Here is a 57,671-nt window from a genome sequence, read left to right on the forward strand (position 1 = left end):
CAACCCTAAATAACCTGCTCCTACTCCTACTCCACTTACACATAACTCTCCAGTTACTCCTATTGGACATAATTGTAAATTATCATCCAAAATAGCAACATTCATATTTGGTATTACGCGACCTATTGGAACTCTTGATTGACTCTCTGGAAAATCTTCAGTTATCTCAAATTGAATTACGTCATCAGATGCCTCACAAGGTCCATAAGCATTCAGCAAACGGATTTCTGGATAAATACGTCGTAAATCATTCACCAATCCTACTGGAATTGCTTCACCAACTAACATTATCCATTTTAATGTTGTTAATGCTATTGCTCTTTTACTTTCTTTTATATAAGATAATAAACCCCACATATAAGTTGGAACAAACTCTACCAAGCTTACTTTTGTTTGGGTAATCGTTTCTAATAATGACTCATAATCTAAAAGCTCGTATTTATCTACAATTACACTTGCTCCTCCTTTTAATAATGGTCCTAAAATTTGCCATACTGAAATATCTGAACCTATTCCTGCACTTTGTAAAAAACGGAAACCATCTGCTAATTCTAATAGTTTATACTCTGCTAATAAATGGTTCATTGCTCCATCATGACGAGTAATCGCTCCTTTTGGTGCTCCTGTTGACCCTGATGTATACAATACATAAGCCCAACTATCCATTCTATTTACATTGGGTGGATTTACTGTAGGTTGTTTTTCTACAAATAAAGAGTCATAAACGTTTATTCCTTGAACCTCTATACTATCTAATAAATGAGTTGGTAACTCATCAATTACTATAACATTTGACAATGAAACTTTAGTTAACCCTGATAATAAAGCTGAACTTGTTATTAACACCGAGAACTCATTCTCTGACAACATTTTCTCTATACGTGAAGATGGATTTTGGGTGTCTAAAGGAGTATAAACTCCTCCGGATTTTAATATACCTAGCATACAACTTATAAATTCTCCACTTCTATCTAAGTATACTCCAACACTCTTCTCTTCTTTTACACCTATTGTTAATAATTGATGGGCTATTTGATTGGCATAACTATTTAGTTCTTCATAATTCCACGTTACCTCCTTATCAATTACTGCAATAGATGTTGAATGTTTTTCTACAATTTTTTCAAAATGAACATTTATTGGTAAAGTATTGCCTAAATCTTGTTCTTTCGGGTTAAAGTTTACCCCTTCTGAATTTGCTACTCGCCCTAACAACAAATCTTCCTCTTCAGTCGTTAATATGGAAACTTCTGATATCTTTTTATCTTGATTTTCTATTATTTGATGTAATACCGTATTAAAATGATTTTGTATCATCATTATAGTACTAGCATCAAATAAAGCTACATTATAACTAAATTGAATATTCAACTCTTTTCCTCCAAGATTAACATCAATAGTTAATGGGTAATTAGTTTGCTCTTGAACCATAATATTCCCAATATCAAGAATACTATCTTCCTCTTTTAATGCTTCAGAAATAGGGTAATTTTCAAATACTAGTATACTATTAAACAAGTCTCCTTGAATACCACTAAATCTTTGAATATCTGCAAGATTTGTATACTGATGTTCTCTAGATTTCATATGTCCTAGTTGCAACGACTTAAGCCAATCTAAAACCAAAGCACCTTCTTCTAACTTAGCATAAAGTGGTAATGTATTAATATACAACCCTATTCGATCTTCAGAGTTTTCTAGTTCTGCTGGACGTCCAGAAACTGTTACACCAAAAACAACATCTAAATCGCCAGTATATTTAGAAAGTAACAAAGCCCAAGCTCCTTGAACTAATGTGTTAATAGTTAAATGATTTTGTTTAGCATATTTTGTTAAACGTTCTGTAAAATCAGCATCAATTATTAATACGTTTTCTTTTGCTTTTCCAATTTCTTTATTACTAGATATACTTTTTGAAAACGGTAATAAACAAGGTGAAGTCAATTCATTTAAATATGTTTTCCAAAACTTTTCTTCATCGAAAATATTTCTTTCAGCAATATATTTTATATAATCTTCATACTGTTCTTCTTTTCTATGCGGTACTGAATTTCCTTTTACTAAACATTCATAAGTTTCTAAAAACTCTTCCAATAAAATAGATAAAGACCAACCATCAAGTATAATATGGTGACTTGTGAATACCATTTTATAACTCAAATCACTAATTTTTATAATTGCAACTCTTAGTAAAGGAGCTTCTGTAAACACAAACCCTTTTTTAAGATCATCTTCTAAAAAAGTTGCTAACTTCTTATCCTGTTTTGTTGGTGAAAAACTACTATAGTCTTCCACAGTAAAAGGCATGGTTACATCTTTATACACACATTGCACAGGAATACTAAATTCTTCATACAAAAAACAACTTCTTAAAATAGTATGATTTTGTATTACATAATTCCATGAAGATTCAAATGCATTTAAATTTAATTCGCTAGGTAAATCAACAACAAGCTGATCAACATAGGCGCTTGAATCTTCATCATATAATTTATGAAATAACAATCCTTCTTGCAAAGGACTTAATTTATATATAGCTTCTGGTTTTTTATGCTTTTCCTTTAAATATGCAATTAACTCTAATTTATTGTTTTTCATAAAAGGAATTATTCCTTCTGGATCTTCATTAAAATCATATGGATCTTTATTAAATTTTTCTTTATCCATATTAAGAGATAATTCTCCATTTTTTTCTACTAAAAACAGATGTAATCCTTGTAATTTTATAATAAAATTTTTCATTACTTTTATATTGAAGTTGGTTTTTAGATTTTGAAAATTTCTTCTAAATCTGTGGTTGTAGTACTTAAAAATTTATTTAATTCTTCATGTTTTATTTCTTTTTCAAGACCATAATCTGAAGGTGTATATACTCTAGTTTCTTTTTCTTTACAATGACGTATCAAATCTTTCAAATTTGACACATAAGAATTTGCTAATTCTACTATTGTTTCAACATCGTATTCTTTTGATGAATAGCTCCAAGAAAGTTGAAGTTTTCCATTTTTAACACCTCCATTAATTTCCAGTTTATTATTAAATGGTGTTGAACCCCCTATCTCATTTCCTTGAAATTCTGTAGCTTCTGTTATCCAAGAATTTGTTTCAATGGCATTATCTAATTGCCCTAGATAATTAAACACAATATCCCATTGAACTGCTGATAAACGATTTCTTATTTCTTGAGATGGGTGCATATACTTTAAAAGACCAAAGCCCAGTCCTTTATTTGGTATACGTCGTAAATTCTCTTTTGTGCTAGTTAATACATCTCCTAAAGACATTTCCTTTTTCATAGATAAACAAACGGGATACAAAGTAGTAAACCAACCTATTGTAGTATTTACATCAACTCCTTCAGAAACTTCCTCTCTTCCATGCCCTTCTAAACCAATAATAACCTCTTCATTATTACTCCACTTACTAATTGTTAATCCTAAACACCCTAATAGTACGTCATTGATTGTAGTACCATAAGCTTGATTTATTTCTTGCAACAACAATGAAGTATTTTCTTCATCTAAAATCATTTGATATTCTACAATATCGCTATATAGATTTTTAGCTACTGTTTTTTTATCTATAGGTAGTGTTTTATAAGATGTATGAATTTTAGACCAATACCCTACTTGTGAAGCTATAGTTTTTTTAGTTACATACTCTTGTAAAGCTAGTCCCCACTCACGGTAAGAATTCCCTTTTACACCTAAATTTAAAGTTTTTCCTTGTTCTAACCCATCTACAATACGACTTAAATCAGATAATAAAATACGCCAAGACACTCCATCTATAACCAAATGATGCCCTACCATAAACAATCGATTTTTTTCTTCTCCTTCTGGGGTCTTTATTAAAACCATTTTAAAAACCTTTCCAGAATTAATAGCCAAACTTTCCTGATATAGTTCACATGTTTTAGTAATCGATTCTGGTAATTTTCCTAAATCGATATTTGATAAGTTCACCTTTTCTAAAACACCTTTATCCTTTCCATAAGACTGATTCCAACTAGTATCTATTTGTTGATATTGAAAACGTAAAGCATCATGATGCTCCATTAATAATTCTAGTGCTTTTTGAATTGAACTCGGTTTAATTGATTTATCAACTGAAACCAGTACTGATTGATTATTAGCTACACTCTCTACATACTCATCTTTAAAATAAAGTTGTTGAATAGGTAATAATAAACTATCTCCTTTTAAGGTTCCTTGTTCTCCTAGGTTTACAGAAACTGCATTAGTTACAACATTTGAAATCTCTGAAATAGTTTGATTTTCAAATAAATCACGAGGTTTAATATGATATCCTAACCTTTTCATTTGACTAACCACTTGAATGGTCATAATAGAATCTCCTCCTAATTCAAAGAAATTATCATAAACTCCTACTTGTGAAACTCCTAATAACTCCTGCCAGATATTCACTAAATGTTCTTCTAACTCATTACGTGGAGAAACATAATTATTTATTTGAATTGATCGTTCTCCTGAAAATTCTGATTCATATATTGACAATAACTTCTTTGCATCTACCTTATCACTTAAGTTCTGAGGAAACTCTTCTACTATACAATATTGTGATGGATGCATGTATGTTGGTAATTCAGACTTACTCAACTCATGCAACAACTCTGTTATTGAACCCTCATCATGATTTAAACCTATAGTACTTAATACCACAAAGCATAATAACAATTCTTTATCAGCTTTATCTTTATGAACTAAAACATGAATATCTTCTATTGATTCTGGCTTTCTTAATACAGAAGCGATTCCTTCTAACTCTACTCGATGTCCTCGTATTTTTACTTGATGATCTTCTCGTCCTAAAAACTCTATATTTCCATCTGGTAACCATCTTCCTAAATCTCCCGTTTTATAAAGTACGTCTCCTAATAAATCTGGGTATGGGTTGGGTATAAAACTCTGAGATGTACGTTCTGGTAATCCTAAATAACCTGCTCCTACTCCTACTCCACTTACACATAACTCACCAGTAACTCCTATTGGACATAATTGTAAATTATCATCCAAAATAGCAACATTCATATTTGGTATTACGCGACCTATTGGAACTCTTGATTGACTCTCTGGAAAGTCTTTAGTTATCTCAAATTGAATTACATCATCAGATGCCTCACAAGGTCCATAAGCATTCAGTAAACGAATTCCTGGATAAATACGTCGTAAATCATTCACCAGTCCTACTGGAATTGCTTCACCAACTAGCATTATCCATTTTAATGTTGTTAATGCTATTGCTCTTTTACTTTCTTTTATATAAGATAATAAGCCCCACATATAAGTTGGAACAAACTCTACCAAACTTACTTTTGTTCGGGTAATCGTTTCTAATAATGACTCATAATCTAACAACTCATATTTATCTACAATTACACTTGCTCCTCCTTTTAATAATGGCCCTAAAATTTGCCATACTGAAATATCTGAACCTATTCCTGCACTTTGTAAAAAACGGAAACCATCTGCTAATTCTAATAGTTTATACTCTGCCAATAAATGGTTCATTGCTCCGTCATGACGTGTAATCGCTCCTTTTGGCGCCCCTGTTGACCCTGATGTATACAATACATAAGCCCAACTATCCATTCTATTTACATTGGGTGGATTTACTGTAGGTTGTTTTTCTACAAATAAAGAGTCATAAACGTTTATTCCTTGAACCTCTATACTATCTAATAAATGAGTTGGTAACTCATCAATTACTATAACATTTGACAATGAAACTTTAGTTAACCCTGATAATAACGCTGAACTTGTTATTAACACCGAGAACTCATTCTCTGACAACATTTTCTCTATACGTGAAGATGGATTTTGGGTGTCTAAAGGAGTATAAACTCCCCCTGATTTTAATATACCTAGCATACAACTTATAAATTCTCCACTTCTATCTAAGTACACTCCTACACTCTTCTCTTCTTTTACACCTATTGTTAATAATTGATGGGCTATTTGATTGGCATAACTATTTAGTTCTTCATAATTCCACGTTACCTCCTTATCAATTACTGCAATAGATGTTGAATGTTTTTCTACAATCTTTTCAAAATGAACATTTATTGGTAAAGTATTACCTAAATCTTGTTCTTTCGGGTTAAAGTTTACTCCTTCTGAATTTGCTACTCGCCCTAACAACAAATCTTCCTCTTCAGTCGTTAATACAGATAAATTATCGATGCTCTGAGAAACGTTTTCTGTTGTATTAATCAATAACTCTTGATAATGTAGTAGCATTTGTTTTATACTACTTTCTTCAAACAAATCAGTACAATATTCCATACGCAATGAAATTCCTGATGAATGTTCTGTAGCTACTAACGTAATATCAAACTGTGATGTTTTTTCTTCAAAGTCACAAGGAGCAGCAGTTAATTCCCCTAATTTAATTTGCTCATTTTTAGCAGTATTCTGCAAATCAAACATCACTTGAAATAATGGAGTCATACTCATATCACGAGTATTTACTACTCGATCTACTACTTTTTCAAAAGGAGCCAATTGATGATCATACCCTTCCAAGGTTGTTTCTTTAACATCTGCTAACAACTTCTTAAAGCTAAGATCATTATTAACATAACTTCTTAAGGCTAATGTATTTACAAAAAAGCCTATCATATCTTCTACTCCAGATTGTGTTCTATTCGCTATAGAAGTTCCTACACAAATATCATTTTGTCCACTATATTTATATAGTAACACTTTAAAAGCAGACAACATAAACATAAACACTGTAACTCCTTCATTTTGACTAACTTTTACAATAGCTTCTTTTAATGATTTATTCAATTCGAAATTAATGCTTGCTCCAACTGTACTTTGAACAGACGGACGTACTTTATTTGTAGGTAACGATAATACAGAAACTCCCTTTAATTTATTTTCCCAATATGCTAATTGGTTTTCTAAAAAATTTCCTTCAATAAATTTCCTTTGCCATAATGCATAATCAGCATATTGAATTGATAAATTAGGTAGTGTTATTGATTTATTTAATCGTAAAGCTTCATAAATGGATACTAACTCATTTATAAAAATTGGAATAGACCATCCATCACTTGCTATATGATGAAAAGCACAAGCTAACGTATACTCATTTTGACTTACTTGAAAAATACATGCTCGAAACATATAATCATCAGAAATATTAAATGGGCTACCTATAAACTTAGCTACCATTTCTTTTTCATTATCGTTATTGGTTAGCGTAACTTTTGTCAACTCCCAAGCTTCTGACGATATAACTTCCTGATAACCTACCCCTTCTATTGTATGAATTACTGTTCGTAAAATTTCATGACGATCCACAATCATTTTTAATGAATCTTCTAAAACAGTTAAATTTAAATTCCCTTTTAACTTTAAACCTCCAACAATATGATATTCATCTGTTCCTTGTAACTGATCTAAAAACCATAATCTTTCTTGGCTAAAAGATAACGGAATACGCGCTGTTTTATCTTGTGAAACAATAGTTGGTAATATTGTTTTCCTTGAATTTATTACTAAATATTTTTCTAATCCTGCTATTGTAGGATGCATAAAAATAGTTTTGATAGCAACTTCAATTTCCATCTTCTTTCGAATCATCGATACCAATCGTGTTGCCAACAAAGAATGTCCTCCTAATTCAAAAAAGTCATCATAAACTCCTACTTTATCCAACTCTAATAACTCTTCCCAAATCTCTACTAATACTGATTCTACTTCATTTCTAGGGCTTACATATTCATTACTCGATAATTTAGAAACATCTGGTAATGGTAGTTTTTTCTTATTTATTTTACCATTACTAGTCAAAGGCATTTCTTCTAATTCTACCCAAATTCGTGGCACCATATAATCAGGAAGCTTTAAGCTCAAGTAATTTTGTAAAGCATCTTTTTCTATAGTTCCATCAACAACCACATACCCAACTAAATATTTTACTTTATGCAAATCTTCTTTTGCTAAAACACAACAATGCCTAACATCTAAACAAGTTGATAATACATTTTCAATTTCACCTAACTCAATACGATAACCTCTTATTTTTACTTGATCATCTTTTCTCCCAACATATTCAATATCTCCATTACACAATAGGCGTCCTAAATCTCCTGTCTTATATAATTTTGATTCTTTATCTGTATCATACGGATTTGAAACAAATTTCTCTCCAGTTAATTCTTCTCGATTCAAATACCCTCTAGATAATCCAGATCCTGAAACACATAATTCTCCAATAATACCAACTGGTAAAAGCTGTAAACTATCATCAACTATATAACAATTTAGTGTTGGAATTGCTCTTCCAATAGTACTTTTGGTATCTTCTACTTCTTTTTCTGTTATTTCTTTATAAGTAACATGTACAGTAGTTTCTGTAATTCCATACATATTAATTAATTTACATGTAGGATAAGATTGTTTCCACTGTTTTAAATACGAAGGATTTAATGCTTCACCTCCAAAAACGACATACCTAATTTTATGTTTTTCAGTAGTTCTAAAGAACTCTTCTTGTAATGTATAAAACGCTCCTGGGGTTTGATTTAAAACAGTAACACCTTCTTTTATTAATGTATTTTTAAAAGAAGTTGTATCCCTTGTTTCTGTATCTCGTATAATTACTAAACGCCCACCATAAAATAATGCTCCATACATTTCCCATACTGAAAAATCAAAGCAAAAAGAATGAAACATAGACCATACATCATCTTCGTTAAAATCAAACAAACTACCTTCATGAAAAAATAATCGTACCACATTCAAATGTGTTAATAACACTCCTTTTGGTTTCCCTGTACTTCCAGATGTATAAATTACATACGCTAAATTCTCGGGCGTATACTCTGGTTTTAATTGAGTTTCCAACTCAAGAGAAATAGAATCCCAATCATTATCTAATAAAACAATATTTAACGCTAATAAATTTTCAATAGCAGATACACTTTGTGTTGTACTTAATACTATAGATACTTCTGAATCATCTAAAATATATTCAATTCGATCTTTAGGATAATTAGGGTCAACTGGTACATAAGCACCTCCGGCTTTTAAAATACCTAACAATCCTATTATCATTTCAAAAGAACGTTCAATGCAAATCCCTACTAAATCCTCTACAGTTACTCCTTGCTTTTGTAAAAACCTAGCTAACTGATTAGATTGTTTATCTAACATTTCATAGGTCATTTCTTTTCCCTCAAATACCAAAGCCACTTTTTGTGGTGTTTTTTGGACTTGTTCTTCAAACAGACTTATTATAGTTTTATCTTTTGGATATAAAACTGATGGAGTATTAAAAACATTCAACAAACTATTTTCTTCTTTTTTTGTAAGTATTGATAGTTCATTTATTGGTTGATTATTATCAACAACTACATTTTCTAATAATTCTTTATAGTGAGCAAATAAGCGATGAATTGTTTCTTCTTTAAATAAAGCTGTACAATATTCTATACTCAATGAAATTCCTTCACTATGCTCTTCTGCATTTAATGTAATATCAAATTTTGCATTGGTGTTTTCATCGGCATGTAATGAAACATCCAATCCATCAAGATTCGTATCTAATACATCTGGTGTATTTTGCAAAACAAATACTGTTTGAAATAAAGGGGACATACTCATATCTCGAGTTTCTACCACTCTATCTACTACTTTCTCAAAAGGAACTAACTGATTATCATAGCCTTTTAAAGTTACTTCTTTCACACGTTGTAAAACTTCTTTAAAAGTTGGATTTTCACTTAAATCAGTTCGTAATGCTAACGTATTTATGAAGAAGCCAATCATATTTTCAACTCCTGATTGCGTTCTATTAGCTATTGGAGTACCCACACAGATATCATCTTGCCCACTATATTTTGATAAAAGCACCTTAAAAGCAGATAGTAGAAGCATAAATAAGGTTACTTCTTCTTGCTTACAAAGTGTATTAATTTTATTCTTTAAACTTTTATCTAATTCAAAAGTTACCATTTTACCTGAAGTATCTTGAACTGACGGTCTTGAATAATCTAAAGGTAACGACAATGAGGATACATCTAATAACGCTTTTTCCCAATAAGACAACTGATTTTCTAATATTTCACCTTGTAAATATTTACGTTGCCATATTGCGTAATCAGCATATTGTAATGATAATGGAGGTATATTTATTTCTTCCTCTTTTACTAATGCACTATAAATTGTAACTAATTCTTGGGTAAAAATACTTTCTGACCAGCCATCACAAGCTATGTGATGAAAAACAACAGCTAATACATAATCGTTTGTTCCATCATCATAAACACGTGCTCGAAACATATAATCTTTAGAAAGGTCAAAAGGAATTGCAGAAAACTCAATAATATCATTTTCAATTTCTTCTTTTTCATTTACAATAGCTGAACTTAGTTTCCATTCGTTAAGTGAGAGAACTTCTTGATATCCTATACCGCCTTCTGACTTTATTATTGTTCGTAATACTTCATGGCGATCAATAATTTTATTTAATGATTTTTCTAGTATTGAAATATTTAAGGCTCCTTTGAACTTTAACCTACCAGACATATGGTACTCTCTACTTCCTTGTAATTGGTCTATAAACCACAAGCGCTCTTGACTAAAAGACAGTGGAATACGGTTTCCTCTTACTTGAGTTACAAGACTTGGCAATACAGCTTGCTCAGAAGACTCTTCTATATGAAGGCTCAATCCTTCAATTGTAGGATTCATAAAAATCGACCTTATAGTAACTTCAGTATCCATTTCTTTACGAATTACTGATACCAGACGAGTTGCTAACAACGAGTGACCTCCTAACTCAAAGAAATTATCATAAATACCTATTTGAGAAATGCCTAATAAATTCTGCCATATAGCTGTTAATTTTTCTTCTAATTTAGTGCTCGGTGCTTGGTAGTTATTTGTTTGTAGTACTCTATCACCCGAAAAATCTGATTCATATATAGTTAATAATTTCTTACCATCTACTTTATCACTTAAGTTCAAAGGAAAGTCTTCAATAATACAATATTGTGAAGGGTGCATATAAATTGGTAGCTCTTTACTACACAAATCATTTAACACCTTAGCTATTGTATGTTCATCGTAATTTTTCCCTATTTTACTTAACACTAAAAAGCACAATACTAATTCCTCTCCTTTGTCATCATTATATACTAGTACATAACTATCTTCTACCCTATCAGATTTCCTAATTACTGAAGCTATACCTTCTAACTCAACACGATGTCCACGAACTTTTACCTGATGATCTTCTCTTCCTAAAAATTCGATATTTCCATCTGGTAACCATCGTCCCATATCGCCTGTTTTATACATAACATCTCCTAACAAATCAGGAAATGGGTTATTTATAAAACTATTCGCAGTTTTTTCTGGTAACCCTAAGTAACCAGCCCCAACACCTATACCACTAACGCAAATTTCTCCAACAACTCCTATTGGGCATAAACCTAAACTATCATTTAAAATAGCAACATTCATATTTGGTATTACTCTACCAATTGGCACTTTTGGCTGCTGCTCAAGTAACTCCTGTTTAATTTCATATTGAATTACATCATCTGAAGCTTCACATGGTCCATAAGCATTCAAAAGGCGAACTTCTGGGTAAAGTTCTCTTAACTCATTAACTAAAGCTACAGGAATAGCTTCTCCAACCAACATAACCCACTGTAAATCTAAGGCTACTGGTTTTTTAGTTTCTTTAATATAAGACAATAAACCCCACATATAAGTAGGAACAAATTCTACGATATCTACTTTGGTTTGATTTATTGTTGATATTAACGTTTCATAATCTAATAATTCAAATTTATCTACAATTACACTTATCCCTCCTTTTAATAAAGGGCCTAAAATTTGCCATACTGAGATATCTGACCCAATACCTGCACTTTGTAAAAAACGGAAACCATCTGGCAAGTCTAATAATCTATATTCTGCTAAGAGGTGATTCATTGCACCAGCATGTTTAGTAATCGCTCCTTTAGGTGCTCCAGTTGAACCTGAAGTATACAATACATAGGCCCAACTATCCATTCGATTCTTATTTACTGGATTTGTTGTTTTTTGGTTTTTTAAATTTTCTTTATCATATAGAAATAACTCCTCTTTTTCGTAAACTTCTTTTAATTCAATAGAGGCCTCATCAATTAAAACAATAGGAATATCCTTAATTATTTTTAATTCTGACAATAGTTTCGATGTTGTAATTAAAACTGAAAAAGTATTCTCCTTTAACATTTTTTCAATTCGTGATGGTGGATTCTGTGTATCTAAAGGAGTATATACTCCTCCTGATTTTATTATTCCCATCATGCTACCTACAAACTCTGCATTTCTTTCTAAATATACTCCTACACAATTTTCTTCTTGAATATTTAAACTTAATAACAGATGAGCAATTTGATTAGCATAGATATTTAAATTGTTATAAGTCCATGATATTTCATTATGAAGTATTGCTATCGATGTTAAATTTTCTTCTACTACATTTTCAAAATGTATATTTATTGGTAAATCATTATTCAAATCAACAGCCTTCGGATTAAAATTAAATCCTTCAGATGTAGATATTCTTCCTAATAATAAATTTTCTTCGAAAGAAGATAAAAGCGATAATGAATTAATTTTTTGAGTAGAATTACTAACTATACTTTTAAGTAATTTTTGATAATTACTAAGCATTCGACTGATAGTACCTTCTGTAAATAAATCAGTACAATATTCTGCCTGAAGTAATAATCCATCACCATGATCTTCAACTGTAAAAGTTAAATCAAACATACTTGTAGTATGGTCTATATTGTATCTAGCTATTTGTTCAGTTCCAAACTTTAAGTTCTCCATATCCAAATCTATTTGCATATCAAACATTACTTGGAACACAGGATTATATCCCATGTTTCTTTCTGGAGCTATTTTCTCTACTATTTTTTCAAACGGAACCAATTGATTTGCATAAGCCTGAATACTGGTTTGTTTTACTTGCTTCAACAAAGTAGTAAAAGATGGATTGTTGTCTAAATCACTTCTTAATGCTAATGTATTTACAAACATTCCTACTAAAGATTCTACATCTTTAGTTGTTCTATTCGCTACTGGTGTACCTACGCAGATATCTGTTTCTCCACTATATCTATACAAGAGCACTTTAAAAGCAGACATCATTAACATAAACAATGTAACTTCTTCTTTTTTAGCACACTTTTTTAAACTATAAATCAATTGATCATCTAAGGCTAAAGCAACTCTTCTTCCTTTTTTACTTTGAACTATTGGCCTTGGAAAATCATAGGGTAATGTTAAAGGAGTAACTCCTTTTAATTGAACTTCCCAGTATTTCAATAAATTTTCTAAAACATTTCCTTTAAAATATTCTTCTTGCCAAAACGAATAATCAACATAGTTAATTGATAAAGGTTTTAAACCATCTTTTTCTCCTTCTAATAAAGCAGAATAAATTGTAGTTAATTCATCTAAAACTATCTTTCCTGACCATCCGTCTAACGCTATATGATGTGCTACTAAAAGTAATTTATATCCATTAGAAGTACCTTTTATTAAAAATAACCTAAATGGATAATCTGATGATAAATCAAAAGGTAAGCTAATTAATTCCTGAATTTTACTGTTTTCATTTGAATCTAACTCTACATACTCCATTTCAAATGAATCCTCAGAAAGAATATTTTGATGTAAATCTCCTTCTTCGTTTGGTTGCAATACAGTACGTAAAGCTTCATGCCGCTTTACCAATTTCTTTGACGCTCTTTTTAATAAATTCACATCAATAGATTGAGGAATAGTAAAAGCTTTAAAAACATGATACTCTATACTTCCTGCTATTTGATCAATGACCCACATACTTTTTTGAGCAAAAGAAGCCGGTATCTTGTCTCTATTTGTAACTATTCTAGGAGTAATTGAATGAATCGTATTATGATTCGTTTTTACGTCATCTATTAATTCAGTTTCAACATAAACAACAACATCTAACAAAGTCTCCAATTCAAAAAAAAGTGTTGGAGACACCTCTTTTTTAATATATTCTGATAATACTCCGGATAAACGAACTACTTGTAGTGAACTTAATCCTAAAGTTGCAAATGAATCATTTAAATTAACCTGAGAAGGAGTAATTTGTAATAAATTACTTATTTCTTCTCGTAACCAAGTTATAAGTTCAGTTTTATTATCTGCTTTTTGACTACAACTCTCTATTAACTCTTTTTCTTTTTTCTCTATTTGTTCACCAGCTGTCCACTCTTCTAAAACACCACCTAAATCACCAGATTCATATGCTGTTTTAGTTCCTAATCGTTGTATTTTCCCACTTGATGTTTTCTTTATACGTCCAGGGTTTACTAACACAATTTTATATATAGACAACTCATGTTCTGCTAATACTAGCTGACAAACTGTTTTTATAATTTTTTCAGCATCATAATCACGTATACTAGTACGTTTTACCTCTTGTATTATTAATAGCTTATCAACTCCATTAACTTTTATTGTTGCCGCAGCTCCTGCATTATTTTGTAAATCAGGATGACCGAACTGAACAGTTCTTTCTATATCCTGAGGAAAATGGTTTACTCCATTAAAAATCATCATTTCCTTTAAACGTCCTGAAATATATATTTCATTACCATTTAAAAAACCAATGTCTCCAGTACGCAAATAAGGGCCATCATTCTCGTTTTTTATTCCTTCTACATTATTTGTATAGGCTTCAAATATTTCTTTTGACAATTCGCTTTTGTTCCAATATCCTTTTGTAACGCTATTCCCTTTTAACCATATTTCACCTACTTCATTTTCTTTACAAATTTGTTTTGTTTCCGGGTTTACAATTCTTGTTTTTAACTTTTTATGTATAGGTCCGTTTCCTACTAACTGAATGGAATTTTCAGGTGTAGAATTGAGAAGTACTTTCCCCTCATGAAGTTCATTTTTCTTTAATGAAATAATAGTTGGTTCCTTATCGTACTCACAACCACTAACTACCAGCGTAGTTTCAGCCATCCCATAACCTGGAAACAATGTTGCTCTTTTAAATCCGTAGTTCGTAAATCGATCTGCAAACTTTGCCATTGTGCCTGGGCGAATTGGTTCAGATCCATTAATAGCAACTTCCCAGCTACTTAAGTCTATTTCTTTTAAATCTTCTTCTTTAATTTGATTTGTACAAAGGTCATACGCAAAGTTTGGAGCACAACTCATAGTCCCTTTATATTTAGAAATTAATCTTAACCATCTTATAGGCTTTTGAATAAAAGCTGTTGGCGGTAAAATAATTAGTTCAAACCCTACAAATAATGCCTGAATAATATTACCAATTAACCCCATATCATGGTATATTGGTAACCAAGAAACACCTATTGATTTTTTTGTTGTTTTAAAACAATCTTGAAATATTTCACTGTTATCGATTATGTTAGCATGATTAACAATTACTCCTTTTGGATCTCCTGTAGAACCAGAAGTGTACTGCAAAAATGCAATTGTGCTCGTATTTATTTTTGGAAAGACTTGGTTGAAAACAAACTCTAATGTATTTGTTTTTAACCAAGAAACATTTGCAAAAACCTCATTACTAAACCACTTAATATTTTTAGTATAAACAACATCAGTTGTAAGTACTAATGTTGCTTTACAATCTATTGTTATTTTTTCTAATCGTCCTATTCTTCGTTTTCCTTGAGGTGGAAAAGCAGGAACAGCTATTACACCTGCTAATAAACATCCAAAAAAAGCATCTGCAAACTCCAAACCAGAAGGATACAATAATAAAACACGATCTCCTGGCTTAGCATATCTTAATATATTTGAAGCTATTATTTCAGCTTTCTTATATAATTCTAAAAATGTTCTTGAATTATTTTCTTCTTCTCCATTGGCAAAAAACCTGTATAAAATTTTATTTGGTGATTCATCTAAATGCTTTTTAAAAATATGCATTAATGTATCTTCTGAAAGTTTTTTTTCAGAATTCAAATCGTTAAATGGTAACATTTTTTTGGATGTTTTTTAGTTAGGTAAGGTAATTTTGTTAAGCTAAAGTTTGTTCCATGTATTCTTCTGTACAAGCAGTAATAGCCTCTTTCATTATTTCTATGGCTGCATCTACAATAGCTTTTGTAGTTACTAATGGTGGTACTAGTCTTAAAACATTATCATAATGTCCTCCTACTTCAAATAATAGTCCTCTTTCAAAACATTCTTTCCTATATTTCTTTACAAACTCAGGAAAAGGTACTTTACTTTCTTTATTTTTAACAAACTCAACACCTATCATCATTCCTCTACCTCTTACTTCTCCTATAAAAGGATTGTCTATTTTTAATAATTCTAACTTATCCATTAAATAGCTCCCAATAGTTTTAGTATGCTCAGCGATGTCATACTTTTCTATAAAATCTAAAGCTCCAATTGCTGCTGAAATACTAACTTGATTTCCTCTAAAAGTACCAATATGAGCTCCTGGATTCCATGCTTCAACTTCTCTCTTATAAATTAAACCAGCTATAGGAAAGCCTATTCCTCCAAAGCCTTTAGAAAAAGTTATAATATCGGGTACCGCTTTGGTATTCATAAATTCTAAAAAAGATCCTGTTCTAAAAAAACCACACTGAATTTCATCGAAAATAACTAACACATCATTTTCATGTGCTATTCTTACTAACTCTTCTAAATAACCATCTTCAGGAACAATATTCCCACCCTCTCCTTGAATAGGTTCTACAATAATAGCTGCTGGTTTAGATATTCCAGAATGACTATTTGTTAACATCTCTTCAAAAGCAACTAGTTCATTATTTTTATTTCCATCTTCATTTCTATAAGAATAATTATAGGGAGCAAAATGAACATTTGGCATCAGTGAAGAAATATGATTTCTAAAACCAATATCAGAAGTAACAGCTAACGCCCCACATGTCATACCATGATACCCTCCTTTAAAAGAAATTATACCATCTCTTCCTGTTTTTATTTTAGCTAATTTTATAGCAGCTTCTACTGCATCTGATCCTGTTGGTCCTCCAAAACACACTTTATAGTCATCTCTAATTTCTTTCGGAAGGTTTTTTATTATTTTCTGAATCAAACTTATCTTATTCTCTGTTGGAAAATCAAGAGCGTGAATTAATTCTTCTTGCTGTTTTTTCACATATTCTAAAACAAAATCATTACAATGTCCTACATTTAAAACACCACAGCCGGCAAAGAAATCGATGAATTGATTTCCATCTAAATCTTCAACGATACTTCCTTTTGCTCTTTTTATAGCTATCGGCATATTTTTAGGGTATGAAACGATACTTCCTTCTATCTGTTTTTGTAACTCTAATATTTTTTTTGATTTTTCTCCTGGTAAAGAAGATGAGATAATTTTAGGTGTTTCAGATAAGTGATATTTCTTTAATATTTCCATAATAATAAGTTTGTTTATATTGTTTTAGTTATTTACATCTTTACTAAAAAAGTAAAGCATGAGTTTTACATAAGTTTTCTTTTGTTGAATAATGAAATTTTAGATTTATAGTAGATGAATTTTCATGCCTAGTCCCTATATTTATTCTAACAACTCACTAATTGTTGTTAGTTTCAGTTTAACTTCAAAATCTTTGCAGGTAGTTGTTATATTACATTTATAATTATCTTCAACAGATATTGGTTTGTAGTACCATTTTTTAGTTCCAAGTGATATATAATTCTGACAGGTATCAATTGTATTTAATGGTAAATTCAAACCTCTTCCATCGGCTTTAGAAACCGCCTCTTTGATTGTCCAAATGTTATAAAAAGTTGTTATTGGCTCTCTCGACTGAGTAATTGAATTCTTTTCTCTTTTAGTTAATACTGATGAAAAATTGTTTAAATCAATTTTTCTTTCAATTTTTTCTATATCTACACCTATTGGTTCTTTATTTGGAGTAAATGCACAAACAACAAACTCACCTGAATGTGATATACTGAACGAAAAATCATCCTCTAAATAAGGTTTTCTATAAGTAGTATATTTTATATCTAGAAGTGTTTTATCAACTGAAAAAAAATTTAATGCCTTTTTTAATAATAGCTTTCCTATTAGGCTTGACTGACGTCTTTCCCAAAATCGAAATTTATTAATTTCAGCGTGATATTTATTTGGTATTAATTGTAAGCATTCTAACCAAATTTTCTCTTTCATTTGATCACCATTATGTACACAGAGTACATGTGCTTTATTATTCATAAGAAGTAAAATAATGTATACTAAAAGTTAGTTATTACATTAATAGTTATACGTTTTCAAGTTGATTCATATAACTTATAGGTAATGTTGCTATAAAATTTTGTCGTAATGAATCTATCCGTACAATAATTTTATTAGTACTATTTATTTTTAAAATTTCACACTCTAAACCATTTAAAGGACCATTAGTTATTTTTCTAACCTCTCCTATTTTTGGCAATTCTGTATTAACTTCAATTCCTGTAATGTTTTGATCACTTACTAATAATTTCATTTTTTCTATTTCATTTTCTGTAACTCTTGCGTACTCTTTACCAAAACGGATATAAGAGCATACACCATTAACTGACAATGCTTTATGGAATTCAGTAGGAGAATTTAAATTAACAAATAAGTAAGACGGAAGTAATGGCTTTAAAATTACTTTTTTCCTATCGCTCCATTGTTTAAGTGTTTTAATTTGTGGAAAAAAAGTATCTAAACAAATCTCTTTTAGAGACTCATATACCTTTTTTTCCCAACGAGATTTGACATATATTACATGCCAACCGCTAGTGTAGTTCATTATTTAAATTGATTATAGTTGTTTGTTTGTTTTTATGCAAGGCTTCGCCTTTCTCACTTACATGAGGTACTTTTTGTTTATTTTATAAATGCAATAGTTTTTTGTAAATAGTTATTTATTTGTAGTAGGTAAAATTTAAATAACTATTAATTTATTATAGGTACAATTTTAGTATTTATTTCTTCAAAAAATATTCTTAATTGTTAAGAAATCATGAAAACAACAACTCATTATTCTAATACAAAACAGTAGTTTAACAAAAAAAACACGTTTTGTTTTTCTTATTCACCTAGTTTTTATCGATATGTTTTAGAGTTATTTATAGTTCCTTAAAGAAACCATTTAGAAGGAAATTTAAAAAAAGTTGTTTTTAATATAGTCAAACTCTCTTTAAAAATTAAACAAGCCTACTTCATAAAGTTCTTATTCTTTTTTGAAAAATTAAAATACGTTTTTCTTATAGTTTTTCTTTATTTTTTTACAGTTTAATTTTTAAGCATGGCTTCGCCTCTCTCAATTACATGAGGCATATTATTTTTAAAAAAAATTTGATAAAAAAGTTATTTATGTGTAGTAGATAAATTTAAATAACTATTGTTTTTTTACAGGTACAATTATACTAATTTTTAAATTAAAAATTATCTTCAAATATTAAAAAACTGTAAAAACAGGGTTAACATCCTACTAAAAAACATGAAACAATTAATTTGACAATTGCCTTGTAAGTACTATTAAATATGGATAAGTTAATAATTAGTAGATTTAACGAATTTCCATACTTCTTATAAACCAACAACTTAGCTATTTGTTTATTATAAAACAGAATTATACTTTTTAAGTATAAATTTAACTAGTAAATAAAAAACAAAAGATATTTTAAAAAACTCTTTTTAATGATAATAATAAACATGTATTACTCCTATTAAAACTAACTTCTTTTTCTTTTACTATTTAGTAAAATAGAAATAAGTAGTAAAATCCATGGTAAACCATGAAGTAAAACATCAAACCAATCCATAAGTTTCATTGGGTTATCTCCTGAAAAAGCACCTCCACCCATAATCCAATTTATTTTCCCAACTATATGAGGTGGATTAAAAGGCGCTAAACCCAATGTTAAGCTAGCAATTAAAAATAATTTCCAATGTTGTCTAAGTTCTTTTTCCATATATTAAATAAACCAGTTCCAAACTACTCCAAAACGAATTGTAAAATCACGATAAGGATGTGAAGGAGCAGATAAGTAGTTCTTCTCAAGAAAAAATGAGCTTATGTTTTCTGCTTTAAAATATATTCGAGTTCTTCTAACCCTACCGTTAAAAAATAAATCAATAGTTGGATACCCAATATCAGTGGTGTTTTGCAACGTAAATTCTCCAAGTAATGGATTATATGCATTAGCTTTATATTTTGAAAAGTATTTAAAAGTAGCTCCTATTTGAACAAAAAGAGGGTTTCCTCTAAACCAGTTATCCGAAAAATACAATGTATTTCTACTTACCAATTCTGGTACTCTTAACACTTCACTTCCACTTGCTACTTTTTGATACATTAGGGTATTATCTAGCGAAAATTTACCTAATGAAAATTCTTTTGATACCTTTAATTTTAAATAATTAACAGTTCCTGAATGTTGCTTTGGAAGCCCTTGTTCATCAAAATAAGTATAATTATCTATATTGGTTAAATCAACAGAAGCATTTCCCCATTTACTTTTAATCTCTCCTCCTAAAATTCTAGTTCCAGTAGAAGCAAAATTATTTTCCCAATTAAACTTATTATAAATACTTTGATGCAGTAAGAAATTAAAATTAGGTAATTTATTATTAATCCTAAGTTTTGCTTTAACAGTAAATAAACTATCTTTTTTATAATATGCTTCGGCATATAAATTATTTCCAGCTAATCTTCCACTTCCAGGGGTTAAAGAACCTGTAGCATTTACATAAAAATTATTTATTTTCCCGTTCCAATCTGCTCCAAATGAAATAGCACTACCTTTTAATTTATTATTTGCAATTCCAACTAAATTATTCTGCAAATATTTATACCCGTAATCATAATTAGTATAGCTTGTCTTAACTCTAAAACGTCCTAAGACATATTTAGAGTTAAAATCTAAAAACAATTCATTATTATAAAGTAAATAATCTGTTTGGTTGTTTAAAACCCCTACTGCTCTATCAGTGTCAAATATATCTGAAGGTGTAACTTGTTTAAATTCAAAATATTTAGAATCTCTAGTAAATTGGTGTCCTACTTTTAAATTAGAAAAATCTCTATTATTAAGTGAATCTTTTGAGGAGAGTAATTTAAATGTATGCTCGAAGAATAGTCTCTTCCCTTCAAGAACACTTTCTGTATCATTTAATTCAACATCTAATCTACCTCTACTACCGCTAAAATTAGGATTATCTGTTAAAAAATTCAATAACGATTCTGCTGTTAATCCTCCATTCTCTTGATTTGTAAAGTCTTGATTTACTGCATGTCCTCTTATAGCGTATTGCCCTTTTGGTGTTACGTAGTGAAAAGAAACTCTAAAATTTCCAGTGCTAGCCAATGATCGCCTATAAGCACCTAATGACCGTATTCCTTTATACATTAATGCCACATTTAATCGTTTGGAAAAGTTTGCTGTAAACAACGTTTCTAAAACCTGCCCTTGTTCCAAACCACCTCTATACAAAATTTCAGTAGTTGGGGTAGGCACATGATAATATTTTACATCTTCAATATTTATATAATTAAATTGCTTTGCCCTAAAACCTATATCAGGAAATTGAGAAGTAGTATTAAAATCATATCCTAAATTATTAAAAGTCTGTCCTTGGTTATGAAATGCTAATAGTTCAAAATTATCTTTCCTTAAAAAATTAAATTTATAGTTTTTTTGTATCGTTAAAGTTGTATCAATAATAGTAGTATCCCTTTTATGTGAAATAATTTTATAATCTGTATACTTTGTTCTTCCACTTAACTCAACATCAATTTCACCTCCAGGTAATGAATCTCTATTTTGATTAACACCTCCTAATCCTCCAAAACCTCCATCTAATTCTCTAACCTGAGAAAAAACAAGTTGCACACTTATTACACAAAATAATACTAAGAAACTTTTTTTCATACCTACAAAAGTATAATAATAAAATGAGAAAAAATGTGAATGTTTTCTTTGAAAACTGTTAATTTGTAGTATGTTGAAACTAAATTATAGCGGATTTTCTTTAGAGGTTGGCACTGACGAAGCTGGAAGGGGTTGTTTATCTGGACCTGTAGTTGCTGCAGCGGTTATTTTACCCCCTAATTTTAACCATGATTTATTAAATGACTCTAAACAACTTTCAGAAAAAAAACGCTATGAACTACGTCCTTATATTGAAAAAGAAGCTCTAGCTTTTGGAGTATCTTTTATTCATCAAGATGAAGTTGATGAAATTAATGTTTTACAAGCTTCTATTACTGGAATGCATCGCTCTATAGAGCAATTAAGCGTAGAACCAGAATTTATTATTGTTGACGGAAATAAGTTTAAACAATATAAAGAAATCCCTCATGAAACCATAATTAAAGGAGATGCTAAATATATGAGTATTGCTGCTGCCTCTGTTTTAGCTAAAACATATAGAGATGATTATATGGAAAAAATTCATCAAGAATTTCCACAATATAATTGGAAAAAAAATAAAGGTTATCCAACAAAAGAGCACCGTAATGCTATTCGTGAATTTGGAGCAACAATACATCATAGAAAATCATTTAAGTTATTACCTGAGCAATTAAAACTTAAATTATAGCCTATTTTGATTTTGCTCCTACAAAATGATCAGACTTTAACTTAAATAACACATTAAAAGTTGTTAAACTACCATAAATTCGAGTAATATATTGTTGTAAATCTACTTTATCTTGATCTGCTAAAGTTTTACTAGCATTTATTTTTTGCTCCATTACTCTAATCCGATCACGAACCATTACCACTTTATGAAAAAAAGTATCAATAGGTATTTCTTTTGAACTTAAGTTAGTATCGGCTGGCTGTATAATTAAATTACCTCCTTTAAATTTATCAGCTATAGGTACTATCTCAGTAACATCACTCCATTGCTTTAAAATTTTTCTTAAAGAACTTTCAACTTCATAAAAACTTACAGAATCTACTTCCTGATTTACAGCTTCAATAATATCAAAATCATCATTTAAAGCTATTGTTTCTAAACCATTTTCTTGAAAAGTAACCCAATAATGCTTACTATCTACATTAGTAACTACACCAAAACCATATTCTGAGTGATTAATTCTTGATCCTATTCCTAATAATTTCATATTCTATTATTTTTAACGGTACTAAAATACTTATTTTTGTCTTTCAATTTTTTAGAAAATGATTAAAAGAACACGTGCAGAAATTAATAAATGTATTATTCATAAAGTTGCTAATAAATATAATAGTGGCCAGAATGCTTTATCAGAAAGTCTAGTACGTTTTGACGAAGAAAGTTATGAATTATTAATGCCTTTTTTATTAAAAAATTTTGGTACTGTTACTCAAAGCTATCGCTTTAGTCATCATGCTGACGTTCGTTTAAACGAAATTAATAAATACACTTCTGATATTTTTGAAGATGACAGTAATGAGGTTTTTATTGAAAATTCAAAAAATATTGTTAACCACCTATATGAACAATCTAACTCTGCCAATATAAAAACCGGAGACGTTATTGTTGCTTACTTTGAAGGAATTGAGTATAAAGATGTGTTAACAGAAGCTGTTGGTATTTTTAAAATTGAAAGTAAGGTTGACTTTTTTCAAACATATTTAGATGATGAAAGCTTTGATGTAGTAGTACAAAAAGGTATTTCAACAAAAAAATTAGATAAAGGTTGTTTAATTTTAAATTCTTCTGATACAGAAGGAACTGTTGTTTTATCTATTGACAATAATAATTACGATGCTCAATATTGGATAAAAAATTTTTTAAGTGTAAAGTTTGCAGATGATAGAAACCTACATACTCAAAATTATCTAGAAATGTGTAAAGACTTTTCTGAAGAAATTATAAAACCTGAATTAGGAAAGCAAGAACAAAGTTCATTTTTAGCAAATACTGTTGACTATTTTAAGGAACATGAAAGTGTAGATTATCATGGCTTTAAAGATGAAGTTTTTGAAGATGATAAACACAAAGACATGTTCGAAGATTACAAGAAACATTTTGAAAAATTGAACGATGTTTTAATTAGAAATAATTTTGAAGTATCAGACCCTGTTTTAAAAAAGGAAAAAAGTAAATTTAAAACTGAAATTAAACTAGATACAAATATCCAAATTAAAATTGATGTTGATGCTCCTGATGCCTCTACCGAATATTTAGAACAAGGATATGATGAGGATAAAAAAATGAAGTTTTACAAAGTATACTATAACGCTGAAAAATAACCCATTATAAATAATAAAACAAAAAAGAGAAATTAATTAATTTCTCTTTTTTGTTTTTATATGGTAATCTGAACTCAACTTATACAGATTACTTCAATCGTCTCTTACTTCGTAAAGATAATAACTAACGTCACTACGAGTATAATGAAATAGAACGAAGTAGTCTTTATATTTGTGCTCTTACTAAATTTGAATTCTATTTAAACAGATTGCTTCGTCCTATCTCCTCGTATAGACGGTTATTTATTTTTTTGGATTAACTTATTCACCAATTCCTTCAATTCTTGCATTTCTTTAGCTTGCTTTTGTAATTGTTTTTCTTGTTGAATCGTATATAATGTTAATTCTTCAACTTTCTGTAATAACTTTTTATTCATTGACCCTAATTCTATTCCTCCTGCTTTCTCCACTTCTTTAGCCGATGGAATATTAGCTAAATGACCTTTTTCTTGAATATGTTTTTCTACTTCAGTTAAAGTTGGTAAATTATAATCACTCATAAATACATAATCTGGCCAAACTTTTGTTTCAACTTTAATTTCTCTGGCTCCAATTGAACCATTTACTGCTAATTTATGATCCCCAGTAGTCAATGTTCCTATTCCCACATTACCTTTTTCATTAATACGCATACTCTCTTTTAATGAAGAAGAGTTTGTCTCTTTTGTCCAAAATGTAAGATAACCTGTATGGCCACCTCCTCCTCTTGGCATTCCTATTCTAGATACTTCTATAGTACCTTGCTTTGCACTTACACGACCAACATCAACATTTCCTGCATCATTTCTAGAGCTTCTTAGTGAAATAGTTCCTGGAGTTGTTGTAGAATTGTAAATTTCGAATTTTTCACTTGGATTATTTATACCAATACCAAAATTTCCTTGATGATAATAAAATTTATCAGAATAACTAGGGTTTATTGTTTGCTTAAAACTTAACGCTATAGGATCATCAAACTCTATCATATTCAAATGTAAACTTCCACTTTCATAAGAAGTACTTAGAATTCCAGAATCTGGATTTTCAATTTCACCTACTTGAAAAGTGCCAACTACATTAAGTTTTGCTTGTGGTTTATTGATCCCTACACCAACATTTCCAGCAAAATAGTTATTAGCATTTACTGTACCAGCATATAAATCATATCTATTTGTTACTGTAGTTTTATTATAAGCACCAGTAGAAATTCTAACACCATACGCGTTTTCAATAGTAGTACCAGCAACATTATCTAACACCTGAGCTTCAAGACCAACAGCTAAATTGATTTTAGCACCTGGTGTTGCATTATAAATTCCTGCTCTTGCCCAAACACCAAAATTAGAATTTAAGGTTCCTTTAAAGTTAATTGAACTTGAAAAAGCAGAAGCATCAAGCCCTATTTTATAACCTGTATCAGTAATATTTGGAGCAATACCAAAATTACCTATAGACGAATATATTCCTTTATCATAACTAGTAACATTTGTAGTAGCTTGTGTTATTAATACACTATTAATACCATTTTTAGAAATTTCTCCTGAAGTTGTTGCATAATTAACATGTAATTTTGAACTTGGTACAGTTGTACCAATCCCAACTTTTCCATCTGATTTTTCTGTAATTTGTGATTGTGCTTGCATAGTAATTCCTAGCACAGCAATTGTAAATAAAATCTTTTTCATGATTATTAATTATTTATATTTAGTAAAATTTTTGTTGTACCACTCAATAACAATTACTTAAAAAGCAGTTTCCATTTAAAAAAGCAAAACTATTCTTTTTCTGCCATTTTCTTTACATAATCTGTAATGATTACAATTTGAGTAGGCCCTACCTTTCCTTCAATATACTTTGCATTTTCATGGTCTAAAGAAATTCTACGAACAGCAGTACCTTGTTTTGCTACCATGCTTGATCCTTTCACCTTTAAATCTTTTATCAGTACAACACTATCTCCGGCTTCTAAAATAGCTCCATTAACATCACGATGTATTATTTTTTCACTTTCATCTAAATGCTCTCCGGTAGATTGAGCAAAACGTAATTCTTCATCTTCTAAATACATCATATCTAATAAGTCTTGTGGCCATCCTTGACTTTTTAAACGATGTAACATTCTCCATGCTACCACTTTTACAGCCCTGAACTCACTCCACATGCTATCATTTAAACAACGCCAATGATTTGCTTCTGTAGTTTCTGGTTCTTCAATTTGCCCTATACAAGTACCACAAGCTAGTAAACTACCATCTACACCTCCTGTTGAAATTGGTGGCACTTCATATATTTTTAAATCATTTTTTTCAGCACATAACTCACATTGATTTCCACTTCTTTCTTGTAATTCCTGTAGTAAACTCATTTCTTATAAATTAAAGAAACAAATGTACATTTTTAAATGAATTTATCTATTTTTAAATCATGATATTGAGTACAGAAAGACTAACATTAAAAATGGTTGAAGCAAACGATGCTCCCTTTTATTTTGAGCTATTTAATGACCCTGATTTTATTAAAAACATCAATGATAAAAACTTAAAATCAGTAGAAGAAACTCATACTTTTTTACAACAAAAAATGATTCCAAACTTATGTAATGATGGACTAGGATTTTTTACTGTTTACGAAAATGAAAGAAATATTCCAATTGGAGTATCAAGCTTGCTAAGTAGAGAAAAAACTGATTATTATGATGTAGGCTATGCTTTTCTGCCTATAGGAAGAGGAAAAGGCTATGCTTTTGAAGCTACTGAATGTATTATGAAATACACTAAAGAAGTTTTAAAACAAGATAAAATAATAGCTTTTACTATGCCTCAAAACCAAGCATCAAAAAGATTATTAACAAAACTCGGATTTAACTATATTGGATTAAAAGAAATTCATCAAGGTAATAAGGATAGCCTCTTTGAATACATTTTTTAACTTTTGACTCCTAAAATTTAACTTTTGTTTTTTTTAAAACTAAATCAAATTAACTAGTTTCGCGCCATAATTACCAAGCCTTTTTTTAATCAAACCAAACTAAAATGAGATTATTTAAAAAAAGAGCTACATATTCTTCTAAAAAGAAGCGTGAGAAGTTTTTACTTTTTCCATTATTTTATAGAGGATCTGTTTATTGGTTAGAAAACGTTCTTATTAAAAAAAACTTTAACGGAATGTCTTACCAAATTACCGATGTTATAAGAATAAAGAATATGTAAGCTTACAAAAAAAAGTTTTCCCCTTATTTTTGTTTTACTTTTCTCTTTATATTTAATAATAAGATATTATTTGCTTTTTAATCTAAGTATAAATCTATTAAACCTTCTGGTGTAGTAACTTCAATAATTTTATTATCTCTATCTATTTTTTTGATAAAATCATCTATCATAGGGATAAAAACTTCATTCCCATCTCTATCTATCTCAAATAGAGGTTGAGCTGAAGTATCATTAATACTTTGTATTTCACCTACCTCACCAAAATTAGTATCTATAACAGTAAAACCAATTACTTCATGATAATAAAATTTATTTCCGGTAAGCTTAGGCAATAAGTTTAATGGTAAATAAATACCTGCACGCATAATAGCATCTGCGTCTTGCTCAGTATTTACATCTTCAAACTTAACACGAAACATCGTGCTTTTACTTAAAGATGATTTTTCAATAAAAAATGGAATCAAGTTATTGCCTAAATCGACAAAAACTGATTCCAAATTTCTATAAAGTTCAGGCTCATCAGTATCTAACTTAATAACTACCTCGCCCTTAAAACTATGTTTTTTAACGATTTTGCCAAGATAAAAGCATTCTTCTTTTTGCATCATCGCTCTATAGTTTTTATTCTTCGCTATCTGCTCCGCTTTCTACTACAGCATCCTCACTATCAACAGCAGGTGTGTTAGCAGCGATACGCGCTTCATTAACAGCTTTTTCAGCTTCTAATGCTTTTGCTTTAGCATCAGCTTGAGCTTTAGCTAAACCATCAACTTTACCAGCTACTTTACCAGCTTTTTCATCTAACCAAGCAGTAAATTTTGCTTCAGCTTGCTCTTCAGTTAAAGCTCCTTTTTTTACTCCACCAGCTAAATGGTTTTTCAATAAAGCTCCTTTGTAAGATAAAATTGTTCTAGCAGTATCAGTTGGCTGTGCTCCATTTTGTAACCATTGTACAGTTCCATCAACATCTAAATCGATGGTAGCAGGGTTAGTGTTTGGATTGTAAGTTCCTAATTTCTCTAAGAAACGTCCATCTCTTTTAGCTCTTGAATCTGCAGCTACTACCCAGTAAAATGGTTTTCCTTTTTTACCGTGTCTTTGTAATCTAATTTTTACAGGCATAATTTTAATTTGTAAGGTACACGTACCTTGATTATTAATTAAGTGCGCAAATTTATAAAATATTTTCCATATACAACTATAAAAACACACCTATTTAAAATAAAAAAAAGAGCTTGAAAAACAAGCTCTTAAGAAAATAAAATCAGTGTGAAAATTATATCACTCTAACGCTAACTGCGTTTAATCCTTTTTTTCCTTCTTTTAGTTCAAACTCAACTGTATCACCTTCTCTAATCTCATCGATTAATCCTGATACGTGTACAAAGTGCTCTGTGTTTGATCCTGTTTCTGTAATAAATCCAAAACCCTTAGATTCATTGAAGAACTTTACTGTTCCTTGTTTCATTGTAAAAAATATTATATTAAAGCACAAATATACTTTTATTAACTGATAATTTATCGATTTTTTTCTATTTATTTAAAACTTAACATCTTGATAACACACTAACTAACATAGGTTTCAGCTATCTAAAAAACAGTATTCTCTCTATAAAATTAATCGTTAATAACTTCTAGAGAAAACATTCTAAATTCTTTGTATTTTTACACATTGTTTTTTGAAATTCTTCAATAAGAAAACTATACCGATGTACTTAATTTTTGATACTGAAACTACTGGATTACCAAAAAGTTGGAATGCTCCAATTACTGATACTGATAATTGGCCTAGATGTATTCAAATTGCATGGCAATTGCATGATGAAATGGGTAATTTAATTGAGCATAATGATTTTCTTATAAAACCTGATGGATTTAACATTCCTTATGATGCTGAACGTATTCATGGTATTTCAACTGATTTAGCTATTGAACAAGGGATCTCTTTAGATGAAGGGTTACAATTATTTAATGAAGCTTTAGGAAAAACAAAATTTGTTGTTGGTCAAAATGTAGGTTTTGATGTAAATATCATGGGGTGTGAGTTCCATCGTTTGGGTGTTGAAAACAACTTAACAAAATTACCTGTTTTAGATACCTGTACAGAACACACCGCAACACTTTGTCAAATACCTGGAGGACGTGGAGGTAAATTTAAATTACCAACACTTACCGAACTACATAAACATTTATTTGGTAGCGGGTTTGGAGAAGCCCACAATGCTACTGCCGATGTAGAAGCCACCACAAGATGTTTTTTAGAACTTATCCGTTTACGTCAATATACTGAAGAAAAGCTTGATGTACCTTCTGATTACTTTAAACGTTTTTCGGAAGTAAACCCAATGCCAATTAAAGTAATAGGGTTAAAGCATTTAAACCTTAAAAGAGAAAGTGAAAAAATACGCAAGCAAAATTCTTCTCAAGAAGAAGCTAGCGATACTATTTCAACTTCTGAAGGATTAGCAACTTTAAAGGATGTTCAGTTTGCTCATTTACACAATCATACTCAATACTCGGTTCTTCAATCTACCATACAAATTGGAAACATTATAAAAGCAGCTGCAAAAGACAACATGTCTGCAATTGCAATGACTGATACTGGTAATATGATGGCTGCCTTTCATTTTGTTCAAGCGGTATTAAATCATAATAAATCAATAGAAGCTGCGAATAAAGAAGCTATTGAAAAAGGAGAAGAACCAAACGGACAAATTATAAAACCAATTATAGGTTGTGAATTTAATGTTTGTACCGATCACACCAATAAAAGCCAGAAAGATAATGGACATCAAGTTGTACTATTAGCTAAAAACAAAAACGGATATCATAACCTAGCGAAAATGTCTTCTATCGCTTTTGTTGATGGCTTTTACTATATTCCTAGAATTGATAGAGAGGTTATAAAAAAATACAAAGAAGATGTTATTGTTTTAACAGGAAATCTTTATGGAGAAGTTCCTAGTAAAATATTAAATGTTGGAGAGGCTCAAGCTGAAGAAGCCTTACTTTGGTGGAAAGAACAATTTGGCGAGAATTTATACATCGAGTTAATGCGTCATGGGCAAGAAGATGAAAAAGTAGTTAACAAAACACTCTTAGAATTCTCCAAGAAGCATGATGTAAAAATCGTTGCCACAAACAACACTTTTTATTTAGGAAAAGAAGATGCCAATGCACATGATATTTTATTATGTGTTAAAGATGGAGAAAAACAAGCAACACCAAAAGGAAGAGGAAGAGGATATCGTTATGGTTTACCTAATGACGAGTATTACTTTAAATCTTCGGAAGAAATGAAAACCTTGTTTGCTGATCTTCCAGAGGCTATCATAAATATTCAAGAAATTGTAGATAAAGTTGAACCATTTACCTTAGCTCGTGATGTATTATTACCTGCCTTTGATATTCCTGAGGAGTTTAGAGATGAAAAAGATAATGATGATGGAGGAAAACGTGGTGAAAATAATTTTTTACGCCATTTAACATATGAAGGTGCAAAAAAGCGATACGGAGAAATTACTGAAAGTATTCGTGAGCGTTTAGATTTTGAACTTGAAGTTATTGAAAAAACCGGGTATCCTGGATATTTCTTAATTGTAGAAGATTTTATTCGAGAGGCAAGAAACATGGATGTTTCTGTTGGTCCTGGGCGTGGTTCAGCCGCTGGTAGTGTAGTAGCTTTTTGTTTATGGATAACCAATATAGATCCAATTAAGTATGATTTACTTTTTGAGCGTTTCTTAAATCCTGAACGTGTATCAATGCCCGATATTGATATTGATTTTGATGACGAAGGAAGAAGTCGAGTAATGGATTATGTAATTGATAAATACGGAGCAAATCAAGTAGCCCAAATTATCACTTATGGTACCATGGCTGCCAAATCATCTATTAGAGATACGGCCAGAGTTTTAGATTTACCATTATTTGAAGCTGATCGAATTGCCAAATTAATTCCTGGAATGAAGTTAAAAAAAATCTTTTCTTTAGATGAGAAAGGATTAAAAGAAAAACTTCGTTCAGAAGAAATTGAATTAGTTAACGAATTAAAACGCTTATCTAATGGTTCTGATTTAATGGCAGAAACCATTAATAAAGCACGAATTTTAGAAGGTTCAGTTCGTAATACTGGTATACATGCCTGTGGTGTTATTATTACTCCTGATGATATTACAAAGTTTGTACCTGTAGCTCTTGCTAAGGATTCAGACATGTATGTTACTCAATTTGACAACTCGGTAGTTGAGAGTGCTGGACTTCTAAAAATGGATTTCTTAGGGTTAAAAACATTAACCCTTATTAAAGATACTGTTAAGATTGTTAAAGCTAGACATGATGTAGATTTAGACCCAGAAAATTTCCCTATTGACGACATAAAAACATACGAATTGTTCCAGCGTGGAGAGACTATTGGTATTTTTCAATATGAATCTGCAGGAATGCAAAAATATATGCGAGAACTGAAACCAACAGTTTTTGCCGATTTAATTGCCATGAATGCCTTATATAGGCCTGGACCTTTAGAATATATTCCTTCGTTTATTAGAAGAAAGCATGGAGATGAAGAAATAGAATATGACCTTCCTGTTATGGAAGAGTACTTAGCTGAGACATATGGAATTACTGTTTATCAAGAGCAAGTAATGCTTTTATCTCAAAAACTAGCAGATTTTACAAAAGGTGAAGCCGATGTACTTCGTAAAGCCATGGGTAAAAAACAAATTGCTGTTTTAGCTAAAATGAAACCAAAATTTGTTGAACAGGCAAAAACTAACGGACATGATGAAGAGAAGTTAGAGAAAATTTGGAAAGACTGGGAAGCCTTTGCCTCGTATGCATTTAACAAATCTCATTCTACATGTTATGCTTGGATTGCCTACCAAACTGCATATTTAAAAGCCCATTACCCTGCTGAATATATGGCTGCAGTACTTTCTAATAATATGAATGATATAAAATCTGTATCATTTTTCATGGAAGAATGTAAACGCATGGGACTAGAGGTTTTAGGTCCAGATATTAATGAATCTTTTTCTAAGTTCTCTGTAAATAAAGAAGGGGCTGTTCGTTTTGGAATGGCAGCTATCAAAGGAGTTGGAGCAAACGCTGTACGAGCCATTATTGATGAACGTAGAGAAAATGGAAATTTCAATTCTATTTTCGATGCTTCTAAACGTGTAGATTTACGTGTAGCCAACAAAAAAGCTTTTGAAGGGTTAATTTTAGCAGGCGGTTTTGATTCTTTTGCTAATACACATAGAGCACAATACTTTGTTGAAGACGAAAAAAATCAAACTTTTTTAGAAAAAGCACTTCGTTTTGGTAATAAATATCAAGAAAACAAAAATTCTTCGCAAGTTTCATTATTTGGGGAAGCCTCTGCTGTAGAACTACCCGAACCTATTATTCCTGAATGCGAAACATGGGGTACAATGGAATTACTAGCCAAAGAAAAAGAAGTAATTGGAATGTATATTTCTGCTCACCCTTTAGATGATTTTAAAAATGAGTTAAAATTTTGTAATGCTTCTCTTTCACACTTTAAAGATATTGCTAAATATGAAGGTTTGGCTTTAACTTTTGCAGGAATTGTTACCGATGTTCAACATCGAGTATCTAAAGCTGGTAAAGGATGGGCTTCTTACATTGTTGAAGACTATAATGACAGCTTTGAATTTAGAGTTTTTGGTGAAGAATACTTGAAATTTAAACATTTTTTGGTTCCAAATTCATTCTTATTTGTCAAAACCATGATTAAACCTGGTTGGACAAATAAAGAAGGAGTAAAAGGGGATCCTAGAGTTTCTTTTACAGATTTTAATTTACTTCATGACATTATGGATAAAATGTGTAAAAAAATCACCATTACAATGCCTTTAGATAAGGTAAAAGAAGATATGATTAAAGATTTACAACATTTATTTGCCACTAATAAAGGATCACAAGGGTTAAACTTTACCATATGGGATGCTGACGAAAAAATAGAGTTAAATTTACCTAGTAGAACAACAAAAATTAAAATTTCTAATGAGTTTCTAAAAGCTTTAGATGAGCAATTTATTAACTATAAATTGAATTAATTCAAAAAATGTTAACACCATCTCAAAATAGTATAGACTTATTATCTAACATAAAGAGTAATAAATTATATAACGAACTTATAAATCAACTAAATAAAGATCTTAGTTTAACAGGAAACAATCTACATTTTTCTAAAAACTATGTTCCTTTAACTTTGAAGAATGAACTTCAAATAAAAATCAAAGAACTCATCAATAATGATTTTAATTTATTTACAAACCTTTTATATCGTATAGATGTTTCTGAAAAAGACATAAAAAATATTGATCCAGCAGATGTTGATGTATATTCAGAAAATATTACTTTCTTAATTTTAAAAAGAATTTGGAAAAAAGTATGGTTTAAACATCAGTATACAGAAAAATAATATCTTATATTATAAAACTATCAATCAAACTATCTATATCATGTTCTTCTTTAATAGTATTAAGCCACTGTGCTGTATCATTATGATCTAGAAAGCTATTAAACGCTTCTCTAACAGTAATACGGTTTTGTTCGGGTAAATCTTCAATTACCTCAGTTAAGTTATCTAAAAGATGTGTTGCTGATATTTGTTCTTCACAAAGTTTGAAAGCTATTTTACCCGTGATTTCAAGAAACTGTAAATAGTTTTTTTTGGTTGTAATAGGTGTATTAATCCTTAATTTATTAAAAACCTCCTTCACAACTCCTGCAGTTTGTCGCCCCCAAATACCATCTACCAAAATTTCTTCTTTATAAATATGTTTTAAAACTAATTGAAGATATAATGTTTCAGATTTTGAATTTTCATTGTAATCTACCGGTACACTAGTATCAACATGCCAATGATCTTTATGGTTTGGGTAATGATAATTTAATACGATTCCAAAATGCTTTCTTAAAAAAGACTCTATACCTAAGTACAATTCTTTTTGATGTACAAAATTCATTGTAACCAAGGTTTTATCTTTCCAAAAAATTGCGTCTAAATCAAACGCCTTTCCATGACCGTGTTGCCCTGGTTTATTAACAAATATTCCTGCCGTAGTTATTACTTCAGGGACTCCTAATGGGCAATTTTCAAATACTTCTTGCAAAGCTTGTTCCAATACTTTAAAAAAACTTTCCTCTATTAAAAAATCACGTTGCTCTCCTCTTGTTCCATAAGGGTGATTAGTTAATCTTGCATAGTGCAAAGGAATACCGTTTACTTGATTTATTTTTTTCATAATTTATTATTTTTATAGTTACACAATTCTAAAATAAATATTCAGTTTTTATTAGTTTTTTATAATGAAATAACAGAAAATCACATGCTAATATTAATTGTTTTACCTTCTTTTGAATACTCTCTTTTTACACCTTCTAATAAATATTTTCTTTGAATTTTATTTTTGTTATTTGCTATGGTTTGTAAACAAGCATATTGAATAACATTTACAATATTTGACCCTGTAATACTATATTTTTTTGCTAGTTCTTCAACTGTTATTGATGACTCTAACTCAATATTTACTGGTAAATTCTTTCTCCATAACTGAATTCTCTCTTCATAACCTGGAGCTTCGAATTCTATAATATTATGAAAACGACGAGTAAAAGCTGAGTCAATATTATTTTTAAAATTCGATGCTAGTATAATAAGCCCTGGATGTGCTTCAATACGTTGCAACAGATACGACACTTCTTGATTTGCGTATTTATCATGAGCATCTCTAACACTTGTACGTTTACCAAATATAGAGTCAGCTTCATCAAAAAACAAAATCCAATCTTGATCAATAGATTTATCGAATAACTTAGATAAATTCTTCTCCGTTTCTCCAATATATTTTGATACTACCATTGACAAATCTACTCGATACACATCACGCTCAGTATACTTACCCAACAAACTGGCCGTTAATGTTTTTCCTGTACCAGGAGCACCACAAAACAACACTCGATATCCTGGTTTAATTTTAGCTCCCATACCCCAATCGTTCATTAACACTTCTTTATAAGCTAACCAATTCTCAATTTCTTTAACATCATTAAGCGTTTTTTCTTGTAATACTAAATCACCCCATTCCATATCAGTAGTTATTAAACTTGCTGGGAAATCTTGACTTAATTGTGGTTTTAATTCTTTTCCTGTTAAAAATAAATGAACATATTCTTCTGCAAGAATTAATTTTCCACTCAAAAAAGGCTCCCCCTTTGGTACACTTTCTAGCTCAAGAATTCTTTTTTTAAATAAACTACTCTTATAAAACAAGTAGTCAATTAAATGATTTCTGTATTCTATCTCTTTCCCTCCTAAAATATACAATGCTGTTTCACCCGTTGGAATAACACCTCTATAATTTTTTCCTTTCACCCCTCCAAACTCTGGAAACTCACCTCCATGAGGAATAAATTCTGATAAAATATCGTTAATGAAATTTGCTGAAATATGAGGAACTAAAGCTAACATTAACAACACTATTTCATCAGGGGAAAATTGATTTTTATAAATAAATTGCGATAATTCTGAATCATCCAATTGAAATTCAACCTCAGTATCAATTATATTATCTTCATTTAGATCTGCTTTTAATCTTTTTCTTATTCTGAACGCTAAATAATTATAAAAACTTGTTTCAGTAACTACTTCCAGCATTTTATTATTTTCATTCATAATTCTTTATTTTTTAGAAGCTAAAAACTTATCTTTTGTATCTTCAAAACCTGCATCTTCTCCTACATTAATTGATTTATCAGGTTGCACTTTTGTTTCTGCTTTTTTCTCTCTTTTATCATCAGTAATTTCTGTCTGTAAACCTGAAGCAAAATCTTTTCCTAAACCAGTAGATTTGTAATTAATGCTTAAAAACTTTGCAGGAACTCCAGTCATATCTCTATTTATAGATTTTTGAAGTGAACTTATTAATTTATCTTTCGCTTTTTTATCATCTTCGTCTTTTACATACTTTATTTTAGAAGTATCTTTATCAAACTCTTGAGCTAATAAATTTTTTAATTTATCTGGGCTATTTTGATCATCTGTAATTTTAGCCGTTGCTGTTAAATCATACTTCTGCTTACTTTTTTTAAAGTGAGCTGCCATTTGATTTTCTACATTCAACATATCTTTTGTATTGTAATCAGGAGAAGATGGGTGAATATTTAAAGATGAATTTCTACCAGAACCTCCAAACTGATCTCCAATAATATGCGCATTATGAAATACACTTGCGCTATCTGTTTTACCTCTACCGATGCCACTTGGCTTGCTTGATAAATTTTGTCCATGTACTTTTCTTGTTTGCACTTTATTTGGAATGCCTTTTTCTACTTGATCATAACTAATTTCAACTGTAAATTTTGGTCCTTTTTTCTTATCAGCTGTAAGTGTTTCGTAGGAAGCTATATATTTCCCTTTGGTGTCACTTTCTATTACAATTTGTTTAGGAATAAAATTATCATGTTCAGGTTTACTACTAGTACCAGCCCCTTCTTTTAATATTTTTGATGAACTTTCAATTGTTAAAGCAGGGTTAGACTTAGCTTTTCCTGCTGCTCTTTTAATTTGTTTTGGTAAGTTTGGATCATCAACAGAAAAGAACTCGTACCCAACTTTTTTTGCCTCTTTCTCAAAAGTTTTATTTAATTTTTTCCCAGACTTTATGTAAACATTTTTATTCAAATGTTTTTTCAAGAATTCTTTCACAACTTCGTCTCCTTCAACCATAATACCAGCCATCAGCTTAGATAGAGCAGTCATTTTAGTTGTTAAATCATTTGTTAATGATTTTTGTTTAGCTTCTGGAGCTTTTTCAATCTCTTTTTTTAACTGTTCTGTTTCTTTATGTAAACTAATAGCATTTTTAATATCTGCTTTTTTACTCTCTTCTGCTACTTTATATTTATGATTCAACATTACTTCAACTGCAGTTGGAGTACTAGCAACCATCATCTTTGCACTTTTACCTTTTCCTTTATAATACAGAGTATGTGACTTTCCATCTTTAGCTTTAAATTTTTTCTTCTTTTTCCACCATTGTAACAATCCTTTTACTCCTTTTTTAACCTTAGCTTTTCCTTTTTTGACTAATTTTTTAAACTTCTTTTTAGCTTTCTTAATCATTTTTGTAACCGCACGATCTATACGTTTACGTACTTTTTTAATTATTTTCTGTACTTTTTTCACAAGCCCCCCTAAACCTATTAGTTTAGCAAAAAGACTTATAACAAGTGGTAATAGCATTGCTAATCCTTTTTCAATTGCTTTTGCAACACCTGCTACATTACCACTGGCTAACGATTTAATAGCTTGAATTAATGATGGAATTAACATAATTGCAGACTGTACAAAAAATACAATAAGATCTTTAATTGCCATAATAGCTTTTATAAACCCTGCTCCTGGAATTAATAAACTTAATAACCATTTTATACCGGCTTCTATTACTTGCGTAATTAACATGCTCTTTATAGATTCTATAATAGTTTCTTTAAGATCTGTAAACTGCTCTTTGATATATTCCCAGATTCCAGAAACTCCTTTTTCTCTAATAATCTGAAACATTTCAAAGCCTTTTTCCATGGCTACTACCATTGGTTCACCCATGAGTAGTACTGATTTTTTACGTACAAAATCCCATGATAATCCAAGTACTTGCATTACCAAACTGAAAATTCCTTTGAGACTAAATAGATTATCTGGAATGGTAATTCCTACTGGCCCCATAGCCCCTGTCAACCACGTTACAAAACCACCTAACATGTGTTTTTGAATGTTAGCCATAAACATATCAATTCCTTTTCCTACACCTTCAAATAATGTAGTAACAAAACCTATGGGATCTTCCATAATAACATCCATAGCATTTTGAATTTCTGCTAATAATGTTGCTATTAAATCTCTCAATTTTTTAATGGTTTCTATAATACCATTTATAAAACCTAACGCTGCATCAATAAGACCTCGATTTGCAGCTTTCATTTCTTCGATTCGTGCATCAACAGCATTTAATCCTTCCATGTATTGCTCTGCCAAACTATCAATTAATTCATCTTGTTTACTATTTACAGAATCTTCTAATTCGTCAAATTTATCATTGATTTCTTCTGCGGCTTCTTTTCCTAATTTTTGAAGGTTTTGAGGCAACGATGTTACATATTCCTGAACTTCTTGTTTACCTGTAGTAACTCTTGTTTTGGCTTCAGTTAACTTAGTTGCTACATACTCTGCTACTTTAGTTATTACCTTATCCATCGTATTAATATACTCTTTACGACCAGTAACAAAGAAATCATTTACTTCATCTGGCATCCCAGCGAACTTATCTTTAACCCATTTTAACTTTCCTGACACACCACTATAACGCCTCGCTTTATAAGCTCTCATTTTAGAAGCTACATGATTTTCAAATTTCATTTTAGCGAGTTCCGTTCCTGCTTTAAAAGTTGCTTTTACAGTAGTATCTAAATCAGTAAGTATTTTTTCAACAGCTGTTTTAGAGTTTTCATAAATTTTATTTATTTCAGTTGCAATTCGGGTACGTTCCGAAGTATCTTTCCCACCAGTTTTTGTTTGTGATCCTGTAACCTGAGTTAATAGTTTACTTCTATTTTGATGCATTTCTGCTAAACCTGCTTGCTCTTTCCCCGTTGCTCCAGCTTTTGCGCTTTGAAGTACTCCTTTTTCTTTTTGACGTAATTGTGCTGGCGCAGTTGCCGCATCTTTTTTAGCTTCATTTTTAGCATCTAAACCTTGCGTAAAAGATGGTTCGTTAGATTTTTCTAACTGTTCATCAGTTACTTTATTCATTGCCATTTGTTGGTCTACCTCAGCAACATTATCTTCAAGTGGTTTATTAACTTCTGCATTTCCTCGTTTTGGAGGCATTGCCTTTTTTGGATTTGCCGTTGCTGGTTTATTCCCTATTGGAGCCGCAGGTAATGGTGTTACTTCTCGTTGTGGTATTGCTCCAACATTGGGCTCTTGTTGTGATGTTTGTTCTACTGGCCCTGCTGCTGCAGTTTTTTCATTTTCTACATCTTGCGTAGCAGACTGATTTACCTCATCAATATTATTATTCTCATCAAAATTAGCAGCTTCATCTTGATTTTTAGGCAACTGCATTCCTTCAATGCGTTTCATTAATTTTGCTTTAAAATCTACCGCATTAAATGTACCTGGTTCTGCTTCAGCCATTACTTCAACCTGTCCAGATTGTGCCATACTCACACGTTCATTCTCTGGAGAAACCGCAGCACTTTGTGCTACTGATGCTGACGTTTTTGAATCTTCGTGTTGTTGTTGTTGTTTTGATGTTTTTTTTAGTTTTCCTTCAAGCTTTTTAAAATTCGGATCTTCTTTTGGATTTCTTGGTGTTGTTTTTTCTGCGACTTTTTTACCTAAAGCTCCTTTTTCTTTTTCACCTTCAGCTTTTTGTTTTTCTTCTTTATTTTTAGCTTCTACCAATCCTTTTCCACCTTTTCCTTTTACTACATCTTTTATTGTATTTTCACCACTGCTGCTCTCTATAGTAACTTGTTTTGTACTTACCTCTTTTACGACTAATTCATCTCCAGTTTCTTTCTCTTTTGAATTCTCCTTACCTTCTTCTTTTTGTTTATTTTTAGAATTAATTACCGTATCTAATCCTTTTGTTTGTGCTTTTGCCGCAAAGAATTTTGGTGTTTCTTTAGTTTTCTTATTTTTTTCTTGCTTTTTGTTTTTTGTAGCTTCTTGTTGATCTTCTGACTTTACCACCTTTAGTTTAGGCTGTATAAAATTATTCGACTTTGAAGTCGATGATAAAGATGGTTTACTTGAATTATTTTGTTTAGCTACAAACATTTTTTATTTTATTTTAGGTATTGGAGGTATTAAACTTTTATCAATCAATGAAGGATCTTTTTCTATTTCTTTAAGGGTATTAGGGTCAAGGTAAATACCTTTTTCGTGTGCTGCATAGTTTTGTAAACCATCTATCATTGACGCACCATAAAATTCAAAAATTTCTGCTACGGCTTCATTCCCTTCATCATAAGTCGAAGTAAAATTACCCTCAGCCCCTTCTCCTGGTAATGGATTATTTATCACCTGTCCTTGATTATTTTGTATAGCATCTATACCATCTAAAGCATCTCCATAATGAGTAAATTCATTTATCAAAACTTGATTCAAACTTATACTAATCGCATTTTTTTGCTCAGCAGTTGCATTAGGGTTAGAGAGTACTTCTTCATACTTCTCTACTAGTTTGTAATTTAGTTTAATTGTATTCCCTTGATAAAAATATTCTCCGTTTTGATTTGGGTTCGAAAACTCTACTAATTCTATTTTAGGACCATTTCCATTTTCAAAATCAGTTGTTTCTTTAATTTTTTCAGGAGTTAAAATACCAACGGAATTTTTAAGTAAAGCCTTTTTTATTTTTTCACTCCCAGTTAAATACTCTCCAAAGTGATCATTCATATAAGCATAGAAAAAAGGAAATGCTGTTTTATATTTTTCTAAAGTATTTTTATCTTTTTGATTATTAGCAGGAACTGCTGAGTCAGGTTTTCTTTGAACCTTCTTTTGTACCATTCCCTTTTGTTGAATAGTATGCGTCAATTCATGAGCTAATAAATGCTTTCCTTCTCTTGAATTAGGGTTATATTTTCCTTTATTAAAATAAATATCATTTCCATGTGTAAATGCCTGCGCGCCTATTTCTTTACTCATTTGAGATGCGCCCAAATCATTATGTATTTTTACGTTATTAAAATCTGCACCAAAGCCTGACTCCATTTCACTTAGCGTTTGAGCATCCATTTTTTGGCCTCCACTTCCTTTTCTTAATTTACCTTCAAAAGAAGACTGTGGTTTAGCTATTGATTTTGAATTTTTTATTTTAGATTGTATTTCTTCCTCTTCTTTTTCTTGAATATTTTCCTCTTCTTTTTCTTGAACAGATTCTTCTTCTTGCTTTTGAACTATTTCTTCTTCTGAACTTTCCATTTTCTGGATTAATGGTGTTACTTCAGATGCTAATGATTTCTTTTGGATCTCATCATCCACCTTTTTTCTTTGTAATAAACCTCCTTCATTTTTACTATTAACCACTTTATCAGCCATTTTATCAGCTTCTACCTCATACTTATCTCCAGAACTACCCATTTTTAATTTTGTTTGGATATTTGGTTTAAAGAAAAGAGAGTCTTTTTTTACTATTTGTGGTTGTATTTTTCTTATTCTTCGTTTCATTACATCAATTTTAAAATTACCAGTTTGTAAAAATTAACCCCTTCATCCATGGTAGTTTACACATACTATAATTCCATGGTAACTTATCTAACAATATATCATGCACTTTTCTTTCAATAGTAATATTCGGGTTATCTTTAGTTAAATCTAATTTACCTACCCTTTGTATAAATTCATTTCTAATAAGATCTGGAGACGATTTTTTAAGCACTTCCCAATTTTGAGTTACAGCTTTCATTAGTTCTTCTGCTTTCTCTTTTAATTCTTCAGACAACTTAATATTTCTAGGTATTGAATGATTTATTGGAACATTGCACAAAAATTTTTCAAAAACTAAATTACTCTCTACCTGTCTTTCTTTCTTTGTAGCTACATAATGTAACAAGTGAACTGCTTGAATTGGTTTTATTATCTTATTCTCAGCATTTAAAAAATTACACGAATTAAAAAACTGCTTTAAAAATGGATGTATTAAAATTAACCCTGCGTTTTCTACAAAATATGATTTTGCTTGATTAGCAACTCCTGTTTCATTTTTTACTATTTGAATATTTAATTCATCAAACGACTCTTGAATGTTAATTCTCTCTTGAACTATTAATTCACTTTCTTCATTCTTCTTTAAACTTTTGTTTACATCTAATTCAAACTTTCTTTCAGTTTTCTTAAAATTATTAGAATACAATCTATCATGAATAATTCTCTTTCTATTTTCTAGAATTTCATCCTCTCTCTTCTCTATCTCATTCTCAACTTTTTTAACTGTTTTAGAGGATTCATTTTCTTTCCTGTTTTCTGTTTTATTCTTTAATTTCTCCTTTTGTTCTTTTTTATGTGTTTTAGCTATTTTTTTTTCAGAAGATTTATCTACGTTTAATTTATTTGTTACTGTATTAGTTTTTTGATCAACCACATCAACCTTATTTTCCTTCTTAATTTTCACATTCTCTTTCTCAAAAAGAAGATCTTTATTTATACCACCCTTTGACAAAACTTCAGACTCTTCCCTTGGTTTTCTATTAGTACTACGATTGATTTCTTCTGTCTTCGAATTATCATTTGCTCTATTGAACTCTTCTTTCGTTGATTCTTTTATTTTTTGAAACCCTTCTAATTTTAAATTCTCTTTGTTTATTTTTGTTTTTAAAACTAACTCTTCTGGCTTTTCAGGCAAAAAACTTCCCTTTTCTTGAAGTAATGATTTCTCCTTGTTTCTTAAAAAAAAGTCTTTTTCTTTCTCTACATCATTTATTTTTATAGCCTCTTTTCCTTTTTTAAATATTTGTTCTTTAATATTTTTTTCATTTAGCTTATCTCTACTAGAATTAACAAAATCTTCTTTTTCAATTTCTTTATTCTCTTTTAATTCTGGCAAGGCTGCATAAAAAAATTCTAAAACATAATTTAAATTACTCTTCTTACCTAAGTCATCTCTAGTTATATTAAATCCACCTTGTAATTCTGTATGCTTTTCATTTAATTCAATACCTATTTTATTCAGCTGCTTTTTATCTTTAAATTGAGTATCATTTTTTTCAATTGCTTTAACTACCTTCAAAAAATCTTTTACCAATACTGCTTCCACAACATAAAACCATATGCTTTTTCTCTTTTCTTCTGGTATTTTTTTTGCTTTAGAAATGAATGACAAAACCTCATTTAATCCTTTTGGTTTATTTAATATCCCTAGAAATAACAAACAAAGTTCATTATCAAAAAATTGATTGACTAATCGTTTTTTTACTTTTTCATTTTGAATAGCTTTTAAAAACTTAATTTGAAAATTTTCGTTTTCGGTAATTTGAAATAATATTTTTTTAGAAAAAAAATCTTTATTATTATTATTCCACCAAGGAAAAGTGCCATTCTCTAAAAAATAAAAGAATGTATTTACTTTAGAATTCGAAACAGTTACTGAATTAATTTCCAATTCATTCATCTCAGGTTTATTTAAAACTGCTTCTAACTTTTCTAAAAACTGTTGTCTTATTTGTTGTTTTGTATTTTTAAAACATAATGATTTATTTCTTTTTGACACGTTAACTTCAATAGCCAGTTTCGATATTTGTTGAATAATCATTTCTGAATTTGATTCAACTTCTAACGAATTAAAATATTCATTGATTAGAGGAAAAACTTCTTCCTGTAAAAAAACTTCCATTGAATTTTTATATTCATTCGCTACTTTTTTACTTTTTGTATTTACCTCAACAAAAACTTTTTCTATGCTATGTTCAGTTTTCGCAATCATAGCTTAGTTATTAAATTCTTGGTTATAAAATTCTTTAAACTTTCCGATTTATTGATTTCAGCGCAGTTTTCTAAAAATGTTTTTAAAGAAATTATTTCTGGTAACACGTCATTTATATCTAACTTAATTCCAGATTCTTTAAAGCCACTTAAATCTGTATCAATAGTATTCAATATATTTTTTAACCTAGTACTTATATTTTTCTCAGCATCTTCTAAAGTCTTTACTTCTTGACAATGAAGAATACTCATAAATAATTTTACTTGACTTCTATAATATTTTTTAAGAACACTACTACTTTTATCTTTATTTAATAATACAGAAGTATTATCTAATAAAATTAAAAACTGCTTTTCTAAAATTGAATTCTTTGAGCCGTTTAAATAAGCAGATAGTTCTTCTAATACCAAACCATATAACCTTTTAGTTGGTATTATTACATTATCAACTATTCTTTTTATTTCTAAATCATCTAACTCAATTAATTTATCTTCCTCTTTAAAGGTATTTTGTTCTTGAATTAAAATACTTTTAATTTTATCCTCACATGTCTTTTCTTTTGGATTTCTAATTTCAATAGTCTCTGTTTTAGTATTCTCATCACATTTGCTAAACACAGTCAATGATACTTCAATCGTATCTTCATTAAAATTGTTTAAGTCTTCAGTTATGGTTACTCTTTTAGTTTGAGGCTCTCTCTTATCTCCATTGATAGTCCATACATATTCATCTGCTTTTTCAGAACTATTTGTTAATGATAACTTCTTGGTAGTTTCATCAAAACTGTGAGTAAAATTAGCTTTAGGCGCTGCTATTAAATTAGCTGTTCCTGAAGCAAAAGCTCCAATAATATTAATAGTCACTACTCCTGATTTTGTTATTCCTGAATTAGCAGGAATGAACTCCCAAATTTTATTATCATTATTAAACTTCACATTTCCTCCTGACAGCTGTACCCCTTCATAATCAGGCTCAACAGTTACTTTATACGGAGTATTATCGTTTAAACAATATGTTACATCAGGTAATGTTACTGTGAAATTTGGAAATGAAATACTTTTAATAAATTCAGCAGTTGATGAGCAACCATTATTATCTGTAATGGTTAATGATATTGTAAATACATTTTCTGCTCCCTCTTTAATCAACAACTGTGGATTAAACAATTCATTACTAGATTTTACACCATTAACATTCCATCCATATGTTAAACCTACTGGTTTAACACCATCTGGTAATACTCCTTCAAAGGCTGCTTCGTAAAACAATTGTCCGTTTTTCCAAATAAATCTTGACTCTTTTCTTTCTAAAATTGAAATTTGTTTTACTTCATGAATTACAATTCTTGCATTGGTTGATTGTCCATCTTCTAAAAACTCTATAGTTTGTTCAAACGCTCTAAATACAGCCACATCTATCACTAACTCTTCACCCTCAATTTTTAATCCTTTGATATCATCTCCTAGAAGTGTTATGCCTCCTTTAACATTAGAAAATTTAATTCTAACTGTTTTTTCAACCATAGAATCTAAACAATAAGAAGGCTGAATGGCTAATTCAGAAGGAGTAAATGTGTCAAAAATTATCGTTTTTATTGGAATACTTTTTTGACATGGTCCCAATGAAATTTCTAATACTGGATTAACTTCATTAGACAATTCACTTATTGGTAATTTATAATTTTCAATAACTCTATTATTTACAGGAGAGCGTTTTACTTTTGTTCCATTCCCCATAAAATCCCAACTATAGGTAATTGAGTTAAAAAACTCTTCATTTACAAACTCAGTATCTTTCCATTCTAAAACATAAGTAACTCTTGCTAATGTTTTCTCTTTATTATACTCAATAGGTTCTTCTATACCAACAAACAGTTCTAATTCTGGGTATACTATTAATTCACAATCTGTAGGTTCATCATTTACCGTAAACTTGATGGGTTTAGCTAATGCACTTTTAGCTATTTTAGTAATATCAATTTTATACTTATTATCATTTGGATCTTTAAAAACACCAGATTGAATATCTTTAGGTAGTATTGCTTTCACCTCTCCATCAATTGGCCTAACTAAAAACTCTAAAGGAACTACTTCTGTATCTTTTTTCAAACAAACACTTTTTACAGGAAGACTTAAAAATGCTGGTTCTTTAGGTATCACAAAATTTACTGGAGTACAATCTGAACAACACATATATGGCAAAGAAAAATCTGCAACTACAGTATTTTTCAATGTTGCGTTATCAATAATCACTTGATTTTCATCAAAAAACAACCTTTTATTACTGCCTAAAACTGCTGGATTAAACATTTGAAAAAAGTATTCATCTTTAGGTACTAAATGATCTTTAATTGAAATTTGCATTCCTACTGAACCGTCTTTGAACATTAAAGTTTCTTCAGCCTTAAGGATTTTAGACAAACCTGCTCTAGACCATGTTCTATTTAAAAAAGTTGAAAAATTGCTAACCGTTTCAGGAAGTGTTTTCCCCACCAAAACGACATCTCTATCTAAAAAACGTTCTTTTTTAAAGTCAAAAAAGTTACGGTCTACAAACGAAAATTCTACACTTGAATTTTTACTCCATAAATTAATTACTCCCCCGTTTTTATATAAAATTTCAGTGTTACCTAATACTTTTTTTTCTTTTTTTGGAAATTCTTCTAATTCTTTTCCTGTATCAATAGGTTGTCTTCTAAATACAATATTTAACACTACATCATCAAATGTGTTTTTATCAGCAGCATTTTCTGTGACATACACCATTACAAAAGTTCCTCCAGGCATAACACCTGCTTTATGCTCTAACCCTGGATGTTGTTTTACAAATTCAGAAAGTTGTATTTTCTTTAAAATTTTCTTCTTTCTTTTATCTATTTCTACAAGTAGTGTCTCTAATTTTTTTCCTGAACAGCAAACAATTGACAATTGATTTATTAATAAACCCAATATTTGTTTAATTGTTAGTTTTAAGGATGTGCTATTATACTTTGCTTGTAATGTTTTTACTTGTTTACATAGCTCTTCAATTGTTAACTTATAATTCACTAAAACATTAGTATCAATATCTCGTATATTTAATGGCACTTTAGCATCTAAAACATACGCATGCACCAGTGTTTCAGTAACGTCTTTTAAAATAAAATCGCTTAATTCTGGTTCTTTTTTCCATAGATCTTTATCTCGAATAGCTACAGTTTCTTTATTTAACGCTACAATAATATCACTTGCAGATCCTTTTTTATTTTTATCAAATACTTGTTCTATCAAAAAACCAAGAGAGTCTTTATCTTTAGTCAAACTCTTTTTAATTATATTTTCTTCTTCTAAAAAAAGTTCATATTCTTTTACACTAGTATCATATTGGTGTTTAACTTCTTCTTTAAAATCTAACTCTCTTGAGAACCTTTCTGTACGATCCATTAGAACAGAATCAACCATTAATTCTTTGTCAAGAAAATCACCTTTGTTTTTTCTAGAAATAACTTTATCTACCTCTGAATTAACTTTAGGGTCTGTTAATTTGAATGCTGAAAATGTTTTGCTTACTTCTGATAAAATACAATTCTGTTCTGTTCTCCATGCATTCAAAAGCATTTTCAAATCTTCAAACTCACATTCGTATTTATTAATATTAATATTTTGTTCGGTAGCGTTAATTGAAAGTGTTTTAACATCAAAACTTAATCCATTATCTTTTTTAAGTTTTAGTATTTTTTCTAATGCCTCTCGATACATTTTACCTTGATGCCCTTCAATTCTGTAAAAATCATTTTTATCTATATTGTATGATAATGGTTTTTGAATAGCTAAGGCTGAAGACAACTTACTTTTATGATAGCTTAAATTTTGATTTTCCCTGTAATTCTTTGTTTTATTGAAATCCCATTTCTTTAAAAAATCTGAAGAGATATTGTAATAAAAAGGAATAGCTTTGTCACTTAAAAAAGTATGAGCTTGAGATGGAGTAATTACAATTTCTCCTGATTTTTCTTTTCCTATATAACTATTAGCTATAGCAATTGCTCTATTTATTAAAAGCGCTACTTTTTGAAGATTTTCATCTTCATTACCTATAATAGTTGATTTATAAAAACGGTGGCGTAACTCTGGATATACTGTAGCTTTTTTTAGTTTACCAAGCATAATATGTTTAGGAAATGCTCCTATACTCGGGCAACAGTTTACATTAATATGAAGTAATAGTTCCTTTATTTCATTATAAGTATCTATTAAATCTTTTATAACATCATATCTATATTGAAAATCTAAAGGAACAGCTAAAGAACTAAAGCTAAACAATGATTTTATTTTTGCTGAAATTGAAGGTTTTTGAAATTTTGATAGTAATACATCATATCCTAAAATTAAATCTGTACTAATACTTTCGTCTTTAACAACGTCATTAAATTGTGCTTTTAAATCAGAAAATATTTCAGTGTTTTTTTCATGTAATACAACTCTTTTAGCCTCAACTATTGGTAATTCATTATTAATTTTATACCAATTATGCTTTAAAAAAATAGCATCTCTAGTAGCTATAGCTTCTAAATCTTCACTATCTACAAGTAGTACACGTAAATTATTTATTTGCTCTATTCCTTGATTATCACAGGTTAGTTTATTACATAATACATCTTCTTTTGAATACTGTTCTAGATACAATAAAACAGTCATTTTTTGTATGTTTTCAAAACTTGCTAAATCAGTATACGAATCATCCTTTTCACTATGTAACTCCCATAAATTAAACTGCTTTTCTTGAGAATTTAAAAAACGTGGATATTGACCTTTATCATCTTCATATTTTTTAAAAAATGAAAATGTTTTTGATTTAATTTTATTTGCTATTAAATCAAAAAACTGTACTAAATCTCCATCAGTTGTAACCGCAGTTCCTTGAGTAATTTCAATACTAGTAACTGCATTTTTATCAGTATTAAATTGAAGTAATACTTCAAAACCACAAACAAGTCCTACACCACTTAAACCTAATTTAGATAAACGATTTTGATCTTCAAAATAATCAATGAATGTATTTAATTGTTTTTCAGTTAATACCTGATTTGCATTAAATTTACTGTACTCTGTTGTTATATCTTTTAGCTTTAGTTTAGTTTCCATACCTAATAAGTTTTGGCAGTGTTAATTATTAAACACGTACTATTTTTATGACTTTATTTCTTTATTATTTTCTTTTTCTACTGCTATATTTCCTATACTAGATTGACCTAATATGATTCTTCCATCTAAAGCTTCATCTTCCGCATTACAATCTGTTAATCTCCCTACAGGATAAATAGTATTTAACTTTTGCATTGCGTTCATTAAATCTTGTAGTTCATTCCCTTCTATAGGTTGTTTTTGTTCCGAATTCGTTTTAGCAAACAAGTATTTTTTATAAGAGTCTTCAAATTGTAGCAAATCGTTATCATCATCAGCAACTGTACCTTTTCGTTCTCCTACCCAACATATTCTTGGTAGAACATGAGCTGGCAGTTCTTGCCTAATAACATCTTCCATGTAGCGTCTAAAATCAGGGTTTGAAAAGCGATATGTATAACCTGGAAGTACAATACTTACTCTATATGAATATGGGTCTATTGTTCCACAATCTGCACAATCATCTGCACAAATAGGTAAAAAGTTTACTGAATCATTACTATTTACATCAGGTCGTAATAACATATGCTCTACTAAAAACATTCCTTCTTCTGTAAAATCTTTTTTCATAAAAGAAACTACAGTAAGTAATGCCTCTTTTAAATCATTAAGACTCGTATGATACTTGAATTGTTTTGCTATAATATAATCAGAACTACTTTCTGGTTTTTCAGGGTTGATAACATCAAAAGAATATTTTACTGGAATAGAAGGTTTTGAAGGTGTTGATTTATGTATTCTTATAAATCCTATTTCTGTATTATCTTTTATCCCAATTTCGAACGCTTTTTCTATTTCACTTTCACTAGTTTGAACTATTTGTAATACTGCAAAATATAATTCCTCTATAGCAAATGCCACCTTAGTATAGCTTTCTGTAGCTGACAATAAAATAGCTCCATCATTATCTTTTAACCTCCATCTATAAACAGTTTTATTATGGCTATTTAATAAGTCATATACTTCAACGTTAGTTTCTGTTAAATGCCTTCTTTTTTCATTAGAAATCCCCATTAAACGAGCTATACGCTTTTGAAAACCTGAAACATTATTTGTACCCCATAACCCTTCTTCAGATTGTTTATAATAATTAAAAGCCAATCCCCTGTCACTACTTATTACTTTGTAATCTTTTAAAAATGCTTCTTTATTTGATAATACAATTTCATCAGTAGCAGTTCCATACAAAGCTTTCATTATAAATGTGTATTCACCAAATCTTTCAGCAAAACGTGCTAATAAATGATCTAAAATAGAATTTCTTCTTTCTATATTATTATCAAACTGACTTAATAGTAATTTTGTTAACTCAGCATCATTTGATTCTGGGTATTCATTAGCTATGGATTCAAAATCTTTAATATCTTTTATCGCTTGCGTAAAGTAAGTTCTTTTCTCTTGCCCACTAACAGACAATAGTGTTCTTACCTCTGATAAATGTTTAAAATAAGTTGCTAAAATTTGATCAAAGAAAGTTAAATATCCTTTTAATTGCTTTGCTTTTGATTTTCTTTCATTTGTAACATGAACAGACAATCCTTCTTGCCCAATCCCATACGTATCTGGAAAATCATTTTGAATTGTAGTATACTCATTTGATGCCACAACATTTCCTTTAGGAAGTGGTAAATCTTTATCAGCATCAGCTATTTTTTGCGCTTCTTTATCGTCTTCTTTTAGTTGTTCTAAATATGTATTTACTCTTTCATAATTTAAATTTAAAGGAAGAAACCCCTTACTAAAATTAAAAGAACTCTTATCACATAAAACAGGTTTTTTATCTTTATCAATACAAACTACCCACTTGTTTTCTTGAGTTAAACTCTCATCACAAAAACCAACTGAAATATCTTTAATAAGCTTAACCCCTTCTACATTCATAATCAATTTCATTATATCTGAAAGGCGTACTTCTTTTCTTAAATCTGCATTTTTAAGTTCCTCAGTATTAATAAATCCATTTTTTAAAATAGGGCCATCAAATATTTCATCAGTAGTATATTCTTTATCTAACATTTGCTGAACAGAATAAACTTGTAATGAAGGCGATAAATAATTTTCAATTTCAAACAGAATAGTGGCATATATCTTTTCTTCATCTGCTTCAGGAACTACATCTACATTAGCACAAATAGCTATTGGCTGTTCTTCTACTTGTTTTACTTCAATTAAATCTTCACATAAATTTCTATTTTGATGATATATTGTTTTAATAGTTGAAAACAACTCATCTGAGTACCCTTCTTCTAAATCAACTAATAAAGTGTACAGCCCTTTTAATTTGAATTTCTTTTGAAATTCTGGTAAAATATTAGTAAACTTTTTATAGGCTAGTTTGTTGTTTTTACAATCTACATGTACTTGTTTATCATAAATTCGTAGCCAACAATTTTTCACTCCTTTTATATCAATAAATAGCTTTCTATAATCTAACTCATTAACTGGTTTAGACGGAAGAATTTCAGAAGCTTTATAAAACTGAGCTTGTAATGATAAATCAGGGTTTTTAGAAGCCAACAAATCTTCTAAAGGTGTATTCATTCGCATTCCTAAATCAGTAATTGCATAGCATAACATTTCTAAAATAGTGACTCCTGGGTCGTGAGAATTAAAATCAGTCCATAACTTACCTCCAAAACTTTCTAGATATGAAATCCCCTCTTTTCTTAAAAAAGAAAAATCTAAATCATCTTTAGTAGTAATATTTTTTGGAATACTTATAGGTTCGTTTATAACTGACATGTTTGCTCTATAATTTTTTTAGTTCCTTTACAGGTAGTTAATACTGTGCTTACCGTATGTTTTTTTGCTGATACTACTATTGACTTTGGATTACTAGGTGTAATCTTATAAATAGTAGCATCTCCATTCATTTTTACATTTTGTAAATAATCTACATAGGATAGTTTTTCTATATAATCAATCAATACACTTTTATGTAGTGTAAGCCCAAAAGTTATTTCTTTTGCTTCATCATAAGCCCAAGGAGATAAAAATTTTGTGATATCTAATTTTAATTGTTCTGTATAAAAATTATCGTCAAAACCTTTATAGAAGCTAACCTCTAATCCTATACTTACCTCTTCATAAATAGGGTTCATTACTACTGCATTTACATGTAATGTATTTAATGAATTTATATAATTAGTAATACTATTTAATGTTGCTTTACTTACCCTTGGTTGATAAATATCAAACACATTTTTATTTACTGTATCAGGAATTACTACAAGTGTAACATGACCTGCCGCAGTAAAACTTGTTTTTGAAGTATGATTTAAACATTTTACTTTATAGATTTCAGGAAATTGTTGAAGAATTAAATGCTCGTAATCCCAAAGAGTTATAGCTCTATTCTTATGGCGAAGACGTTCACTAATTCTTCGATAGAAATTATCGTCAGACTCTAGGGTGCTTCCTCCAAAAGTATTATACGGTTGTGATATCGATTTAATTTGTGGTATACGAGTTACCATTTTCTTTATAGTGTCACCAGCTAATCCGTTTTTTAAATGACTTACTTCATTTTCATTATTTTTAAAAGTAGCAAGAACTACCTGAGCATGAATATTAATAACCTTACATACTGCATCAAATGATTTATTCATTTGAGCTTTTATCCAAATATATCCTTCTGGTAATAGTGTATTATTTAAACTAGCTTCTTTTGGTATAGAAAATTTTACAATTCCAGATTTTAAAAAGTTATCGGTATTATTAGAAATAATTTCATTTTCAAGGCTTTTCCATTTATTATTACATAAAATTGACCAGTTTACTTTTTCATTTTCTTTAAAACTCTCTACTTCTGGGTTTTCACTTCCTTCAAGAACTTGAATCAATAAAGAAATATTTTGCTGAGGTTCTAGGTTTTCTATTCCTAAAAATAAATGTCCTCCCAAACAGTATTTAGGAACTAAAAAAGTTTGAATAGTATCTTTATCAAAAATATCTATAATATTTTTTTCTTCTTGTAAGTATTTTTTATGTGCATAATTTTCTTCATGCTCTCCGAAAGGATGATCATGAAAAAGTTGAATTCGATTTTCATCTTTTCTAACTTCTGACACTAGAATAGTTTCTTCAGCTACATAATCTACTGTAATTGTTTCAACCAAAGGAGTGTAAGGCTCATTAGGGAGATTAACATCTTTATTTTCAGAACTAACTGCCAAAGCATACAAGCGAGGATATAAATCATGAAAAAAAGATTGTTCTAATGTTAATTTCAAAGGTCCTGCTTTATGAACATCATAAGTATTACTTGAATTTATAGCTGTAAAATTTCCAGTATAAAAAACCTCATCTTCATCAGCTTTTTCTAATACCTCTTTAGTAAATATTTTTTTTATCTCTCCTATTGTTTCATTCGCTTCACCAGCTGCATGTAACATTCTTTTTTTTGCCTTGAAAAATCCTTCATTTTCTATTAGTAAACTTCTATTAGCTATAGCTTTTGCTAACTCTTCCCCATATGTTTTAATAGAAGAGTAGCTTGATTTTTTTAAATACGCTTGATACCAATTTTTGAAATCTTCTGGAGTATTTTTCCAACGTAAATTAACTGAAAAACTTGTCCATTTTTTAGAAAACGCTTCTTTATAATCAACACTAAAGTTAGATCCTTCAATAGGTCGAGTGGTAAAAGGATGAAAAGGTTTTTTACTCTTAACCAAACCATTATCATTTTCAACAATTAATGATTTAGCTCCTTCAACAACAGTTTTTATTGTTATTTTATTAACTGTATTACTTGCTAAAAATCTATAAAAATCATACCCCGTATTATTAGATATATCAAAAACAAAACGAACTAATGGATGTGTTGTTTTATATTTTTTTAATAGAAACTCTTCTTCATAATTTACTATCGCTTCTGTATCTTCTCCTAAAAAAAATGTGAAACTTATTTCATCAGAAACTTCTAAATCACCATCATTTGCATCATTAATTGCTATTAGAGTAGGCTCTATCCATTTTTCTTTTCCACTTCCATACAACTTTAAATTTTCAATAAGTGTATCTACTTTAAATGGTTCTTTTTCAAAATCAGTATCAAATTTAATGGTTATCGTTACTACTCGTTTTCCTTCTTGGAGCCATAACATAGGGGAAGCTATACAAAACCCCATTTCTGCGTCTTGTAATTCATCTACATTTTTACCACTTGATGGATACCCAAAAGGGTGCCAATACGGTTCAGTTTCAAGAAGCGGCTCAGCTATACCATCTTTTGTATTCGCTACATGACTTACTTTTATCTTTTTTAAACTATTAGAATTTTTATTATAAATAGTTTTTATAGCCCCTACTTTGGCTTTGTTTACAATTAGATCTTCATCCGTTTTATACATTAAAGAATTTCCTGAAATATCTTTTTTTGCATCTAGTAAGGTTTCCTTTTTAACCTGTTGATTCGTTATTTTTTTAGCTAATTCAAAAATTACATGCGCTTGATCTGGTATTGCTTCTTTATTATTTACTTGAAGAATTTCTTTGTAATAAAAATCTAAATGACGTTTAGTTAACTTATTAAACCTTTCTTTTGAGAATTCTAACAACTTTAAGAAGCAAACAAATAAAGTTAAATGTGGAGAAAGTCTAGCTTCTTTCGTAAAATCATTAAGTATTGTTGTTATATTTTCTTTTAGCTTTCCATATTCACGAGTGCCCCTAAAAGGCACTTGAGATGTTGTTAGTTTGTTAAAAAAAACTTTCCAATTTCCAGATGCTACTTCATGATTTTCTGTAGAGAAATAATTTAATTTCTCAGCAAAATTATACGTAAATAAAATCCAATCTTCAATCGTAAAATCATGAAGTTCGAAATTTTCAGGATCTAACGCATCTATAGTACGCTGTTCTTGTCCTGTTCCGTTTCGTTGTAATATATTAGGAATGATTTTACTCATGTTTTTTTTAATTTATATCAGTTCCTTCTCCTTTATAAAAAGGAAACACCACATTGGTTCTACTATTTGTAGCTCTAATTGTATACTCGATTTTTATAACTAACATCCCTTCTAAAGGATCTGTTTCTGAAACATCAATATGAATTACATCAATTCTTGGTTCATGGTATAATATTGCAGTTTGAATCAGTTCTTTTGCATAAGTTATAAGTGTTCTGTCTAATCGTTCAAAAAGTAATTCTTGCAGGTTACAACCATAATTTGGTAATAATACTCGTTCACCTAATCGTGTGGTTAATAGTATTTCTAAACTACTTTTAATATCCTCTTCATCGGATATCATAACTACTTCACTTAAATCATTAGAAAACTCAGGAGGAAACCCCCATCCTATTCCTAAAAATGCTTTTTTATTTTCCATCATTAACTATCCTATTAATACTGTTGGTTCTCCTAATACTATTGTGCCTCCATGTGAAGTACTATCTCCCATTCTTGCCGCTGGCATACCTCCTATTAATACTGTTCCTGAACCTGCTACTATACTATCAGGTGGTCCAACACAAACTGCCATATCTCCAACTCTTGCAGCTGGTAAACCTCCAATTAAAACTGTTGGCTCTCCTGCTGGTAAAATTGGCCCTCCAACATGAGGAACCACTCCTGTAACCATAGGGCAAACATGCATATCTGTAATTCTTGCTGCTGGATTTCCCATTTACTTTACTTATTTGAACTATCATTACGAGTTAAGGGAGGTAACCTTGCTTTAAAAGACAGATTCCTTCGTCTTATTTCCTCGGAATGACATTATTGTTTTACCTTTTAAAAATTAATTTATTTGTACTAATGATCCTTTTAAAACTGCTATCGCACTAGTTGATAACTCTGCTCCTGCACTCCCTTCAGCTTTGAATTCAGCATTTGCCGTTAAACTCACATTAGTTCCTTCAATAGAAACATCTCCAGAAGCTTTTAAAGAAATATCTCCTGCACTTTCCATTGATATACCATCACTATTTATAGTAATTACATTTGAATTATCATCTTCAATAGTTATAGTGTTTTCATCTTCATCAAGAGATATAATTTTTCCTGCTGGTGTTTCAATAGTAATTATCTTCTTATCATCATCAAACAATACTTTCATTTCGCTTCTTGTAATAATTCCTTTTTCATGATTATCATCTGTAGCTGTTATTGGCGAAGGTTTAGCACTACTATGCAACATTCCTAAAACAATAGCATCATTAGGGTCTTGATTAATAAAACCTACTATAACTTCATCTCCTATTTCTGGTCGAAAAAAAACACCTCTATTTTCTCCAGCATCTGGTGAAGCAACTCTACACCAAATACCTTCTTCTTCATTATTAATAATTGGAATTTGCACTAAAATCCTATCTTCACCATCAGGGTCTTCTTCTAATTGAGAAACAACACCTATTTGCAATCCTTGAATTGCTGGTAATAATCCTGATGCTGGTTTTGAAGAAATTTCAAAAGTTTCAGAAAACCACTCTGTTGACAATCCAAATTGAGCATTCGACACCCAATTTCCATTAGAAATAACATGTTGTACACCAGTTACGTAAACATTACCGTTAAAACGATCACCAACTCCATCTAATTTTAAAATTGTATTAGGCTTTACCGATGGAATTCCTTGAAATTTCACTCTACCTCTTACTTTTGCTAATTGTTGAAATAACCATTTTGCATCTGCCCAATCTTGTAATTCAGTATCTGTAATACCTCCTCCATGCCTAAGTTCTAAGTTTTCTAAATCTATAATTTTGTTTAAATCAGAAACTGATAAATTTCCGTTTAACGTAACTCCTGGATCTTTACCTTCAACCTCAACTAATTCTTGATCTGTATGATTCCAACTATAAGCAGCCACTTTTTTAACTTGATGACGAGCATCTATTTCTGCATCAAAATCTAAAAGTGAACCTCCAAAGGTTACTGTTTCTATTTCAGATTGACCAATGTTTGGTTTTGCTATAGTCACAGTTCCATCATCTACAAAGCATAGCTTTCCATTGGCTTGAGCTCTTGAAACTAAAAAATCCCAATCTGAAGCATTATACTGAACTAATTCAGGGTGAGAATGATTTGTTGATTCAACTTCTTTAGATAGTCCATATTCACCAATAATTTCTTCAAAAATATCACTGTCTTTGCTTTCGTAGAAATATTTACTTTTTCTACCCATCGTCATTTTTACAGCTTCATCTTTACATTCAATAACTAACTGTGCTGAATGAGCCCTAATTCTTAAATTATGTTTAATCACAATTCCTTTAAAAATAGTTTCTTCATCTGAATGATAACCAGCTGTAAGTTCAATCTCTTTCCCTGGAATAAGTAAGTTTTCATTACTTAATTTAAAATCTCGTTTTGAAGCATCTCCATCAATTAAAATAATTTGAGCCGTTGGTATTTTATTTACCTCTTTAGAAACAGTGATGCTTTTTACCTCATATATTTTTGACAATTCTTCTCCTTCAACAAGTATTTTAAAAGTGGTTAAATCAGCACTTTTTGAAGTTTGTATGGTTCCTGTACTATTCATTTAGGCGAATTTTTGTAATGGTGGAAAAAAAATTTCTTGACC

General features: G+C 30.0%; 31 protein-coding genes (2 of these 31 cut by a window edge). 6 read left to right on the forward strand and 25 right to left on the reverse strand.

Going from position 1 to position 57,671, the window contains the following annotated elements; genetic code table 11:
- The 7 genes from ACKTTQ_RS05580 to ACKTTQ_RS05610 all read right to left on the reverse strand — a co-directional run.
- Positions 1–2,742, reverse strand: partial view of an amino acid adenylation domain-containing protein gene (locus tag ACKTTQ_RS05580; RefSeq protein ID WP_408048624.1) — the start only. The gene continues 7,671 nt to the left of window position 1, outside the view; only the first 2,742 of its 10,413 coding nucleotides appear in the window; the start codon lies at positions 2,740–2,742; the stop codon falls past the left edge of the window.
- A gap of 23 nt (positions 2,743–2,765) precedes the next feature.
- Positions 2,766–16,037, reverse strand: coding sequence for an amino acid adenylation domain-containing protein (locus ACKTTQ_RS05585; RefSeq protein ID WP_408048625.1), 13,272 nt, complete (start codon positions 16,035–16,037; stop codon positions 2,766–2,768).
- A 37-nt stretch (positions 16,038–16,074) separates the two neighbouring features.
- Positions 16,075–17,457, reverse strand: a complete 1,383-nt coding sequence (locus ACKTTQ_RS05590; RefSeq protein WP_093869983.1) for an aspartate aminotransferase family protein — start codon at positions 17,455–17,457, stop codon at positions 16,075–16,077.
- Between the two features lie 141 nt (positions 17,458–17,598).
- On the reverse strand, positions 17,599–18,261 hold the full coding sequence (locus ACKTTQ_RS05595) for a 4'-phosphopantetheinyl transferase family protein (protein ID WP_299135881.1): 663 nt from the start codon (positions 18,259–18,261) through the stop codon (positions 17,599–17,601).
- A 46-nt stretch (positions 18,262–18,307) separates the two neighbouring features.
- Positions 18,308–18,826: a UpxY family transcription antiterminator gene (locus tag ACKTTQ_RS05600; RefSeq protein WP_093869981.1), complete on the reverse strand. Its 519-nt coding sequence runs from the start codon at positions 18,824–18,826 to the stop codon at positions 18,308–18,310.
- 928 nt (positions 18,827–19,754) lie between these two features.
- Positions 19,755–19,994: a hypothetical protein gene (locus ACKTTQ_RS05605; RefSeq protein WP_093869980.1), complete on the reverse strand. Its 240-nt coding sequence runs from the start codon at positions 19,992–19,994 to the stop codon at positions 19,755–19,757.
- A 3-nt stretch (positions 19,995–19,997) separates the two neighbouring features.
- The gene (locus tag ACKTTQ_RS05610) at positions 19,998–21,953 is read right to left on the reverse strand and encodes a putative porin (protein WP_408048626.1); all 1,956 of its coding nucleotides are present in this window, start codon (positions 21,951–21,953) and stop codon (positions 19,998–20,000) included.
- 70 nt (positions 21,954–22,023) lie between these two features.
- Here ACKTTQ_RS05610 and ACKTTQ_RS05615 point away from each other — a divergent pair, with 70 nt between their 5' ends.
- Positions 22,024–22,623 (forward strand): ribonuclease HII, encoded by a 600-nt coding sequence (locus ACKTTQ_RS05615; RefSeq protein WP_408048627.1) that lies wholly within the window; start codon positions 22,024–22,026, stop codon positions 22,621–22,623.
- A gap of 1 nt (position 22,624) precedes the next feature.
- Here ACKTTQ_RS05615 and ACKTTQ_RS05620 read toward each other — a convergent pair whose 3' ends face one another.
- On the reverse strand, positions 22,625–23,152 hold the full coding sequence (locus ACKTTQ_RS05620; RefSeq protein ID WP_093869977.1) for a hypothetical protein: 528 nt from the start codon (positions 23,150–23,152) through the stop codon (positions 22,625–22,627).
- A gap of 58 nt (positions 23,153–23,210) precedes the next feature.
- Here ACKTTQ_RS05620 and ACKTTQ_RS05625 point away from each other — a divergent pair, with 58 nt between their 5' ends.
- Positions 23,211–24,266, forward strand: a complete 1,056-nt coding sequence (locus ACKTTQ_RS05625; protein ID WP_113787658.1) for a nucleoid-associated protein — start codon at positions 23,211–23,213, stop codon at positions 24,264–24,266.
- Positions 24,267–24,505: 239 nt separating this feature from the next.
- Here the strand turns inward: ACKTTQ_RS05625 and ACKTTQ_RS05630 are convergent, their stop codons facing one another.
- Positions 24,506–25,930: a hypothetical protein gene (locus ACKTTQ_RS05630; protein ID WP_408048628.1), complete on the reverse strand. Its 1,425-nt coding sequence runs from the start codon at positions 25,928–25,930 to the stop codon at positions 24,506–24,508.
- A gap of 89 nt (positions 25,931–26,019) precedes the next feature.
- Positions 26,020–26,610 (reverse strand): PhnA domain-containing protein, encoded by a 591-nt coding sequence (locus tag ACKTTQ_RS05635; protein ID WP_408048629.1) that lies wholly within the window; start codon positions 26,608–26,610, stop codon positions 26,020–26,022.
- 65 nt (positions 26,611–26,675) lie between these two features.
- Here ACKTTQ_RS05635 and ACKTTQ_RS05640 point away from each other — a divergent pair, with 65 nt between their 5' ends.
- A complete protein-coding gene (locus tag ACKTTQ_RS05640; protein WP_408048630.1) occupies positions 26,676–27,173 on the forward strand; it encodes a GNAT family N-acetyltransferase in 498 nt (165 codons plus the stop codon).
- 104 nt (positions 27,174–27,277) lie between these two features.
- A complete protein-coding gene (locus ACKTTQ_RS05645) occupies positions 27,278–27,454 on the forward strand; it encodes a hypothetical protein (protein WP_158530874.1) in 177 nt (58 codons plus the stop codon).
- A gap of 77 nt (positions 27,455–27,531) precedes the next feature.
- On the opposite strand, the gene rimM is transcribed toward ACKTTQ_RS05645, so the two are convergent.
- From rimM to ACKTTQ_RS05660, 3 genes are all read right to left on the reverse strand, one after another.
- The gene (rimM, locus tag ACKTTQ_RS05650; RefSeq protein WP_408048655.1) at positions 27,532–28,059 is read right to left on the reverse strand and encodes a ribosome maturation factor RimM; all 528 of its coding nucleotides are present in this window, start codon (positions 28,057–28,059) and stop codon (positions 27,532–27,534) included.
- 16 nt (positions 28,060–28,075) lie between these two features.
- Positions 28,076–28,576 carry a 30S ribosomal protein S16 gene (locus ACKTTQ_RS05655; protein ID WP_408048631.1) on the reverse strand — a complete coding sequence of 167 codons (501 nt, stop codon included), beginning with the start codon at positions 28,574–28,576 and terminating at the stop codon, positions 28,076–28,078.
- 154 nt (positions 28,577–28,730) lie between these two features.
- A complete protein-coding gene (locus ACKTTQ_RS05660) occupies positions 28,731–28,922 on the reverse strand; it encodes a cold-shock protein (RefSeq protein ID WP_093869969.1) in 192 nt (63 codons plus the stop codon).
- Between the two features lie 241 nt (positions 28,923–29,163).
- Between ACKTTQ_RS05660 and dnaE the strand changes: the two genes are divergently transcribed.
- Positions 29,164–33,537: a DNA polymerase III subunit alpha gene (dnaE, locus tag ACKTTQ_RS05665; protein WP_408048632.1), complete on the forward strand. Its 4,374-nt coding sequence runs from the start codon at positions 29,164–29,166 to the stop codon at positions 33,535–33,537.
- Positions 33,538–33,545: 8 nt separating this feature from the next.
- Complete coding sequence (locus tag ACKTTQ_RS05670; protein ID WP_299135892.1) at positions 33,546–33,905, forward strand: hypothetical protein; 360 nt, start codon at positions 33,546–33,548, stop codon at positions 33,903–33,905.
- Positions 33,906–33,909: 4 nt separating this feature from the next.
- Here ACKTTQ_RS05670 and ACKTTQ_RS05675 read toward each other — a convergent pair whose 3' ends face one another.
- From ACKTTQ_RS05675 to ACKTTQ_RS05730, 12 genes are all read right to left on the reverse strand, one after another.
- Entirely contained in the window at positions 33,910–34,731 is an 822-nt protein-coding gene (locus ACKTTQ_RS05675; protein ID WP_299135893.1) for a hypothetical protein, read from the reverse strand.
- Between the two features lie 80 nt (positions 34,732–34,811).
- Positions 34,812–36,161, reverse strand: a complete 1,350-nt coding sequence (locus ACKTTQ_RS05680; RefSeq protein WP_408048633.1) for an ATP-binding protein — start codon at positions 36,159–36,161, stop codon at positions 34,812–34,814.
- Positions 36,162–36,167: 6 nt separating this feature from the next.
- The gene (locus ACKTTQ_RS05685) at positions 36,168–40,331 is read right to left on the reverse strand and encodes a DNA/RNA non-specific endonuclease (RefSeq protein ID WP_408048634.1); all 4,164 of its coding nucleotides are present in this window, start codon (positions 40,329–40,331) and stop codon (positions 36,168–36,170) included.
- Between the two features lie 3 nt (positions 40,332–40,334).
- Positions 40,335–41,726: an eCIS core domain-containing protein gene (locus ACKTTQ_RS05690; RefSeq protein ID WP_408048635.1), complete on the reverse strand. Its 1,392-nt coding sequence runs from the start codon at positions 41,724–41,726 to the stop codon at positions 40,335–40,337.
- 16 nt (positions 41,727–41,742) lie between these two features.
- On the reverse strand, positions 41,743–43,977 hold the full coding sequence (locus ACKTTQ_RS05695; RefSeq protein WP_408048636.1) for a contractile injection system tape measure protein: 2,235 nt from the start codon (positions 43,975–43,977) through the stop codon (positions 41,743–41,745).
- Complete coding sequence (locus tag ACKTTQ_RS05700) at positions 43,974–49,100, reverse strand: hypothetical protein (protein ID WP_408048637.1); 5,127 nt, start codon at positions 49,098–49,100, stop codon at positions 43,974–43,976. The genes ACKTTQ_RS05695 and ACKTTQ_RS05700 overlap by 4 nt, the downstream gene beginning before the upstream one ends.
- A gap of 45 nt (positions 49,101–49,145) precedes the next feature.
- Positions 49,146–51,881: a hypothetical protein gene (locus tag ACKTTQ_RS05705; RefSeq protein WP_408048638.1), complete on the reverse strand. Its 2,736-nt coding sequence runs from the start codon at positions 51,879–51,881 to the stop codon at positions 49,146–49,148.
- Positions 51,869–55,051 (reverse strand): baseplate J/gp47 family protein, encoded by a 3,183-nt coding sequence (locus ACKTTQ_RS05710; protein ID WP_408048639.1) that lies wholly within the window; start codon positions 55,049–55,051, stop codon positions 51,869–51,871. The genes ACKTTQ_RS05705 and ACKTTQ_RS05710 overlap by 13 nt, the downstream gene beginning before the upstream one ends.
- A 7-nt stretch (positions 55,052–55,058) precedes the next feature.
- Positions 55,059–55,475, reverse strand: a complete 417-nt coding sequence (locus tag ACKTTQ_RS05715; RefSeq protein WP_363322624.1) for a GPW/gp25 family protein — start codon at positions 55,473–55,475, stop codon at positions 55,059–55,061.
- Positions 55,476–55,478: 3 nt separating this feature from the next.
- Positions 55,479–55,769: a PAAR domain-containing protein gene (locus ACKTTQ_RS05720; protein ID WP_093869957.1), complete on the reverse strand. Its 291-nt coding sequence runs from the start codon at positions 55,767–55,769 to the stop codon at positions 55,479–55,481.
- 114 nt (positions 55,770–55,883) lie between these two features.
- Positions 55,884–57,629 carry a type VI secretion system tip protein VgrG gene (vgrG, locus tag ACKTTQ_RS05725; RefSeq protein ID WP_408048640.1) on the reverse strand — a complete coding sequence of 582 codons (1,746 nt, stop codon included), beginning with the start codon at positions 57,627–57,629 and terminating at the stop codon, positions 55,884–55,886.
- A protein-coding gene (locus ACKTTQ_RS05730; protein ID WP_093869955.1) for a CIS tube protein crosses the window boundary here: on the reverse strand, positions 57,630–57,671 show its final stretch. It continues 645 nt past the right edge of the window; only the last 42 of its 687 coding nucleotides appear in the window; its start codon lies off the right edge, out of view — the gene reads right to left on this strand; the stop codon is at positions 57,630–57,632.

Origin of the sequence: Tenacibaculum halocynthiae (genome assembly GCF_964512825.1) — a bacterium.
GTDB lineage: Bacteria > Bacteroidota > Bacteroidia > Flavobacteriales > Flavobacteriaceae > Polaribacter > Polaribacter halocynthiae.

Coding starts and splice junctions, on each gene's coding strand:
- ACKTTQ_RS05605 (WP_093869980.1), bottom strand. CDS start 19,994: ATGGAAAAAGAACTTAGACAACATTGGAAATTATTTTTAATTGCTAGC.
- ACKTTQ_RS05585 (WP_408048625.1), bottom strand. CDS start 16,037: ATGTTACCATTTAACGATTTGAATTCTGAAAAAAAACTTTCAGAAGAT.
- ACKTTQ_RS05720 (WP_093869957.1), bottom strand. CDS start 55,769: ATGGGAAATCCAGCAGCAAGAATTACAGATATGCATGTTTGCCCTATG.
- ACKTTQ_RS05660 (WP_093869969.1), bottom strand. CDS start 28,922: ATGAAACAAGGAACAGTAAAGTTCTTCAATGAATCTAAGGGTTTTGGA.
- ACKTTQ_RS05715 (WP_363322624.1), bottom strand. CDS start 55,475: ATGATGGAAAATAAAAAAGCATTTTTAGGAATAGGATGGGGGTTTCCT.
- ACKTTQ_RS05630 (WP_408048628.1), bottom strand. CDS start 25,930: ATGAAAAAGATTTTATTTACAATTGCTGTGCTAGGAATTACTATGCAA.
- vgrG (WP_408048640.1), bottom strand. CDS start 57,629: ATGAATAGTACAGGAACCATACAAACTTCAAAAAGTGCTGATTTAACC.
- ACKTTQ_RS05700 (WP_408048637.1), bottom strand. CDS start 49,100: ATGGAAACTAAACTAAAGCTAAAAGATATAACAACAGAGTACAGTAAA.
- ACKTTQ_RS05655 (WP_408048631.1), bottom strand. CDS start 28,576: ATGCCTGTAAAAATTAGATTACAAAGACACGGTAAAAAAGGAAAACCA.
- dnaE (WP_408048632.1), top strand. CDS start 29,164: ATGTACTTAATTTTTGATACTGAAACTACTGGATTACCAAAAAGTTGG.
- ACKTTQ_RS05680 (WP_408048633.1), bottom strand. CDS start 36,161: ATGAATGAAAATAATAAAATGCTGGAAGTAGTTACTGAAACAAGTTTT.
- rimM (WP_408048655.1), bottom strand. CDS start 28,059: ATGCAAAAAGAAGAATGCTTTTATCTTGGCAAAATCGTTAAAAAACAT.
- ACKTTQ_RS05625 (WP_113787658.1), top strand. CDS start 23,211: ATGATTAAAAGAACACGTGCAGAAATTAATAAATGTATTATTCATAAA.
- ACKTTQ_RS05670 (WP_299135892.1), top strand. CDS start 33,546: ATGTTAACACCATCTCAAAATAGTATAGACTTATTATCTAACATAAAG.
- ACKTTQ_RS05645 (WP_158530874.1), top strand. CDS start 27,278: ATGAGATTATTTAAAAAAAGAGCTACATATTCTTCTAAAAAGAAGCGT.
- ACKTTQ_RS05695 (WP_408048636.1), bottom strand. CDS start 43,977: ATGATTGCGAAAACTGAACATAGCATAGAAAAAGTTTTTGTTGAGGTA.
- ACKTTQ_RS05590 (WP_093869983.1), bottom strand. CDS start 17,457: ATGGAAATATTAAAGAAATATCACTTATCTGAAACACCTAAAATTATC.
- ACKTTQ_RS05620 (WP_093869977.1), bottom strand. CDS start 23,152: ATGAAATTATTAGGAATAGGATCAAGAATTAATCACTCAGAATATGGT.
- ACKTTQ_RS05600 (WP_093869981.1), bottom strand. CDS start 18,826: ATGAACTACACTAGCGGTTGGCATGTAATATATGTCAAATCTCGTTGG.
- ACKTTQ_RS05690 (WP_408048635.1), bottom strand. CDS start 41,726: ATGAAACGAAGAATAAGAAAAATACAACCACAAATAGTAAAAAAAGAC.
- ACKTTQ_RS05705 (WP_408048638.1), bottom strand. CDS start 51,881: ATGTCAGTTATAAACGAACCTATAAGTATTCCAAAAAATATTACTACT.
- ACKTTQ_RS05615 (WP_408048627.1), top strand. CDS start 22,024: ATGTTGAAACTAAATTATAGCGGATTTTCTTTAGAGGTTGGCACTGAC.
- ACKTTQ_RS05710 (WP_408048639.1), bottom strand. CDS start 55,051: ATGAGTAAAATCATTCCTAATATATTACAACGAAACGGAACAGGACAA.
- ACKTTQ_RS05610 (WP_408048626.1), bottom strand. CDS start 21,953: ATGAAAAAAAGTTTCTTAGTATTATTTTGTGTAATAAGTGTGCAACTT.
- ACKTTQ_RS05685 (WP_408048634.1), bottom strand. CDS start 40,331: ATGTTTGTAGCTAAACAAAATAATTCAAGTAAACCATCTTTATCATCG.
- ACKTTQ_RS05595 (WP_299135881.1), bottom strand. CDS start 18,261: ATGAATAATAAAGCACATGTACTCTGTGTACATAATGGTGATCAAATG.
- ACKTTQ_RS05635 (WP_408048629.1), bottom strand. CDS start 26,610: ATGAGTTTACTACAGGAATTACAAGAAAGAAGTGGAAATCAATGTGAG.
- ACKTTQ_RS05675 (WP_299135893.1), bottom strand. CDS start 34,731: ATGAAAAAAATAAATCAAGTAAACGGTATTCCTTTGCACTATGCAAGA.